The 57,671-nt window shown below is 65.2% G+C and carries 41 protein-coding genes and 1 pseudogene (1 of these 42 running past the window's edge); 14 read left to right on the top strand and 28 right to left on the bottom strand.

What is annotated here, in order from left to right; genetic code table 11:
• The 7 genes in view from AAF481_16525 to AAF481_16495 are tightly spaced (at most 48 nt apart) and all read left to right on the top strand, a layout consistent with a single transcriptional unit that may run on beyond the window.
• On the top strand, positions 1-6,923 hold the 3' portion of the coding sequence (locus AAF481_16525; protein MEM7482781.1) for an amino acid adenylation domain-containing protein. The gene continues 4,699 nt to the left of window position 1, outside the view; only the last 6,923 of its 11,622 coding nucleotides appear in the window; its start codon lies beyond the left edge, outside the window; its stop codon occupies positions 6,921-6,923.
• Positions 6,920-8,056, top strand: a complete 1,137-nt coding sequence (locus AAF481_16520; GenBank protein ID MEM7482780.1) for a saccharopine dehydrogenase NADP-binding domain-containing protein — start codon at positions 6,920-6,922, stop codon at positions 8,054-8,056. The genes AAF481_16525 and AAF481_16520 overlap by 4 nt, the downstream gene beginning before the upstream one ends.
• Positions 8,053-8,934: a methyltransferase domain-containing protein gene (locus tag AAF481_16515; GenBank protein ID MEM7482779.1), complete on the top strand. Its 882-nt coding sequence runs from the start codon at positions 8,053-8,055 to the stop codon at positions 8,932-8,934. The genes AAF481_16520 and AAF481_16515 overlap by 4 nt, the downstream gene beginning before the upstream one ends.
• On the top strand, positions 8,931-9,743 hold the full coding sequence (locus AAF481_16510; protein ID MEM7482778.1) for a class I SAM-dependent methyltransferase: 813 nt from the start codon (positions 8,931-8,933) through the stop codon (positions 9,741-9,743). The genes AAF481_16515 and AAF481_16510 overlap by 4 nt, the downstream gene beginning before the upstream one ends.
• A complete protein-coding gene (locus tag AAF481_16505) occupies positions 9,740-10,579 on the top strand; it encodes an alpha/beta hydrolase (GenBank protein ID MEM7482777.1) in 840 nt (279 codons plus the stop codon). Before AAF481_16510 ends, AAF481_16505 begins: the two co-directional genes overlap by 4 nt.
• Before the next feature lie 48 nt (positions 10,580-10,627).
• Complete coding sequence (locus AAF481_16500) at positions 10,628-11,869, top strand: alpha/beta hydrolase (protein ID MEM7482776.1); 1,242 nt, start codon at positions 10,628-10,630, stop codon at positions 11,867-11,869.
• Positions 11,870-11,900: 31 nt separating this feature from the next.
• Positions 11,901-12,779, top strand: a complete 879-nt coding sequence (locus AAF481_16495; GenBank protein MEM7482775.1) for an alpha/beta hydrolase — start codon at positions 11,901-11,903, stop codon at positions 12,777-12,779.
• Between the two features lie 146 nt (positions 12,780-12,925).
• On the opposite strand, the gene AAF481_16490 is transcribed toward AAF481_16495, so the two are convergent.
• The 3 genes from AAF481_16490 to AAF481_16480 all read right to left on the bottom strand — a co-directional run bounded on the left by AAF481_16490 (position 12,926) and on the right by AAF481_16480 (position 16,545).
• A complete protein-coding gene (locus AAF481_16490) occupies positions 12,926-13,801 on the bottom strand; it encodes a retron system putative HNH endonuclease (GenBank protein ID MEM7482774.1) in 876 nt (291 codons plus the stop codon).
• A complete protein-coding gene (locus AAF481_16485) occupies positions 13,798-15,657 on the bottom strand; it encodes an AAA family ATPase (protein MEM7482773.1) in 1,860 nt (619 codons plus the stop codon). Before AAF481_16485 ends, AAF481_16490 begins: the two co-directional genes overlap by 4 nt.
• Before the next feature lie 546 nt (positions 15,658-16,203).
• Positions 16,204-16,545, bottom strand: coding sequence for a hypothetical protein (locus AAF481_16480; GenBank protein MEM7482772.1), 342 nt, complete (start codon positions 16,543-16,545; stop codon positions 16,204-16,206).
• 246 nt (positions 16,546-16,791) lie between these two features.
• Between AAF481_16480 and AAF481_16475 the strand changes: the two genes are divergently transcribed.
• The 3 genes from AAF481_16475 to AAF481_16465 all read left to right on the top strand — a co-directional run bounded on the left by AAF481_16475 (position 16,792) and on the right by AAF481_16465 (position 18,305).
• Complete coding sequence (locus tag AAF481_16475) at positions 16,792-17,391, top strand: hypothetical protein (protein ID MEM7482771.1); 600 nt, start codon at positions 16,792-16,794, stop codon at positions 17,389-17,391.
• Between the two features lie 87 nt (positions 17,392-17,478).
• Positions 17,479-17,859, top strand: a complete 381-nt coding sequence (locus tag AAF481_16470; GenBank protein MEM7482770.1) for a CBS domain-containing protein — start codon at positions 17,479-17,481, stop codon at positions 17,857-17,859.
• Positions 17,856-18,305, top strand: coding sequence for a CBS domain-containing protein (locus tag AAF481_16465; GenBank protein ID MEM7482769.1), 450 nt, complete (start codon positions 17,856-17,858; stop codon positions 18,303-18,305). Before AAF481_16470 ends, AAF481_16465 begins: the two co-directional genes overlap by 4 nt.
• 41 nt (positions 18,306-18,346) lie before the next feature.
• On the opposite strand, the gene AAF481_16460 is transcribed toward AAF481_16465, so the two are convergent.
• The 13 genes and pseudogenes from AAF481_16460 to AAF481_16400 all read right to left on the bottom strand — a co-directional run bounded on the left by AAF481_16460 (position 18,347) and on the right by AAF481_16400 (position 36,517).
• Positions 18,347-19,741, bottom strand: a complete 1,395-nt coding sequence (locus tag AAF481_16460; GenBank protein ID MEM7482768.1) for a copper chaperone PCu(A)C — start codon at positions 19,739-19,741, stop codon at positions 18,347-18,349.
• Positions 19,742-21,269: 1,528 nt separating this feature from the next.
• Positions 21,270-23,696: pseudogene (locus AAF481_16455) on the bottom strand (multicopper oxidase domain-containing protein).
• A 1,249-nt stretch (positions 23,697-24,945) separates the two neighbouring features.
• Positions 24,946-25,527 carry a hypothetical protein gene (locus tag AAF481_16450; protein ID MEM7482767.1) on the bottom strand — a complete coding sequence of 194 codons (582 nt, stop codon included), beginning with the start codon at positions 25,525-25,527 and terminating at the stop codon, positions 24,946-24,948.
• A 54-nt stretch (positions 25,528-25,581) separates the two neighbouring features.
• A complete protein-coding gene (locus AAF481_16445; protein MEM7482766.1) occupies positions 25,582-26,547 on the bottom strand; it encodes a Brp/Blh family beta-carotene 15,15'-dioxygenase in 966 nt (321 codons plus the stop codon).
• The gene (locus AAF481_16440; GenBank protein ID MEM7482765.1) at positions 26,537-27,709 is read right to left on the bottom strand and encodes a lycopene cyclase family protein; all 1,173 of its coding nucleotides are present in this window, start codon (positions 27,707-27,709) and stop codon (positions 26,537-26,539) included. Before AAF481_16440 ends, AAF481_16445 begins: the two co-directional genes overlap by 11 nt.
• A 23-nt stretch (positions 27,710-27,732) precedes the next feature.
• Positions 27,733-28,689 carry a phytoene/squalene synthase family protein gene (locus AAF481_16435; GenBank protein ID MEM7482764.1) on the bottom strand — a complete coding sequence of 319 codons (957 nt, stop codon included), beginning with the start codon at positions 28,687-28,689 and terminating at the stop codon, positions 27,733-27,735.
• Entirely contained in the window at positions 28,686-30,230 is a 1,545-nt protein-coding gene (gene crtI / locus AAF481_16430) for a phytoene desaturase family protein (GenBank protein MEM7482763.1), read from the bottom strand. The genes AAF481_16435 and crtI overlap by 4 nt, the downstream gene beginning before the upstream one ends.
• Before the next feature lie 92 nt (positions 30,231-30,322).
• Positions 30,323-31,075: a bacteriorhodopsin gene (locus AAF481_16425; GenBank protein MEM7482762.1), complete on the bottom strand. Its 753-nt coding sequence runs from the start codon at positions 31,073-31,075 to the stop codon at positions 30,323-30,325.
• A 61-nt stretch (positions 31,076-31,136) separates the two neighbouring features.
• Positions 31,137-31,841 (bottom strand): hypothetical protein, encoded by a 705-nt coding sequence (locus AAF481_16420; GenBank protein ID MEM7482761.1) that lies wholly within the window; start codon positions 31,839-31,841, stop codon positions 31,137-31,139.
• 101 nt (positions 31,842-31,942) lie between these two features.
• Positions 31,943-32,428 carry a hypothetical protein gene (locus AAF481_16415; GenBank protein MEM7482760.1) on the bottom strand — a complete coding sequence of 162 codons (486 nt, stop codon included), beginning with the start codon at positions 32,426-32,428 and terminating at the stop codon, positions 31,943-31,945.
• Between the two features lie 13 nt (positions 32,429-32,441).
• Positions 32,442-33,545, bottom strand: coding sequence for a response regulator (locus tag AAF481_16410; GenBank protein MEM7482759.1), 1,104 nt, complete (start codon positions 33,543-33,545; stop codon positions 32,442-32,444).
• A 111-nt stretch (positions 33,546-33,656) separates the two neighbouring features.
• Positions 33,657-35,042, bottom strand: a complete 1,386-nt coding sequence (locus AAF481_16405; protein ID MEM7482758.1) for a sigma-54 dependent transcriptional regulator — start codon at positions 35,040-35,042, stop codon at positions 33,657-33,659.
• Positions 35,039-36,517: a PAS domain-containing protein gene (locus AAF481_16400; GenBank protein MEM7482757.1), complete on the bottom strand. Its 1,479-nt coding sequence runs from the start codon at positions 36,515-36,517 to the stop codon at positions 35,039-35,041. The genes AAF481_16405 and AAF481_16400 overlap by 4 nt, the downstream gene beginning before the upstream one ends.
• A 293-nt stretch (positions 36,518-36,810) precedes the next feature.
• On the opposite strand from AAF481_16400, the gene AAF481_16395 reads away from it, so the two are divergent.
• Positions 36,811-40,242 carry an AMP-binding protein gene (locus AAF481_16395; protein ID MEM7482756.1) on the top strand — a complete coding sequence of 1,144 codons (3,432 nt, stop codon included), beginning with the start codon at positions 36,811-36,813 and terminating at the stop codon, positions 40,240-40,242.
• Here the strand turns inward: AAF481_16395 and AAF481_16390 are convergent.
• From AAF481_16390 to AAF481_16380, 3 genes are all read right to left on the bottom strand, one after another.
• On the bottom strand, positions 40,239-41,381 hold the full coding sequence (locus AAF481_16390; protein ID MEM7482755.1) for a hypothetical protein: 1,143 nt from the start codon (positions 41,379-41,381) through the stop codon (positions 40,239-40,241). The genes AAF481_16395 and AAF481_16390 overlap by 4 nt on opposite strands.
• Positions 41,382-41,538: 157 nt before the next feature.
• Positions 41,539-42,477 carry a hypothetical protein gene (locus AAF481_16385; protein MEM7482754.1) on the bottom strand — a complete coding sequence of 313 codons (939 nt, stop codon included), beginning with the start codon at positions 42,475-42,477 and terminating at the stop codon, positions 41,539-41,541.
• 75 nt (positions 42,478-42,552) lie between these two features.
• Positions 42,553-44,769, bottom strand: a complete 2,217-nt coding sequence (locus tag AAF481_16380; GenBank protein ID MEM7482753.1) for a patatin-like phospholipase family protein — start codon at positions 44,767-44,769, stop codon at positions 42,553-42,555.
• 335 nt (positions 44,770-45,104) lie between these two features.
• On the opposite strand from AAF481_16380, the gene AAF481_16375 reads away from it, so the two are divergent.
• Positions 45,105-46,247 (top strand): DUF3187 family protein, encoded by a 1,143-nt coding sequence (locus AAF481_16375; GenBank protein MEM7482752.1) that lies wholly within the window; start codon positions 45,105-45,107, stop codon positions 46,245-46,247.
• Between the two features lie 6 nt (positions 46,248-46,253).
• Here AAF481_16375 and AAF481_16370 read toward each other — a convergent pair whose 3' ends face one another.
• The 8 genes from AAF481_16370 to AAF481_16335 form a co-directional block, all read right to left on the bottom strand.
• The gene (locus AAF481_16370; GenBank protein ID MEM7482751.1) at positions 46,254-46,472 is read right to left on the bottom strand and encodes a Na(+)-translocating NADH-quinone reductase subunit E; all 219 of its coding nucleotides are present in this window, start codon (positions 46,470-46,472) and stop codon (positions 46,254-46,256) included.
• Positions 46,473-46,485: 13 nt separating this feature from the next.
• Positions 46,486-47,514, bottom strand: coding sequence for an FAD:protein FMN transferase (locus AAF481_16365; protein ID MEM7482750.1), 1,029 nt, complete (start codon positions 47,512-47,514; stop codon positions 46,486-46,488).
• A gap of 287 nt (positions 47,515-47,801) precedes the next feature.
• Positions 47,802-49,028 carry an NADH:ubiquinone reductase (Na(+)-transporting) subunit F gene (gene nqrF, locus AAF481_16360; protein ID MEM7482749.1) on the bottom strand — a complete coding sequence of 409 codons (1,227 nt, stop codon included), beginning with the start codon at positions 49,026-49,028 and terminating at the stop codon, positions 47,802-47,804.
• Positions 49,029-49,068: 40 nt separating this feature from the next.
• Complete coding sequence (gene nqrE / locus AAF481_16355) at positions 49,069-49,686, bottom strand: NADH:ubiquinone reductase (Na(+)-transporting) subunit E (GenBank protein MEM7482748.1); 618 nt, start codon at positions 49,684-49,686, stop codon at positions 49,069-49,071.
• 1 nt (position 49,687) lies between these two features.
• Positions 49,688-50,311, bottom strand: a complete 624-nt coding sequence (locus tag AAF481_16350; GenBank protein MEM7482747.1) for an NADH:ubiquinone reductase (Na(+)-transporting) subunit D — start codon at positions 50,309-50,311, stop codon at positions 49,688-49,690.
• Entirely contained in the window at positions 50,311-51,108 is a 798-nt protein-coding gene (locus tag AAF481_16345; GenBank protein MEM7482746.1) for a Na(+)-translocating NADH-quinone reductase subunit C, read from the bottom strand. Before AAF481_16345 ends, AAF481_16350 begins: the two co-directional genes overlap by 1 nt.
• A complete protein-coding gene (locus AAF481_16340) occupies positions 51,098-52,318 on the bottom strand; it encodes an NADH:ubiquinone reductase (Na(+)-transporting) subunit B (protein MEM7482745.1) in 1,221 nt (406 codons plus the stop codon). The genes AAF481_16345 and AAF481_16340 overlap by 11 nt, the downstream gene beginning before the upstream one ends.
• Positions 52,318-53,688, bottom strand: coding sequence for a Na(+)-translocating NADH-quinone reductase subunit A (locus AAF481_16335; protein ID MEM7482744.1), 1,371 nt, complete (start codon positions 53,686-53,688; stop codon positions 52,318-52,320). Before AAF481_16335 ends, AAF481_16340 begins: the two co-directional genes overlap by 1 nt.
• Before the next feature lie 440 nt (positions 53,689-54,128).
• Between AAF481_16335 and AAF481_16330 the strand changes: the two genes are divergently transcribed.
• Positions 54,129-54,461: an ATP-dependent Clp protease adaptor ClpS gene (locus tag AAF481_16330; protein ID MEM7482743.1), complete on the top strand. Its 333-nt coding sequence runs from the start codon at positions 54,129-54,131 to the stop codon at positions 54,459-54,461.
• Positions 54,462-54,530: 69 nt separating this feature from the next.
• Positions 54,531-56,831: an AAA family ATPase gene (locus AAF481_16325; protein MEM7482742.1), complete on the top strand. Its 2,301-nt coding sequence runs from the start codon at positions 54,531-54,533 to the stop codon at positions 56,829-56,831.
• Between the two features lie 102 nt (positions 56,832-56,933).
• Here the strand turns inward: AAF481_16325 and AAF481_16320 are convergent, their stop codons facing one another.
• The gene (locus AAF481_16320; protein ID MEM7482741.1) at positions 56,934-57,320 is read right to left on the bottom strand and encodes a hypothetical protein; all 387 of its coding nucleotides are present in this window, start codon (positions 57,318-57,320) and stop codon (positions 56,934-56,936) included.
• Positions 57,321-57,671: the final 351 nt, after the last annotated feature.

Raw genomic sequence — 57,671 nt, 5'->3', positions numbered from 1 at the left:
GACAGGGAAACTACGCCGCGGCCAACGCCTTCCTCGACGGCCTCGCCCGCTACCGCCGGGCGCGCGGGCTGCCGGCCCTGGCGGTCGCCTGGGGCCCGTGGCGCCACTTGGGGCTGGCGCGCCAGGATCTGCGCGCCGGCCAGTACGGGGTCGAGACCCTCGGCCCGCGCCAGTGCCTCGATGCCCTCGACCGGCTGATGGCCGCCGGCGTCACCGAGGCGGTGGTGACGGCCCTGGATCCGGAACGCTTCGTCGAGGCTCGGCCAGCGGCGCGGGCCTTTCTCGGCGAACTCTTGAACGAAAACGGCGAGCACGCCGCCACCGGCGCTCCGGACCTCGATCGGGCGGCCCTGCTGGCGCTCTCCGGAGACGAGCTCGACGAGCGCCTGGGGGACGAACTGCAGCGGCTGGTCGGTCGCCTCCTCGCGGTGGGCTCCGAGCAGCTTCCCCTTGATCGGCCGCTGAACCGCATGGGGCTCGACTCGCTGATCGCCCTTGAACTCAAGAACGGCATCCAAGCCGGCACCGGGGTCGAAGTGCCCATGGAAGAGCTGATCTCCGGACCGAGCGTCGCCGAGCTGCTCGACATCGTGCGCCACCGGCTGCCGCAATCCGCCACCGACGTAGCCGGCGATCCGCTGCAGCTCTCCCCCGACCCCGACCGACGCCACCAGCCGTTCCCACTCAATGAGATTCAGCAGGCGTACTGGATCGGCCGCACCGACGCCTTCGAGATGGGCCGGGTGTCGACCCACTTCTACGGCGAGTTCGACAGCCCGGGTCTCGACGTCGCGCGCCTGGAGCGTGCCTGGCAGCGCCTGATCGAGCGCCACGACATGCTGCGGGCGGTGATCCTCGAGGACGGCCAGCAGCAGGTCCTGGAAACCGCCCCCGCCTACACCATCGAGGTCGACGACCTGCGCGGGCTACCGGCAGAGGGCGCCGCCGAGCACCTCGATCGGGTGCGCGCGCGCATGTCGCACCAGGTACTGCCGGGCACCGAGTGGCCGTTGTTCGAACTCCGGGCTCACCAGCTCGACGACCGCGTGCGCTTTCACCTCAGCCTCGACCTGCTGATCGCCGATGTCGGCAGCATCCTCATCCTGTGCCGCGAGCTGACCCAGCTCTACCACCAGCCGGACACCGTTCTGGATCCTCTCGACCTGTCCTTTAGAGACTACGTGCTCAGCGAGATCGCCCATCGCGACTCGCCTTCATATCAGCGCGCCTTGGAGTTCTGGCGCGAGCGCATCGCGGCGCTGCCGCCGGCCCCGGAGCTCCCCCTTGCCAAGCGGCCGGCCCTGGTCGACAAGCCGGTGTTTGTGCGCCGCACCACCGAGCTGGAGCCAGACACCTGGAAGCGGCTGCAGGGGCGCGCCGCCGACCTCGGCCTGACCTCGTCGGTGGTGCTCGCGACCGCCTACGCGCACATCCTCGCGACCTGGTGCAAGAGCCCGCGCTTCACCCTCAACGCAACTCTCTTCAACCGCCTGCCGCTGCACCAGGACATCCACAAGATCGTCGGCGATTTCACGTCGATGGTGCTGCTCGGCGTCGATCTCAGCGAGCCAGCCGACTTCGTGACCCGCGCCCGCGCCCTGCAACGCCAGCTCGGCAGCGCCCTCGACCATCGGCAGGTCAGCGGCGTCGAGGTCCTGCGCGAGATGGCGCGGGTCAGCGGCCGAGACGCCGGCGCCGTCATGCCGGTGGTGTTCACCAGCGCCCTGTCCGACGTCGAACTCGACTGGCTTGGCGAGATGGTGTACGCGGTCTCGCAGACGCCGCAGGTGTGGCTCGATCATCAGGTCTATGAACGCTCCGGCCACCTGGTCCTCAACTGGGACGCGGTCGAGGAGCTGTTCCCCACCGCCCTGCTGGACACCATGTTTGCCGCCTACCGCGAACTGCTGGTCCGCCTGGCCGACGAGGACCGGCTGTGGACCGCCGTCCCGCGGCTGCTGCCCGCTGACCAGGCGGACCGCCGCGCTGCCGTCAACGCTACCGAAGTGCCACTGTCGCAGGCGACGCTGCACGGCCTGTTCCTCGAACGGGTCGCCGAGTACGCCAACGAGCCGGCGGTGATCGCCGTCGATCGCACCCTGAGCTATGCCGAGCTCGAAGCCCGATCGCGCCATCTCGCGGGCGAGCTCCGACGCCGAGGCGCGACCCGCAACCGCCTCATTGCGGTGGTCATGGAGAAAGGCTGGGAGCAGATCGTGGCGGTGCTCGCGGTGCTGCGCGCCGGGGCCGCCTACCTGCCCGTTGACCCGAGCTTCCCGCGCGACCGGCAGCATCAGATCCTCGCCGCCGGCGAGGCACGGATCGCACTCACCCAGACTGCCCTGGTCGGCCTCGAGTGGCCCGCCGACGTCAGCGTCCTGGCGGTCGGCACAGACGCGGTCGGCACAGACGCGGTCGGCACAGACGCGGTCGGCACAGACGCAGTTGGCACTGAACCAGCGGCGGCGGGCGCCGCGGCCGGGCCGGAGAATCGCGTCGACGAGGCCGAGGTCGAGGACATCGCCTACGTCATCTTCACGTCCGGATCGACCGGCCAACCCAAAGGGGTGGTCATCGATCATCGCGGCGCCGTCAACACCATCCTCGACGTCAACCGGCGCTTCGGCATCGGCCGGGGTGACCGGGCTCTGGCGCTGTCGGCTCTCAATTTCGATCTCTCCGTGCACGACATCTTCGGTCTGCTGGCGGCCGGCGGCGCGGTGGTCATGCCGGCCCCCGGCAGCGGCCGCGATCCGGCCCACTGGCTGGAGCTTCTCGCCCGCCAGCGGGTCACCGTGTGGAATTCGGTGCCGGCTCTGATGCAGCTACTGATCGAGTACGCCGACGCCATGGACGAGCCCCTGCCGGAAACCCTCGAGCTGGCGATGTACAGCGGCGATTGGATCCCGGTCAACCTGCCGGATCGTGTGCGGGCCCGCTGCCCCGGGGTTCGCCAGATCAGCCTCGGCGGTGCGACGGAGGCCTCGATCTGGTCGATCTTCCATCCGATCGGCCAGGTCGAGACGACGGCCGCCAGCATCCCTTACGGCAAGCCGCTCGCCAATCAGACCTTCCACGTGTACGACGAGAACTTCGCGCCGCGTCCCGACTGGGTTCCGGGGCGACTGTTCATCGGCGGCGTCGGAGTGGCGCTCGGTTACTGGCGCGACGAGGCGCGCACCGCCGAGCGGTTCGTGGTCCACCCCGAGACCGGAGAGCGCCTCTACCACACCGGTGACCTCGGCCGGTACTTGCCCAACGGTGTCATCGAATTCCTCGGCCGCGAGGACTTCCAGGTGAAGATCCGCGGTCATCGCATCGAACTGGGTGAGATCGAGGCGACCCTGACCCAGCATCCTGGAGTGCGCGACGCGGTGGTGGTCGCCGCTGGCGAGCAGCGCGACAACCGCCAGCTCGTGGCGCACGTCATCCCGAGCGGTGAGGCCGACGCCGGCACGCTGCGCAAGTTCATCGCCTCCAAGCTGCCGGACTACATGGTGCCCCGCCACTTCCTGCAGCACGACGCCTTCCCGCTGACCTCCAACGGCAAGGTCGATTTGAAGGCCCTGCCGGTGCCGGGGCAGGATCCCGACCCGGCGCCGAACCGGTCGAGCGAACTCGCCTCCGCCGACGAGCGGGCGATAGCCGCCATTTGGAGCGAGGTCCTGCCCGCCGACACGATCGGCCCGGAGGACAACTTCTTCGACCTCGGAGGACACTCGCTGCTGGCGATGCGAATTGTCGCGCGCATTCGCGAACAACTGCGGGTCGAGCTGTCGATGCGCGAGCTGTTTCGGTCTCCGACGGTGGCGGCCTTGGCGGCGAAGCTCGCCGAGTGCCCGCGGGTCGACGACGACGGGCCCCTGCCGCGCGCGCGTCCGGACACCGCCGGGCGCTACCGGACGTTCCCCCTAACCGACGTCCAGCATGCCTATTGGTTGGGGCGCAGCGACGCCTTCGAGCTCGGCAACGTCGCCTGTCACGCATACTTTGAACTCGACCTCGACAAACTTTGCCCGGGACGCTTCGCGGCCGCCTGGCGGATCCTCATCGAGCGCCACGACATGCTGCGGGCGGTGGTCTCCGCGGACGGACGGCAGCGGATCCTGGAGACCGTGCCGGACCTCGACATCACCCTCGACGACCAGCGCGGCCTGGACCCGGCCACCGCCGCGGCCCGCCTCTACGCAACCCGCGAAGAGCTGTCGCACCAGGTGTTGCCGGCCGATCGCTGGCCTCTATTCGAGGTGCGCCTGTCGCACAAACACGACGGCACCTGGCGGATCCACCTGAGCATCGACCTGCTGCTCGCCGACACCCGCAGCCTGCAGACCTTGGCGGGCGAGCTGACGGTGCTGCTGGCCGAACCCGGGGCCGAACTCGAGCCGATCGGCATCTCGTTCCGCGACTATGTCCAAGGGGTGACCGAGTTCGAAAGGTCGTCGACCTATCTCCGCGCTCGAGACTACTGGCTCAACCGCCTCGACGAGCTGCCCGGCGGTCCCGATCTGCCGCTCGCCCAGGCGCCGGCGGCGGTTTCGATTCCGAGCTTTCACCGCCGCCAGTTGGAGCTCGACCGCGAGGCCTGGGGCCATCTGCGGCGCCGGTGCTCCGCGGCCGGGCTGACGCCGTCGATCGCACTCCTCGCGGCCTTCACGGAGATCCTGACGCTGTGGAGCCGAACGCCGCGCTACACCGTCAACATGACCCTGTTCAACCGACTGCCCCTGCACGACGACATCGACCGCGTGCTCGGCGACTTCACGTCGATCGATCTGCTGGTGGTCGACCACAGCCGGCCCGCGACCTTCCTGGAGCGCGCTCGTGCTCTCCAGCAGCAGTCGTGGGAAGACCTCGACCACCGTCACTTCAGCGGCGTCCGGGTCTTGCAAGAGCTGGCCAAGCGGCGCGGCGCCTCGGTCATCGGCAGTATCCCGGTCGTCTTCACCAGCGCCCTGATCCTCGACGGCGACGGCGACGCCCCCTGGCGGCTCCCCGGCGAGCTGGTCTACGGCATCACCCAGACTCCGCAGGTCTGGCTCGACCATCAAGTGCTCGAACTCGACGGCCGCTTGCGCTTGAGCTGGGACACCGTCGACGAGCTCTTCCCGAGCGGCTTGCTCGACGACATGTTCGAGGCCTACGGCGACTTGCTCCGACACCTCGCACGGCCCGATAGCCCCTGGGAGGATGCCCATGGCCCCTGGCGGAGCGAACGCCCGCTGCGCTACGGCAAGCGCCTGCCGGACGGCCGCCTCGAACTCCCGGAGCAACCTGCGGGGCGCACCGCCCCGGCGTCGCCGCAGATCGGCGCCATGGCCGCGGACGCGCCACCGGCCGGCGAGAGCGCTCAGCTCGAGCGCCGCATCGCAGACATCTGGTGCACCCGGCTACCGGTCGCCGAGATCGGCCGCCACGACAATTTCTTCGAACTCGGCGGCGACTCGATCGTCGCCATCCAGCTCATCGGCCAGCTCCGTCAGGCCGGCCTGCAGGTCACCCCGACGGAGTTCTTCGCCACCCAGACCGTCGCTGGCCTGGCGGCGCTGGCACGCGCCGTCGACGTAGCGGCCGATCCACGGGTGGCGGCGGTCGGGGACGTCCCGATGACGCCGATTCTTCACTGGTTCCTCGCCTTCGAGCTGGACACCCCACACGCCTGGAACCTCGAGACGATTCTCGAGCTGCGGGCGCCGATCACCCGGCGCGATCTGCAGACCGCGGCACAGCAATTGCTCGATCATCACGACGCTCTGCGCCTGCGCCTGCGGCAGGAGGACGGCCGCTGGACCCTACGCAACCACGGTCCGGGCGAGGCGGTGTCGCTGATCGAGGAGGACCTGTCGGCGCTCGACGCCGACCGTCAAGAGGCGGAGATCGCCCGTCTCACCGTGGCGGCGCACCAAAGCCTGCATTTCAGCGACGGCCCGGTCGTGCGCTTTGTTCTATTCCGGCGCGGCGCCATCGGTCGGGATCGACTGCTGATCGTGCTCAATCACCTGGTCGGCGACGGAGTGTCACTGCGCATCCTGATCGACGACCTGGAGGAAGCGTGCCGCCAGCTCGACGCAGGCGAAACGCCGAGCCTGCCGCCGGCTACCACCTCGTACCGTGAGTGGGCGCGGCGACTCTCCGCCTGGGCGGAGAACGGCAGGGCGCGGCGTGATCTCGAGGGCTGGCTGGCCCGTCTCCCGGAGCGCTGTCCACCGCTGCCGGTCGACCATCCCGACGGCGCCAACGGAGAGTCCACCACCCGCCGGCTGACCCGCAGCCTCGACCGCGACGAAACCGCGGCGCTGACTCGGATCGGCAGCGCCGGCAGCGAGACCCGGGTGCGCGACGTGCTGCTGGCGGCCTTGGTCGAGACGGTGGCCGCATGGACCGGCGAGGCCGGAGTCCTTCTCGACATCGCCAGCCACGGCCGCAGCGAACTCTTCGCCGATCTCGACCTGTCGCGCAGCGTCGGCTGGTACAGCGCCAACCAACCGGCCTACTTCGAGGGCACGGGATCGCCCGACGCCACCTGTCGACAGGTCGCTCGAGCAATGGCATCGGCGCCGGGCCATTCGCAAAGCTTCGGCGTGCTGCGCTACCTCGACCCGGACCTCGAGATCCGCCAAGCCCTCGCCGCCCGACCGCGTCCGCAACTGAGCTTCAACCACGTCGGCCGGATGGACTCCGGGGCAAGAGCCGGCAGACGCTTCGAGCCGAAATCCGTCGACGTCTGGTTCGGCCCGGACAACGAGCGCCTTTACCTCCTCAACGTCGGCGTCACGATCCTCGACGACGTCCTCGACGTGACTTGGTACTACAGCCACGAACTCTACGAGCGCTCGACCATCGAGGCCTTGGCCGACGGCTTCGTTGGCACCGTCCGCGCTCTGCTCGCGGCCAACGCCGTGCTCCAGGAGCAAGGCGCGTGACCCGACCGGTGGTCAGCATCGTCGGCGGTTACGGTGCGACCGGCGAGGTGGTGGCCACCGAGCTGCTGCGCCTGACCGACTGCGCGATCCGCATCGGCGGCCGCGATCGCGGTCGGGCGGAGGGGCTGAGCGCGCGCCTCGGACCGCGCGTCTCGGGTCACCGCATGGATGTCTTCGAGCCGTCCCTCGCCGCTTTCTGCGCCGGCGCCAGCGTGGTCGTCAACTGCGCCGGACCGACCGCCCGGATCGGCCCCCGGGTCGCCGAAGCGGCGTTCGATCAGGGTGCGCACATGGTCGATCCCGGGGGCTATGAGAGCGTCCACGACGCCTTCGCCGGGCGCCGCGACGAGCTGGTCCGGCGCGGCCTGACCGGGTTGATCTCGGCCGGCTGGATCCCGGGCTTGTCGGAGGTCTTTCCACGCTACATGCACACTCTGGCGAGCCAGCGCCTGGTCACCTTCGACTCCCTCGAGCTGATCTACGGCGATGCCAGTGCCTGGTCCACCACCGGCACCCTCGACCAGGTTGAGCACATCCGGCGCAACCTGTTCCGCGCCAGCGGCCTGTACCGCGGTGGGCGTTGGCGACGCGGTGGGCTCGGGGCGGCATCGATCGCCCGGCTGCCGGCGCCGTGGGGACGCCAGCTTGCGGTGCTACATCTGTTTCCGGAGCTGCGCGGCTTCGCCGAGAGCCACCCGCAGTATCGCCGGCTGCGCAGCCGGGCGACGCTCCTCGGGGTCCGCACCCTGCTGACGATGACCGCCGTCGCTCTGGTCGGCGACCGTAGGCGAAGGCGAGCGGTGCGGTGGCTTCAGACGGCTTTCCGGCGCGAAGCCGAGCGCTATGGCAACGGCGGTCTGCTGACGGTGACGATCGCCGGTCGAGACCGATCCGGAGCCCCGGCTGGCTGCCGCGGCCTGCTGCACGACAGCCGCCACTACTGGCTGACCGGGGTGGTGCCGGCGGTCGCGACAGCTCAGCTCCTCGACGGGACGATCCGAGCCCAAGGCGTGCGTTACCTGGGTGACGCGGTCGAGCCAAATCGGTTCCTCGCGCAGCTCGAGCGCGCCGGACTGCAGTTCGACACCGAATTCGACCCCGGCCCGAACGGGGCCGCGGCGAGGGCCGCATGACCGCCGCCGACCGCACCGGCGAGTTGCAGCGCTACTACGACCGCGCCCTCGGCGACTACCTGCGGATGTGGTCGAACCGAGACAATCTCGCGATGCACCTGGGCTACTGGGACGAGCACACCAAAGACCACGCCGACTCGCTGACGAACATGAATCGGCGCATGGCGGAGGCGGCCGAGGTGCGGCCCGGAGAGCGAGTCCTCGACGCCGGTTGCGGGGCCGGCGGCACCGCCCTGTGGCTGGCCGAGGAGTTCGGCGTGGAAGTGACCGGGTACGACTTCGCACCTGGCCAGATCGACCAAGCCCGGACCTTCGCGGCGCGACGGCCGGCGGCGGCCAGGGTTCGGTTCGAAGTCCGTGACCTGAGCGATACCGGTGCCCCGCCAGGGTCGTTCGACATCGTTTGGGCGCAGGAGAGTCTCTGCCACCTTACCGACCGGCCCGCCTTCCTCGCCGAGGCCTACCGGCTGCTCGCGCCCGGCGGCCGCCTCGTGGTCGAGGACATCTTCGCCACCGAAGCCGCCCTCGGCCGCGCGGCGGCCGAACGCTTTACCGCCGGGCTCGAAGACTGTGCTATTCCGCCGCCGTTGCCCAGCCGCAGCGAGTGGCACGATTGGATGGCGGCGGCCGACTTCGAAGCGACCCGCTGGCTCGACATCTCGGCCCACACGGCGCCGTCCTATCGCCGCCTCGGCCGGCTCATGCGCATCAACCATCCCCTGGTCGCCGGGGCACACCTGCTGCGTCTCAAGTCGAGAACCCAGCTTGCGATGGTCCGCGGCCTGCGCGCCCAGGTCGCGGCCTTCGAGGCCGGCTGGCTGGTGCCGGCCTTGAGCGTTGCCCACAAACCTCTTCAACGGACGAAAGGACCCGCATGACTCGCTTGACGGGTGTATCCGAGACGCTGCTCTTGCCGCTTCACGCCAAGGGCCTCGAGACGCGCCGGCAGGACGGTGTCATTTGCGATCCGAAGGCGATCGAGATTCTCGACCGGCTCGACTACGACTTCTCTCGATTCGGAGACATCGATCAAGTCCAGATCGGCACCGCCATCCGCACGGAGATCCTGGACGAGCAGGTGAACCGGTTCCTGGACGCGCACCCTGACGCCACGGTCGTCAATCTGGGGGCCGGTCTTTGTACTCGCCTGTCGCGAGTCGACAACGGCCGCGTGAGCTGGTTCGAGCTCGACCTGGAGGAGGTTTACCAGCACTGGAAGCGGTTCTACCGCGAAACCGAACGCCATCGCTTCGTCGTCCACTCGCTCCTCGACCACGAATGGATGGCGCGATTCGCCGTCGAGCACCCAGGCTCCCGGCCGCTGTTGTTCGTGGCTGAGGGGGTATTGATGTATTTCAGCGAAGCAGAAGTTCGCGCGCTGCTGTGTGCGATGGCCGAAGTTTTCCCCGGCGCCACCCTGCTGGCCGAGCTGATCAGCCCATTGATGGCGCGCAATTCTCAGCGCCATCCGATCTCGAAGACGAGCGCGACGTTTCAGTGGGGAATCCAGAACACCGGCGTCATCGAGACCTGGAGCGAACGCCTGCGCTTCGTCGAGGAGTGGTGCTACGTCGATCGCTACGCGCGACGCTGGAGCTGGAAAGTCCGGACGCTGAAGCACCTACCCGGCATGCGGCGGATGATCCGAATCGCCCGACTTCGGTTCGTTCCGCCGGAGAGCCCATGAGCGAGGTCGCGTTCTACAACGTCAGGAGCCTGTATGACCCGGGATACATCGAGCACTTCGTGGCCGAACCGAACCAGCGTCGCCGCCGCGTGCCGCTCTTTTTCCTGCACGGCGCGCATCATGGCGCGTGGTGCTGGGAGTGGTTTCTGCGCCGGTTCGTCACCAGAGGATACGAATGTCACGTCATCAGCCTTCCCGGCCACCTGAAGAGCTCACTCGAGGGCAAACGCCTCAACCGCTACCGCCTGCGGAACTATGTCGACTGCCTGGCGCGCGAGGTGGGACCGATCACGCCGGCGCCGGTGCTGGTATCCCACGGCATGGGCGGGGCGATCGTGGCGCGCTATCTGGCCGGGGCGCCGCAGGGTGCGCCGGCGGCGGTCTTCCTGTCGCCGGTACCGGCCGGTGGCACCTGGCGCTCGGGCCTGCGCGGCGCGCTCCGGCATCCGCTGGCAGCGCTCCGGCGACTGGTCACCGACGATCCCCGGCACCTGATCGGGTCGCCGCGTCTGGTCGCCCGCCGGCTGTTGTCCGGCGAGCGGTCGATTCACCCGGCGGCCTACCACCAGCGGCTCGGTCCGGAGTCTTCTCGTGTCGCCCGCGAGCTGTGGTTCGCGCGGTCGGTCCGGTGGGCCGCATTGAACCTACCGACCCTCAACATGGCGGGCGACCGGGATCGTCTGTTCACGGTCGCCGAGCAGCGCCGCCTGGCGCACCGCATGGACAGCGAATTTCGGGTGTGGCCGGGACGGCCCCACGCGCTCATGCTGACGCCGCAGTGGGAGGAGATCGTCGACTACATCGACGAGTGGTTGGCCGCCTCGGGAATCCGCTGACCGACGACGTTCAACGCCAACAGCAACCTGACGAGCCAGGAGACCGGCATGGGTGAGTTCATCAGCGCCAACGGCATCAGCACATACTACGAGCTACATCGAGGAAGAGAGCAGCCGATCGTTTTCGTCCACGGCTGGAGCCTAGACCTGGAGTCGTGGCGCGCCCAAATCGACCATTTCCGGAGCGCCGGCCACACCGTCCTGGCCTACGATTGGCGGGGCATGGGCCAGACCCCGGTGTCTCCCAGGCCATTCGATCTCTCGGACCTGGCCCACGATCTGCGTGCCCTGCTCCACCAGCTTGAGATCCGAAAGCCGGTGCTGTGCGGCCATTCCCAGGGCGGCGCCATCGTGCTGCGACACGCGCTCTATCACCGGAACGAGGTCTCCCGGATCGTCTTGGTCGACACGGCGCTGCAGAAAAGCCTCGAAGACTTCCTCGGCTCCGCCTACGGGCAGCGGCGCCGAGTCCGCCATCATGCCCGCGAGGCAGAGCCGGCGCGGCGGGCTAGGGCAGCCTTCCTGCACGCGGCGCCGCGACCGGGGCAAACCCTGAACAAGACGATGGCGGCGCGGCGAACGCTCACCTCCGAGGAGCGGGCTCTCGACCAAGAGCAGCGCTGGCTTCTCGAAGAAATGCTCCCGATCATCAGCAAGATGTTCTGGTCCAAGAAGTTCCGCACCGCCAAGCCACCGGCGTATGAACGCTGGCGGGAGCAGTGGCTCGCCAACGACCTGTTCGGGCTATTCGAAGGGATCTTGGCCTGGATCTTCCGGCGACGAGAAGCCAACCGGCTGCTGCGCCAGTTTCACGATCCCGCTCTCCTTTACTGGGGGACGAAGGACAAGCCCATCTCGAAAGAGGAGATGATCGAGCTGCAAGAGCGCCTGGGCAGTCGTCCACCGATCTATCCACTTCGCGGTGCCGGCCACAACTCGATGATCGAACAGCCGGCAGAGTTCAACCAGCGGCTGCGGGTGTTCCTCAACACGATGGTGACTCCCGAACCGTCCCGCCGGAGGTACAAGAAACGCTATTCGCGGGGTGCCCGGACCGTGCAGCGCTGTCACCGGCGCCAGGTCGTCGCATCCCGCCGGATCGCTCATGCGGTCGCCAAAGCGATGGAGCGCTACCTATATCTCCAGGCGAAGTCGGCCGTCAACGACGTCGATGGCGCGCTCCTCAACTGTCGTCGCAACTACCACCGCGCCTGCCGGACGTTCCTGACCAAGTCGAGGCGGGCGTGTCGGGACGTCGAGCGGGCGTGTCTCGACATGTGGGGTTGGTAGCCGCCCCGCACCGTTCCCAATGGAGGAAAACATGACTGAATTCGAAGAAGGTTTCATTGATGTCAATGGCAACCAGACCTGGTATCAGCTCGGGCCGGCGAATGGCCGACCGCTCGTTTTCGTTCACGGCTGGAGCATGGATCTCACCTACTGGCGAGCGCAAGTCGAGCGCTTTGCGGGCTCTTTCCAGACCCTGGCCTACGACTGGCGCGGTATGGGCAAGACCGAAGGCGCGACGCCGGAGTATCACATGCTGGATCTTGCCAACGACTTGGATGTGCTGCTGCAGAAGCTGGGACTCGAGCAGCCGATCCTGTGCGGTCACTCCGAGGGCGGAGCGATCGTCCTTCAGCACGCGGTCGCCCATCGCGACCAGGTCGCCGGAGTCGTCCAGGTCGATACCGAACTGTCCTCCGGCGGAGTGTTGGAGCATTTGGTGGGAGGATTGCTGGAGAAAGAACTCGACAAGCTCGAGCAAGGTGGCGAGTCGTCTGCCCGCGGCAGCAGGTTCGATCAACTCATCCTGCGCCTGGCCCTGCCGATCATGAAGCACTCCTTCTGGAGCGAAGACTTCATCGAGGCCCATCCCGAGGTGATCGCCGCCTGGGAGAAGCAGTGGCTCAGCAATTCGCTGGTCGGACTCGTCAACGGTCTTGCCGCGTGGACGTTCCGCCCCGACCTGACCGCCTTGCTACAGCGCCTCAAAGGCCCGTTCCTCAACATCTGGGGCAACGAGGATGTGGTCATCAAGCTGTCGGCAATGCAGCAGATCCAGAGCAGCCTCCCCAAGGCCTCGCAGCTCAACGTGATCGACAAGGCGTCTCACTTCTCGATGAACGAGCAACCGAAACAGTTCAACGAAGTGCTCGGCTCGTTTCTCGGGCGCACCTTTCCCGACACCGGGAGCTGAACCGAACCGATGCCACCGTACGTCCGTCGATGGTCGGCCCGTCATCGAGGGAGCAGGGGCCATCGGACCCGATTCGAAACCGCGGCGCGAGCGCAGCGCGGATGTTTCGAGGCCGGCGATGAAGCGGTGGAAGAGTCGCTCCGGATTCAGGCGAAGCCGTCTAGGAACTCCTCCGTCATGTGCCGCGCCGCCACGGAGTAGGGCTGCTCGGGCTCCTGGAAGGCGCGCAGATCGCTGAGCAGAAACTGTAAGAGATCCTCGGCGAGGGCATGGGTGGTGCCGCCGGGGGCGGCATCGTCCATGATTTCGACCACCCGGTCGATCACGGCCATCTTGTGCTGCAGGAGACGAAGAGTCGCCAGACGTTCCTGCACCAACCCGGGGCGGTTGAGACCGTAAATCTCGATCGAGGCCTCGACTCGTTCTTTCTCGTCGGCCGAGATACCGGCCTTGGGGGTGACCAGGCCCAGCTCGTCGAACTGGAAGAGCTGCTCCGGGGCGTCATCACACGGGTTGAGGAGGAGGGGAACTTCATCGTTGTCCTGGTCGTGACGCTCCCAGCGGGCGCTCGGGTCGAGGAGCGGAAAGATGGCCCGCTTGCCGAGGGTGGGACCGTCGGCACCGGTTTCCATATCGAAGTGTTCGCGACGCCGGTTGCAGTCGGCGCAGGACGGCAGAAGATTCTCCCAGTCGGCGCCCAGCCAGTAGTAGCCGCGACGCTTGGGTTCGCCCTTCCACTTCTCCACCTCTTTCTTGGGCCGATAGTGTTCGACATCCATCGGCGTGGCGGCGAAGTAGCGCGATTCACAGTAGGCGCATTTGCCGTGAAACATCCGGTGCAGCGCCACCTTGATGTCCCGATCCTTGTAGACCTTGAACTTAAGCGCCGGCTTACGCACCGGCACCGCAGCATCGGCAGCGAGAACTTCGGCGATGTTGCTGGCGGTCTCCTCCGCGGCGTCGCTGTTCTCGGGCGCCAACACGTCGGGACGATCGAGATCGCTGCGCACCGAACGCCTCATCGATTCGCCAACTCCACTCGGCGCCACACGTCGAGGACCTTTTTCTTGGTCTCGCCTTTGAGCTTCCTGCGCTCCACGGAGTTCAACCGACCGTTCGCCTCCAGGAATCCTTCCTCGGCGAGAAAGTCGTCGATGAATTCATAGACGAGCTGATCGCGCCGGGTATAGCCGAGAGCCCGGTAGGGGTCGAGTTCGCGTTTGAGTTGCTCGAACCTCTGCTCATCGACCGCGCCGCGCGGCTGGCGCGCCCGCAAGTCGTAGTACTCGGTGAACTTTTGGTCGAGATCCGGGTCGATCGTGGTGTGGAGGCCGAAATGCCGCGAGGTCAAGAGCTGATCGATGCGCAGACCACGAACCGGCGGCACGTCCTCCTCGAGCATCGACCAGCCTTCCGACGAGCGGCGCATGACGGCGACTTCGCCATCGTTGAGGCCTCGCAGGCAAAGCGGTTCGTGGGTGGTGCAGAGAAACTGAAACCGCGGAAAGGCCCGGCGCAAGGACTGGACGACGCTCATGCGCCAGCGCGGGTGAAGATGGACACCGAGTTCGTCGAGCAGCACGATGCCGGTTTCCTCGTGGAAGTCGCTCACCCCGCGCGGTACGGCGGCCATCAGATCGGCCACCAGGCCGGTGAGCGCCTGGTAGCCGTCCGAGAGCTGCGACAGCGGCTCGCGGGTGTTGCCGCGGCGCACCCTGACCTGGCGGGGGCGTTCCGTTTTGTAGACCTCTCCCTCGCCCAGACCGAAAAGATCGCTAAGGGCCGTGGCGGCGCGCTCGAAGGTCTCATCGTCTTGCTCCAACAACCAGGCTTCGGCGTTGATCAGCGTGGCGTGCGGGTCGAACAGATTGTCGACCTTGGCGAGGGGCGGCGCATCGGGCAGACCTTCTTTGCGGCGCGGCGGTAGGCGGCTCGTACCGTAGCCCCGCACCACGGTACTGACGCCCTCGGCGCCCTTCTCGAAGTGGATGCCCTCGCTATCGAGGCGGTAGATGATCTGGTGCGGCCGGCCCGAGAGCTCGAGGTGGACGCGCATCGGCGCCGGTTCCTCGTCGGAACTCCGCGGCACGCGGCGCTGGAGATCGCCCGCCTCGACGTCCCACACCTTCAAAAGCGCATTGGCCTGCTCTTCGCCCACCAGGCCAAGGGCCACGGCCTTGAGGTAACTGCTCTTGCCGCAGCCGTTTTCCCCCAAGACGACGCTCCAACCCACGCCGTCGACCACCGGATCGGGATCCTCTCGAGTGGATTCCACCGAGACTTCCTGTTCCAGGGCCTCACCGAGGTCCTCCGCCACGGCGCTCGTCGGCGGTTCGATCTCGAGCCTGGCGATCGGCTGGAAGTTCTCGATCACGATGCGCTCGAGGTACGAGGTGAGCCGTTCGAGCTTCGGCGCCGCGTCGAGCGAAAAGTCGACGGAGACCGGCTCCTGCCGAATGGTCGGTTCCGCAGCAGGTGTAGAGCCACGCACTGCCGACACTCCCAACGAACGATCAGGGCTGATCGACGCCATACGCGGCCGTCGGCGAAGCCGCCACCGGCGGCAGGCAAGGGCATACGGGGCACGATCTGACAGGAACTCCTCATCCAAGGCAGAAGCCTCCTCGACCTTGCCGAGGGATCTGTCGTACTCCTCAATACGCTCGCGGCGGGCCTTGATGAGTTCAGTGCGGTTGAGGCCGATCAAGTCGATCGTTGTCTGGGCGCTCACCTTGCCCCAATCGCCAGATGCCTCCGGATGTACCTGCAGCAGCCCCTGGTTGTCACAGTCGAGGAATTCGGCTGGGTCGTCAACGCACGGGTCTAGAAACAGGCGCCCCTCCCTGCCGAGTTTCTCCCACGGGGTCCGTTCCGGCACCCTCTTCCCTATTACTGGGAACCAAGTCGCCTTGTTTTGGTTGCAGGTACGGCAGGACAGATAAAGGTTGCGCCATTCCCAGGTCAGCCACCAGTAGTGTTGGGCATATCGCCAAACATCTTTCGATTCTTGACCGGCGTGTTCATGACCGCGCGCCCCGCTCTTGGGCCGAAAGTGGTCGATGACGCTGTCCCAACGATTGGGGATCGGCGACTCGCAATAGACGCATTTGTTCGAGAAGATCTCCCCCAACGTCTCTTTGAGTCCAGGATGTTTTCCTGGCAAGCTGCGGAAAGCCCGAGAAGCACCCTTCTTCGCTTTCTCAAGAGTCACCTCTCGGCGCTCGAGTGCCTCCTGGGCGGCAGCGTCAAAGCCCTTCGGGCGAGGTAGGCGACCGTGCTCAACGTGGATCACTGGCGATCTTCCTGTCTCGGGTTTGATTTAAGACTATTCTTCAGCCTTCCAAGCTATCAAAGAAAAAGAACACCGAGCGCGCGGCACCCGCGGCCAGCGCGCTCGGCCCAACCACATCATGCCTCTGGCGGATCAGGGAGTCTCCTCCTCGCCCACCGGTTCCGCCGCGGTGGTGATGTAGCCGGCGTGGGTGTCGTCGCGGTAGAAGAACTTGATCGGCTTTTCGTTGCGCAGGATGTCGATCGAGTTCGCGAGCTGATCGTAGCGATAGTTCAGGTAGTAGAGCGTCTTGCCGGAAATATGAGGCGCCGTCTTGTTGGGCGGCAAAGTGGAGTCCTGCGGATAGAAACGTAGGAATACCCAGCCGTCCGGAATCACCAGAGACACCGCGGCTTCGGCACCGGAGTTACCATCCGGGCCGCCGTAAAGAAACACTGTGTAGGTCGACACCTCTTCGAACGTAAACGCCATCATCGGCTCCTCTCCTTCGGTTTCCGTGAAAGCCGGAACCCAGGCCCGCGAAAGCGCGGCACTTTGCTCCCGGCGGAAAAGCGATTCTCGCTTCGTTAGCAACCTTAGGAAGACTGAAGGGAGAAAGGTTACGGCGGCAGTAAACCTTCTCCCCGCCTTGAGATACTTCGAGCCGGGCCCCCGGACTAGACCATCGCCCGGGGAAAGGATCGGATCGCTCGCCACAGGCAAAGGGAAAGGGAGTTCTAGATGCAAAAGAAGCAGACTCATCGCGGGGGTCGAGCCGTCGCCGTTTTCACCGGGGTGCTACTACTCCAACTGGTGGTCTCTCCGATACTGCTCGCCGGAAAGACCAGCTCCGAGGAGGACACACCGCTGGCGTTTCTCGAACCCTTCATGGGGCTTTGGCACCCTCACCCGGACTGGGAACCGCTCGACAAGAATCCCGAGCTGAGAAGCCTCGTACCGCTGAATCTGCAGTGGAATGAAGGCCGCACTTCGGTTCGAATCGAAGAGGGCCTGCCGCATGGCAGCGAACTCTCGACGACCGGTATCCTGGTGTGGAATCCGGTCTCGCAGCGGGCCGAATTCCTGGCAGAACAGAGCACCGACAACCTGGTCTTCGACGGCTACTACGAGCCCGTGGACGCCAAAACCATCCGCCGGGTCTACGATGTGATCGATCCATCCGGCGACGTTCGCCTGTACCGGGAGACCTTTCATCTGCGACCGGACGGCGTCCTGGACTGGACCACCGAGCGGCAGGTCGATGGAGCCTTCCAGCCCGTCAGCGGCAAGCCCGGACCGGAGTTTCAAGCCATCCGCCCCTCCTCTGGAGGGAAGCCCTGAGCGTCGCAGCCCTACCCCAAGGGGTGGAGCCCTGGACCCTCGCTGGTTGCTAGCATTCTCGATATGAACGTCAAGATTGCAGACCTCATGTCCAGAAACGTCATCCGAGCCCAGCCGCATCACACGGTGGCCCACGTCCGCGGTCTCCTGGAGCGCAACAAGCTCCATGCCGTCCCGGTGGTGAATTCCGACGATCAGCCGGTCGGGATCGTCTCGGCCGTGGACCTATTGGCCGCGAACGACGGAACGCCGATCACCAAAGTGATGACGGACCGGGTCTACACCATTCCCGAGTACAACAGCGTCCACCAGGCCGCACGGCTGATGCGTAACCAGCGCATTCATCACGCCGTCGTGACTCACGAGAAAGCGATCGTCGGCATCATCAGTTCTTTTGACCTGCTCCGCCTGGTGGAAGACCACCGCTTTGTGGTGAAGCCGGGACCGACCCCCAAGAAGAGGTCGTGACGGCGGACCGCGAGATTCCGCCGATGGGCGCGGTGATGACGCCCTTTCCGCACGCCATCGACATCGACGCGCCACTCACCGACGCGCGCCGCATGATGGTGGAGCACGAGATCCGCCATCTACCCGTCAAAGAAGATGGCAAGCTCGTGGGTCTGGTGACGGACCGCGACCTCAAGCTGGTGGCGAGCCTACGGCCCCAGAGTTCGAACCGGGCAGGTGAGATCCGAGTGCGCTCGGCGTGCGTCTTCGACGTCTACACTGCGAAGATGTCGACGCCGGTCACCGAAGTTGCGGCCGAGATGCACCGTCGGCGGATCGGGTCGACGCTGATCACCAAGGAGGGTCGCTTGGCGGGCATCTTCACCGCTAACGATGCCTGTCGGGTACTGACGGAAGTGCTCGGCGGCTCCATCGCCGACCCTCCGAGGGACCAGGGCGCCGCCTGAAGGAGACGCCTCTCGCGCGCAGTCCACTCCGCAGGCACCTACTACCGATCCTCCACCTTCACGGTCACCGCCTGCTTCCTGCCGCTTAGGAAGGTCAAGGTCAATTCCACCGGTTCGCCGCTCACCAGAGCCACCTTCGGACTTTTGAGCATCAGGTGCTGACCGCCCGGCTCGAAGCGCGCTTGTCCACCACCGGGGATGACGATCTGCGATCGCTCCCGCATTCTCATCATGCCGTTTTCGTGGGCCATCTCGTGCATCTCCACCTCTTCGTACTGCGGGCTGGCAAGAGCGATGAGGGTGACTTCCTCAGCACCCACGTTGATCAGCGTCATGTAGCCGCCGTGGGCCTTGGCATCCGGATGGGCCTCACGGACCCATGCGTTCATCACCGCCACCACGTCGCCCGCCGGGGCGGTTGGCTGGGCGGTACTACCGGCTCGGGTCTTGACTGCCGAGTGAGAGGCCAGGGCGACGGTGTCGCGCTGGCGGTTCTTCTCCCGGGCCCGCTGCATGCGCACCCGCCGGCCCTCGCTGTCGATGAATCGGATCAGATCCTCCACATCCACCGGGCTCAGGCGCATGTTGGGCATGGGCAGTTCATCGTATTTGGCGTACAGGCCCATGGCGATGGGATCGCGCTCCTCCAGCATCACATCCGGCTCCGCGATCCAGCGCTCCAGCCAGGCCGGCTCACGTCGCTGCGTGACGTCCAACAGGTCGGGACCGCGCAGCCCTTCGGGTAGCCCCTCTTCTCCGTTACCGATGGTGTGACAGGTGGAGCAGCGGGTGCGAAAGAGGTGCTCGCCCTGCGAAATGTCCCTCACCTTGGGAGCCGCCGCATAGTCGAGAAGAGCCCGCGGTGGCGCCTTCCAGCCGGTCAACCAACTGCCGATCTGAGTGGCGAGGACGTAGGGGTTTTCGAAGGGCGAGCGTTTCATCCACTGCCCCGTCGCCTGGTTGCCGATGATCAAATTCAAGTTGTGGTTGTTCGAGCCGTCCTGGATCTCTTCAATATACAAGCCGAGCTTCTGGCGCAGCAGGGTGATGTCCGCTTCGTCGCCGGTCAGGAAGGTCCAGCCCGGCCCAGCGCGGTAGCGCTCGGCATACTGAGCCAGCACCTCGGGCGTATCGTTTTCCGGATCGATGGTGATCGAGTACATGAAGATGTCGTCGCCGACCCGGTCACCGAGGAGTTCCTGGACTTTCGCCAGACGGGCGGTTTCGAGCGGGCAGGTGTCGGGGCAGACGGTGTAGATGAAGTTGATCACCACCACTTTGTCGTCGATCAAATCGTCGAAAAAGTGCACGGTTTCCCCTCGGTGAGTGGTGAGCGGCACGTTGGGGAAATACTCGGCGTCCCACGGCGTGTCGGCCAGGATCGGCGGGCCGCTCAGAAGCAGCAGCAGCCCGGCAACACCACTGAAGATCTTCATGGAGAAACTCCTGAGAGATTGAGCATGTCGGTTGCAGGCGTGGGTGGTGGCTCGCTGCTGCACCAAGCCTGAAAGGCTCGGCGGCGGCGGAGCCGCCGAGGACCGGGGTGAGCGCCGAAAGGCTGGAGCTTTCGGGCGAGGGGGGCGCCGAGCCCCCCTGACCGAAACAACTAGCCCTTCCTTCTCACCAGCCTTCTGCAGCGAGGGCGGATGCACCTGCATCTGCTGCGTCCTTTGACCTCTCCGCTCCTCGACGTACTGAAAGTACGACTCCGTCGCTTCGAGAACCGAACTCCTTGCAGCTCCAGGCGCCTGCGCCCTCTCGCGACGAAGGTGGAGAGAAGAACGGGCGAGCAGAGAAGCTGAAATCATGGACGGAGCCCCATTCAGCAATCTGCTAGCGCGTGGCGCGGTGGATAGCGACGTCCAGGGTGACCGGCGTCGGACAGTTCACCACATGGGGCGGGTGGGCGTTCTTGAACAAGTAGTTGTTCAAGCCGATGTTCGGCACCGCCGGCCACTCCAGAACCTCGATCTTGCCCTCGCGCCGCAGGTCCTGCACGTCTTCGAGGGATTTGACGACGCCCTCCGCCGGCTCCAACCAATGGGCGAAGCCGATGTGCCACATGGGGCTGAACTCGTCGCCCGGCATGAAGTACGACGGCAGGCCGATTTGACCGCCGAGGGGGCCGCCACCGGCGATGCCGTGACCGTCCGAAGGGGTCGGCGGGTACGACGAGTTGAGGGGCTGCGGCGGCAAGAACTGGATCAACGGCACCGCCGTGTTCGCCAGGAAGCGATGCTTCGGCACATAGGGGATGCCCATTCCCCTAGCCGGCGGGAACGGATAGGTGTCCACCACAATGTAGTACGGCAGGTACTCGTCATCGAACCACGACTTGTGGAGCTTCAGGGAGACGCTCGGGTTGGGACCGTCCACATCAATCGCCAGAGCGTGGCCGGAGTTGACCGGGTCACCGCCCCACACGGCGCCGTTGTACATGCAGGTGGTGTTGGGCGGATCGTCCGGGAAGGCGACGCAGGACTGATCGATGCGGAGCTGCTCCCAGGGCTGACTCCCCCAGTTGACGAAGAAGGCATTGACGATCACCGTCTTGCCGTTGATCACCACCCGGCGCATCGGCGTGTAGGTGTTGTTGTCGTCCTGCGGCGGCGCGTCAGGGGTATAGACCGGGTTGGGCAGGTTGCCGTAGAAGGTCCACTCGCCGTCCCCGGAGATGGTCGCCGGCCCCGTCGCGTCGAGGGGCGTGTCGCGCAGCGCCCCGGCATAGATGATGCCCAGCTCGTCCGCCAGTTCTTCGTCGCTGATGTCGTGCAGCACGAAGTACACCTCGCGTTCGATGCCGCCGTCGATGTTGATGCCCTTCTGCAGCGGGTAGGTGATCTTGCCGCGCTCGTCCTCGGTCGGATGGAGGGCGTCTCCGATCACCGTGTTCATCAGGTCCAGCTCTTCGATGACACTGTTTCTCACCCACCGTTCAACGGCGTCGAGTTCAGGTCCCTTGTCGCCGACACCGTCGCCGGTGCGGAAGGTCGGCAGAGCGCGCGTATCGACATACTCGACACCGTCCCAGGTGGGCATTGGCGTGGGCATCAGCTTGACCTGGCCCGGGTGCTCGATGTCCCACCGCAGCAGCATGGCGTGGTCCTCGTGTTGGGTGTTGTGGCAGTGCTCCATGTAGGTGCCGGCGAACTCCCGGAAGCGCAAAGCCACCTCGACGATCGAGCCGCTGTCTTCCTGCGGGCCGATGCGGTACATGTCCTTGCGCGCCCACTTCTCCCACTCCGGCGGTTCCTTGCCGCCGCGGCGCAGGATGATGCCCTCTTCGAAGTGGATGTGGATCGGGTGGCTCCAATTGCCGCCGTTGATCAGACGCCACACTTCCAAGCCGCTCTTGTTCTTCTCCGGTGCGGCGGAGAGCCGGCGCGGATCCATCCCGACGCCCTTCGAGCTACCGTCCGTTTCGATCACCCAGGGCTTTTCGTCCGTCGGTTCCTTTTCAAACAGGAAGGTGCGATGGAGGGCGTTCGCCAATTCTTCGTCCGTCGGCCGGCGGAGCGGTATGAGCTTCTGGCCGCCGGGCAGATACTCCGCCGGATCGAGGCTCAGGTCCGTGCCGGCGTAGGCCTGGACCCGGAACTCGAGGAACTTGCCGACGGCCGGGTCGCCTCCCACCCAGCGGTCCGGCAGCACGTCGCCGTCGTCATCGACGGTGCGCGGATCGTAGACGCCGCTCACGATGTCCGCCAGCGGGATCGGAAACTCCGTCACCTGGCCGTCCTCGTGCGGCAGCATGTTGACGAAATACAGACGGTCGCCGGGCTCGAACGAGCTGAAGTCGACGATGATGTCGTAGCGCTCGGCGATGCCCTGGGTGGGCAGCTCGCCGTTCTCGAAGTACACCGTGTGCTCCATGATGTTGCCGTCGTTGGCGATCATGTAGAAGGGCACCGGCTGGCCGGCCTCGTCGACCAAGGCGATCTTGAAGTAGCGGGAGACGGAGCCGTTCAGAATGCGCAAGCGGTACTTCCGGGCCCGCACGTCGAGGTACGGCTTGTAGAGCCAATTGACCAGCAGATGATCACCCAGGAAACCGTTGCGGTTGAAGGGGTTGAACCACAGCTGACCGTCGCGGTCCCAGGCCTTGTCGGCGATCATCAGATTGACGTCGTAGTCGCGGTTGCCCCAGTCGAGGGCGGTGCCGCTGGGCAAGCGCAGGTTCACGCCGTCGTTCAAACCTTCGTTGCCACGGTCGAGGGCGCTGTAGTAGTTCATCATCGCGGCGCTGCCCTTGTAGACATTCTGCGCCGTGAAATCGAGCATGTGGTCGTGGAACCAATGGGTGCTCATGGTTTCGCGCCAGTCGCCGCGGATGTTGACGATGCCGCCGCGGCCGTCCGGCCGACCGGCCCGCCGATCGCTCGCGTCGGTGTTGATGGAGTCATGGCCGGCCAAGGGCAGCGGCCAGCGATAGTCGTAGAACTGCCCCGGGAAAAAGAAGGCGTTGGCGTAGCCGTCGCTCTCGGCCGGGCTGTGGCCATTGTGCTCGTGGGTCGTCAGGGTGTGGAGGCCGAAACCTCGGTTCTTCGCCACATCGATCGGTAGAGCGTTGTAGTGCCGGAAGAGCACCGGTTCGCCATAGCGCGCTTGCAGCAACTTCGGCGGCAAGGTGCCGTCGAAGGTCCACAGGGTGTCCGGTTCCTGAACCGGCATCGCCGGATGGAAGCGCACATCGACGCCCTCGGCGGTACCCGCGGCGATGGCCGAGGGTGCCGTCCGGTGGTACAGCCCTCCGGGGCCGAACTCTCCGACGCTGTAGCGGTGGTCCTGCAGGGCGTCCCGGAAGCCGCCGTTCACCCGCGAGCCGGTGGTCGCCGACTGGAACCACTGCTGGGGGGGAAACTCCGAGTAGCGCTGGTGCGACCAGCCCTGCCCCGGCGGCCGACCCTCCGCCGGCGGACTGATCAGCGGACGGCCGAGGTAGGCCTCGATCTGCTCCTGCCAGGGGTTGAGATCGGCGGTGTTGGCGAAAACGCTCGGCGCCGGGGTCAGGCGGTCCTGGGCGAGGAAAGCCTCGAGGGCGTCGCCCTCGGGATAGCTCTCGGCATCCGCCGGTGTCGGGAATCCCCGCAAAGCTCCGCGGCCACCGGACCCCACCGCCAGGGTGCCAAACTCTTCGAAGCGCAGCAACGGTTGATCGAAGGCACGGGCGCCATAGAGCGGGCTCGGGGGTCCATTGGTCGGGATGTTGTACTCGCCGTCGGCGCGCTGCTGGTTCTCCGGCACGACGTTCTCGATCTCCGTATCCCTGGCGGTTCCGGTGCGGCCGCCCTCGAAAGATCCCTCGTTAGCCTCGCGCAGACCCTCCGGCAGATCTTCGATCAGCGGCCCGGTGAAGTGGGACGGATCGGAGACGTGCGGCTTGGGGTCGATTTCGACGATGGCGTAGGCGCCCAGGCTGGTCTGCAGGCAAAATGGCGACCCCGGCGCCGGGTTGGCGGATCGCACTTCGGATTCGCCCTCTTCCGGTTCCGCGGCGGTCGAAGGCGCGCTCATCGGACCCACCGGAGCAGCCGGTGGCCGCGGCAACATCGCCGCCGCGGCGCCGGCATCAGCAGCCGGCGCAACACAAAAGCTATCGTTACAGCGAAAGACGAAGTGACCGGCCTGGTCGACCGGAGCCGTGGCCAGATGCGCGCCGGTGCAGGCCACGCCATCGCTGCCGCCGGAGAAGATTCCGATGCTCTCGGCGTAGTGTCCGCTGTCGTCCGGCGACACCACACCGCGCACCGCCAGTAGACCTTCGAGGAGAAAGGCGCGAACCTGCTTCACGCCGTCGCTAGCGTTCTGGGCGAATACTCCCCCGGTGCCCAGCAGCACGGCAAGGAAGGTCACGACGAGTGACAATGTCCTCGCCCGGGTGGAGCGTGTCTCGGTCCTCAGCGATCCCTTTTTCCACGTCATGATGTTTCCCCCTTCTAGAGCAGCGCGGTTCGCCTTTGATCTGAGCGCAGGCGGGCGGTGCTCAAGCCCTCGAATTCACTTTCGAAGGTCTGCGGTTTGTCGTGCAGGTAGCAGAGGGTTGACACCGCCTCAGAGGCAGACCACTCCGGCGCGGGCGGCGATGCGAAATCCGTTAGATCCAGATCCACACGCCCCGCGTAAAGGTAAGTGGCCAGAGAGTAAATCGGGTGAAGACAACTCTCAAGTCTCTCCACCCGCAACCGCTTTCTGCTGCCCAATAGGGGCAGGGTCGTCGCGTGCGTCGATCCTGCCCCGCCTTAAGCTGAATCCCCAGCGTCTCGGGACAAGAATTCAGAAATTTCGCTCCTGAATTCGTCTTCTAATCGCGTCTTCAACGTGTTCAACATCACATCTGCACGTTGAAATTCCTGCATTTTACACGTCAGAGGGAACGGTGCGCGCCAAAGCCACGCTTTTTCTCAGTACATCATCGACCCAATGAATCCACTGAGAGCCATTGTGCCGGCTCGATCGAAGCCCCGACCGAATTCGTGACCCACGGCGGCAAAGGCGACACGCTGTCTTGCGCGACCGGCTATTGGACCGGTGCGCCCCCCGCCAACCTGGTCTTGGGAGCGGCGGTCATAGTCAAAGCCCTAGGCTTCAAGGAGCGGCCGGCAAACGGCTGCTCCTTGGGAAGGACGGACTGAAAGGCAAGCTAGGGGGATCCCGCTTGGATCGCCCGCACCGCTTCCAACTCCGCCTCGAGTTCTCCCACCCGGCGGACCAAACGCGAAGATTCACGCTTCGCTTGGGTGAGTTCCGAAGTCACCCTGTCCAGGCGTCCTTCGAGCTTTGCCAAGGCGACTTTCATCTCGGCATCGCGGACGAACTCGCGGTCGGCCCGATCCTTTGAGTACACCGTGAAGCTGGCCTCGCGAAAGCGCTCACAGGCGGTTTTCTCGGCCACGCCGAGGGGCAAGGTGTCGTCACCGCGAAAAACTCTCGACTGATCCGCCGCCCCGCCGCTCGGCGGACCGAATCCCTCGATCAAGGTCGTTCCGGCCGGCACCGCATACTGCAGTCGCTTCCAAGGTTGGTGATAGCGGCGGGGGCGCATGGTCTGGTCGAACGACTCGTCCACCACCACCGGCTTGAAAATCCGCACCACGCCATCGGCCTCGGCGGCCGGCAACTCACCGTTTCGACACTCGAATTCCTGCGCGCCGACGCCCCAGGCGCTCAACAGGGTAAACGCGCAGAGAATGAGTATCTTCAACCCTTTGAATGCACCTTTCATCGTCCCATCTCCTTTCCCAAAGAATTCATCCCAAAGATTCCACCAAGATCTGTTTCACCTGGATTGCGACGGTACTGAACTGCCCGAGAAGGACGCCTTCCGGTCCGTCCTCACCGAGTCGGCGAGGCCCTGACGCCGGGCGCGGTTCCATACCCATAGCAGTCCCATATGCGGCACCGTCAGGGCCGCGAGGACCCAAAAGATCATCCGCACCGTGCCTTCCGTCAGCGTCGAGTCGGCGCTCACGGCGGGTGCGACGCTCACCACGAGCAAGAGCGTCAAGGTCGTCAACGGCAAAGCCTCCCGCAGCAGCCAGTTCAGTCCCTCTTCTCCGGCCGGCGCCTCTTCGCGGACGACTTCGAGCAGATGATGGATCGAGTGAACGCCGCAGAAGTAGACCGCGAAGGCCAGGAGCGGCGGCAAGCGCCAGAACATCAGCGCCAAACCGGCCAGCATCCAAAGATCGCCCAACGGCTGCTCTCGCCGCAGGGCGGCAACCGCGAAGAGCAGGCACCATAGAACGGCTCCTATCCAGCCGATACGGGCAACCTCTTCCGCCCACCGGGCGCCGGGAACGAGCGCTCCGAAGAGAGCCGCCACCTCTTGCGAATGGAAGGCGCAGGGAAAAACCACCGGCAGGCCGCCGTGGAGGGCCATGGAATGCAGGCTGCCGCCGGTGTCGCCGGCGGCGTCGGCGCCGAAGTGGACGATCGACAAGAGCAGGAATCCCACCAGGGTGAGCGCCGGAATCCACCACCAGGCGGCCAGGACGAGGGCGGCGACGGCGAGGTAGGCCACCAAGAAGAGCGGTAGCCACCCAGAACCCCAGCGATTCGCCAGCAAGGGCCGCGCGACGCGATGATCGAGCGCGCCATGAGGCAAGCCAAGAAACGCTACCCCGAGAGCCAGCAAGGCGATCTGAATCGACGCCGAGGGCTGTGGCGCCAGCAGCGCCAGCAGCCAAGGCACGACCGCCACCCAGCGGCGGTGGGTCCGCTGAGCGGACAACTCAGGTCGCATGGTGTGGTCTCCAGCGCAGGGCTTCGCCGAGAAGCGGCAGCGCGGGCAGGGACGCAACGACTCGGAGGTGATCCAAGGCACCTCCGGTACCGCCGAGGAATCGCACCAGAGCCGGCGACGGACAGCGGCGAAAAAGCGCCGAGAAGAGACCAGGACCTCTTTCCGGATAGCGCCGCAAGTAGTTCAGGAAAACGCGATCCATCCAGCGAGTCACGGATCTGGTGGGAGACTCGACGAACAGGCCGCGCTCCAGGGCGCAGGAACGTCGCAACTGTTCGACCAATCCGTCGCACTGGCGCTGCACCTGGAGGAACCCATAGCCGGTGGACGCCCGCAGCGCACCGGCCGCAATGCCGATCGGAAGATGGCGCCGACGTCCCACCGGAGGCCTGAGCCCCGGATCCATCGGCAGGGCACCCTCTTCGCTCCACCCGCGGACCCAACTCTTCGCTCCCAGCCGATGTTCCAGGTAGTAGGCCAAGTGGCGGTCGAAGTCCGGCGCGGCGGCCGAGGACGAGCCGATCCAGGTGTCTTCCACCAGGGCCCGTCGCGGGTTGAAGGGCAAGACATAGACGAAATGAGTCCCGACCTCAGGTTGCTGCTCGACGCGAAAGTCCATCAGCGTCAGCCGCTTCGGATCGAACACCGGCTCTTCCGTTTCGACCTCCCAACCTCTGAAGCGCTGCACCAAAGCCGCCTCGCCGGCGACTGGCGGGCGACTATCGAGGACCAGGCGGGCCGTCCACTCGTGTTCGTCAGCCACGACCCGCAGATGCCGCCCGTCGCCGCTTTCGAACACCGCGTCGACCTTCACACCGAGCTTCAAGTCGATATGGCGGCAGGATTCCAGGCGCTCGACGAAGGCCTCGTAGAGTGCGTTGGAAGAGAGGTGCTGGTAAAGCGGCGCGGAGGGATCCGAAATCGACTCGACACTGTCTTCGGAAACGACTCGCCAACCCATCCAGGCCCGCCTGATCAAATGCTGAAAAGGCTGATCGTGAACCTTCCAGAAACACCAGGTGCGGTCGCGCGAATAGCTCGTCCGGGGTTCAACGATCAGCACCCGCAGATGTTCGAATTCCGGCTCCGCCAATCGCCACGCCATGCTGATTCCGGCCAGGCCCGCGCCGGCGATCACGATGTCGTAGTCGGTTCCGGCCACAGCGGAGTCGGTGTTCTTTGACCTCACTGCAGCGCCCCGCTCAATCCGACCAGGGCCGCGTGAAGAGATGCCTCGTGGCGGCGGCGCACCTGGCGCAGTGACCCATAGGAGCCCAGTGCACCCAAGGCCCGGGCCGTATGCCAGAGGCGTCCGGCGCGGCCGACCCGCGCTCGGCCCTGCCAATAGCGGCGGGAACCGCCATCCAGGACCTCCAGGCCGATGGCTTCGTAGACCCGGCTCGCCACCATCACCGTCGGACGGCTGCGCCAGGGCAACAGGGCGACTCCCAGATCGGCGCTGCGATAGTACCGCTCGGCGACCTCCAGAAGGGACCGGACGCCGGACCAGGCGCTTTCCCGCGCCGGGTCGTCGCCGGCTACCAGCGTCCCCGGAGTTGCCGGCGACGGCAGGAGTTCGCGAGGCAGATACAATCGCCCGCGCTCGGCGTCTTCCAACACGTCGCGGGCGATGTTGGTGAGCTGCATGGCGATGCCGAGATCGATCGCGAAGGGGACCGCGGCGGGATCGTCACCACCGAGAATCGAGCAGGTCATCTCGCCGACGGTCCCTGCCACCCGATAGGCATAGCGCAGGAGTTCCGACAGTCGGGCGAAACCCTGCTGGGGCTCAAGATCCTGCGCTACTCCGTCGATCAACGCCAGAGCCGGAGCGACCCGGAAGCGATAGCAAGCCGCCAGGTTCAAAAGTTGCGCACCGAGGGCCAGACGCCCGGCGCCGCAGGTCAGGTCCTGGCGCAGCATGGCGAGGCGCTCCGCTGCGATCTGCCGGGAGGCCGGATCGGATGCGTTGTCCACCCAATCGTCGACGGTCCGGCAGAAGCTGTAGAGGTGGGAGATGTCCCGCCGCCGGTCCGCCGGTAGAAGTCCCCCCGCCCAGGAAAAGGTGGAGCCGTGGCGGCGCATGCAGGCCATCGACCCGGCCGCTCCCACCGCCATCGAGTTACCCGGCACGGAGGTCATCGATCCACCGCCTCGTCGGCGAGGACCCGGGTGAGCACCTTGGCCGAAGACAGAACCCCCGGAACGCCCGCCCCGGGATGGGTACCGGCGCCGACGAAATACAGGCCGTCGATATCTTCCGAGCGGTTGTGGAAGCGGAACCAAGCCGACTGGCGCAAGATCGGCTGCACCGAAAAACCCGCCCCTCGATGGCTCAGCAGCTCGTCCTGGAAATATCGCGGGGTCACCCAGAAATCGTCCACCAGATGCCGCCGTAGATTGGGCAAGAGGCGGCCCTCGAGATGTTCCAGGATGCGTTCCCGGTAGCGCGGCCCCTCCACCGGCCAGTCGATGTCGGCCCCCAGATGCGGCACCGGCGACAGCACGTAGAAGCCGTCATGACCGGCCGGAGCGAGAGAAGGATCCGTCGCCGTCGGCCGGTGGAGGTAGAGGCTGAAATCAGGCGCCAACTCCCGGTTTTGAAAGATGTCCTCGAGCAACTCGCGATAGCGCGGGCCGAACAGGATCGTGTGGTGGGCGACATCCGGGTACGTTCGGTCGGTACCGAAGTACAGCACGAACAGTCCCATAGAGAGTCGCATCCGATCGATGCGCCGGTCACTCCAGCGGCGGCGATGGCGCGGCTCGACGAGATGCCGGTAGACAAAGGCGGGATCCGCCGCCGCCACCACCCGGTCGGCGGAGATCACTTCCCCATCTTCGAGCACCACTCCGCGCGCTCGGCCGCGATGACTTCCGCCAGCGGCCACGTCGATGCGCTCGACGGTGGTGCCCAAACGCACCTGTACTCCTTGCTCCTCCATCAACCGACCGAGGGCCGACACCAAGGCACCGGTGCCGCCGAGGGGGAAGTGGATTCCCCACCGCCGCTCCAAAGAGTGAATCAAGCTGTAAATGCTGGTGGTGGTGAAGGGATTGCCGCCGACCAGCAGCGGGTGGAGGGAAAAGGCCTGGCGCAATCTCGGATCCTTGAGGTGGCGCGACACCAAATCGAACACCGTGCGGTCTGCCCGCAGGCGAAGGAGGTCCGGCAGCACCCGCAGCATGTCCCGCCACGAACTGAAGGGCCGATCCGCCAGTTCCTCGAAACCCTTCTCGAACAGCCGGCGAGAGTGCGCCAACAGCGTCAGGTAGCCTTCGCGGTCCCGCGGCTCGAAGCGCTCGATCTCCGCCAGCGTGTCCTCCACGCTGCCGCCGTAGTCGAAGGTCGAGCCATCGTCGAACATCATCCGGTACCAGGGCTCGACGGGCACCAGGGTCGCGTAGTCCTCTAGCTGTTTCCCAAAGAGGGCGAAGAGCTCCTCGAACAGGAAGGGGGCGGTGATCACCGTCGGCCCAGCGTCGAAGGTAAAGCCACCGCGCCGGAAGACCCGAGCGCGACCACCCAGTTCCGGCAGGCGGTCGACGAGGGTGACCTCTCCACCCTGGGCCCGCAGGCGGAGGGCGGCGGCGATTCCTCCGAAACCGCCGCCCACCACCACCGAATGCCCAGGTCGGCGTGCTCGCCGACTCGCCACCGTCCCCGACCGCTCGTCGGTCACCGCGCCGGCCGGCGCCAGCGCCACGGCGGCACCGCGGATCGACGATCCCAGGGATCCCAAGGCCGCCAGCGGGCCCCTCCCCGCGAGCCGGATCACAGGTCGGCGATCGCCTTGCGGATCGACTGATCGCGCGACACCTGGCGCACGGCGAACACCGCGACCAGACCGAAGCCGACCTTGTTGATGACGTCGGCAATGTTGTAGATCAGCTCGCGCAGCACCTGTCCCTCGGGACCGATGCCGAACATCGAGACCAGATAGCCGATGGGATAGATCGTCCAGCCGATCGCGATGAACAACTTGAGCTTCCTCAGGCCGTCCTGGATGGGCTGCAGTTTGCCCCGAGCGGCGGTCGTCACCACCGTATAGAGCAAATAAACGATGAACAGGAAGGCCGACGCCGAAGCGATGAACATGCCGACCCCCAGGGGCGAGAACGCTCCACCGGCCCGGTTGATCGCCTGTTCGCCAGCGAAGCCGGTGATGATCATCACCAAGTCTGCGAAGATCAGCGTCACAAGCATCGGCCGACGCTCTTCATCGAACCCCAGCAGCGACGGGAACTTGGTCAGGATCAAGGGTGTGGTGATCAACCAGTCGAGGTAGCGGAACTCGGTCGGAAAGTTGAGGATCGATTCAATCGACCCGTCGCGTCCCACCATGTCCTGCATCACCCAGTAGTTACAGGCCGCCACGAAACAAACGATGGCCGCCGCGGTAGCCGTCGAGCGATACTCCTCGAGCAGTGAACTCCGCTCCATCAGAAAGTAGATCGTTCCGGAAGCCAAACACAGAAAAGCAATCCAGTAGAAATACTGGGTGATCAAAGCCAAACTAAACATCATCCGTCCTCCTCATCAGAAAACCCCTCGAACAGCTCTGTGGTCGGTACGTGGTTTCGGGTCCCTAGTTGCCATCCGAAAGGATGGACATGACGCGGGTCAAAAAACGATCCGCCGTGTCGGAATCGGCGTAAGACTCAGCGATTCCGCGCAGTTTGGTGGCCAGCAAGCTCAATTCGGTCACGGACTGACAAGCCTTGACCTTCGGGGCGATCAGATCCGCGTCCCGTAGAAAAAGGTCGCGAACCTCTCGCAGGAAAAGTCCCTTCATCTCGGCGAATCGCGCCGCGCTGGGATCCGCTGCTGGCGGCGGCGATTCGGGCATCGGTGGGGGCTCCGGCTCGGACACCGCGGCGGCCCCTTCGACGGCCGGCAACACCGAAGGCTCGATGCCCGTCGGCAGAGTTCCTCCGGCTAGGGCTTCGGTCCTCGAAGGCGGCGGCGAGAGAGTGTCGACCTTGGGATCTGGCACCCTGGGCTGCGCGACCGCTGGGCGGGACGACGACGACGGCAGTCCCGGCAATTCCGGATACTCCGGAGATTCCATGGCTTCCGGTGAACTGGTGGTCACCAGACCTTCGAACAACAGATCGCGCAGGGTGGGTCGCACGTCGCCGAGGGACGGCATGAGCAAACCCAGATCGCCGACGGTACGGTTGCCGTCGATCAGAATGAGGAGCTGACGCGCCTGGGTACCCAGGCGTCGCTCGTCGCGATCGATTTCGGCGATGCCTTTGCCGGTCTTGCGAAAGACAATGGAGGCGTCCATGAAAAATCCTCTCGTTGATTTGATGGGGCCAACTTCCCGCAGTTCCAAGCCGAGAAGGTGTCCCTGTACGCGGTTCTTCGCGCGTCATTCCTCTGCACGTCTCAGCGAATCGGCTCCAACCACTCCGACAGGGAATCGAAGTCCGAGGGGTCATCCTCATCGAACGCCGAACCACTCCCGTCGGCGGCCGTCGGCCAGCCGGATTCACTCAGCGTGACCACCAGAGAGGTGGTCTGCTCGATCTGGCCCCACACCTCATCGGCCTCAACGGACTCTCCGGCCATCATCGCGAGCAGTTGCTGTCCGCCGCGGATGGACCGGATGAACAGGCGATAGCGGTCGACCTCAACCAACAGGCGACGCAACACCTCGGAGCGGCCGGAGCGGCCACCGAGTTCCTGCCGCAGAAACCGCGGCAGGGGAGACTCCTGGATCTTGCGTTGGAGATTCAGCACCAGAGCCACCATGTCTTCGGTCGTCCCGCCGATCTCCGCGCGCGCCAGGATGGATTTGGCCGACGGATCGATGATCGCAACGGATCGGGCGCCGCTCACCTCACGGAGAAGAAGGCGGCAAAGCTCGTTCATCGCCTGCACGACATCACCCCAACAACACCCGGGTCACCCCGGCTCCGTTCGCTCGAAACGCCACCAGACCGGCCGGACCACCGGCGAGTTGGGCAAAGACCAACGCCAACTCCTTGTCCGCGTTCCAGCCGACACACCAGCCCAGATCCTGCTCGACCGCTTCCAGGCGACCGGTCCTCCTCCCTGGCTGCAGCAACAAAGCACTTTCCATGAGATCGAACAGCCAATCGCCGAAAGGCACCGACCGGTCGCCTCGACCACTACCGTGGAGCACTTGGGCTGTCCCGTCACGCAACGACATTGCAAGGAGCCAACAGGCGGCGGGAAGCTCTCTGGACATCGGGCATCGCTGCCATCGGGCCCGAGCCGACTCGACCGGCGACGTTCGGCCCTCCGCCTCGGGATGGACGATCGCCTCACCTTCGCTCCCGTCCTCCGTTGGCCGCCCGACGCCGGCCGCCTCCTCGTCGAGGGCCGTCAGGCTGTCGAGGAGCAAATGGTCGATGGATTCGTCAATGGTTTGCTCCGGCGACTCCTCCCCCAAGCTCATCCGGAACTCCCCGTTGTTCCAGCTCAGAAGTTTCTGGAAGGCTTTGGCACCTACCATCTCGCCAACCTCGCAGTGCACCAGATTGCCGTCGGCGAACCACACCTTGCCGCCCTCGTCGCCGTGAATCACCGACAGCGCGCCGGTTTCCCGCGAAAGGGCGACGATCTGAATGAGGTCACTGAAAAGGGGAAGGGATATTTCGCCGGAGAATCGCTCGCCGTTCGCCAGCGCGCCGTCAATGTGCTTCAGGAGATCCTGGAGATCAAACGGTTTCTCAACGAATTCGACGGAGCCCAGGCGACGGGCTTCGGCCCGGGCGGATTCCGAGCCGAAGGCGGTGATCAGAACCACCCGAAGATCCGGCACCCTCTGGCGCGCCACCAGCACAAGTTCGAGACCGTTGATCCCCGGCATTCTCAGATCGGTAATCAGCAAATCCGGAGGGTACGCGTTGATCTCCTGGAGGGCCTCGACCGGGTTCGAAAAACCCTTGAAATCCACCTCCGGCCGCTCTCGCTGAAGGTGCTGCGACAGCGTCCAGACGAGATCCGCCTCATCGTCGACCATGACCACTCGTACACTCATATTCCTCTTTAGGAGCAAGGCGCAGGCCAACTCCGAGGATCAATGTTTTCAGGGGTTTTCGGCCACTGAGATGGCACAAAATAGACCGATGGCCTAATCTGTACCGGTCAATTTTTGACCGGTCAGGCCGCCCTTCTGGAGGTGGCGGCGTAGCGTTCCGCGCGCGACTCCAAGGCGCTCCGCCGCTTGGGTCACGTTGCGATCGCACTGCTCGAAGACCCTACGAGCGTGACTTCGAATGACTTCCTCCAGCCGGTCGCTCTGCAGCGCGGGAATCGCTGCTCGGTCCCGGTCGACCGGTGTTTCCATGGCCCCTCGGCCGGCGACCTCCGGCGGAAAGCTTGCTGGACCGATGGTCGCTCCGGCAGTGAGCACGATCGCGCGCTCCAGGACGTTGCGCAGTTCGCGAACGTTGCCGGGCCAGGAGTAGTTCCGAAGACAGGTCAAGGCTTCGGGGGTCAGTTCCACCTCGCCCCGCCCCAGTTCTCGAGCGAATCGCTGGACAAAGTAGGCGCCGAGGAGTGGGATGTCCTCGGCCCGCTCACGCAGTGGCGGCAGGGAAATCTCGAGAATCCGAAGGCGGTGGTAGAGGTCTTCCCGGAAGCGGCCCTCCCGGACCTCCGTGACCAGGTCGCGGTGGGTCGCCGAGATCAACCGGAAATCGCTGCGGACCTCGCGCTCGCCACCCAATCGGCGGAACGGATGACCCTCCAGAATCCGCAGCAATTTGGGCTGCAGGGCGAGAGGCAACTCCCCTACCTCGTCGAGGAACAGACAACCACCATCGGCCAGTTCGAACAGCCCGCGCCGCACCGAACGAGCGCTGGTAAACGCGCCGGCTTCATGACCGAACAGTTCCGACTCGAGCAAACTGGCGGGAAAGGCTGCAGCATTCACCGAGATCATGGGGCCTTGGGCGCGGTCACTCCAGCGATGCAGCAGGCCGGCAGCCAGTTCCTTTCCACTTCCCGTCTCGCCCGTCAACAGCACCGGTGTCCGCGGCGCCCCCGCCGCGGCCCGAAGCGCGTCGAGGGTGGCAGAAAAGACCGGCGAATCGCCAACGACAGGACCGGTCTCTCCCGCCGCTCGATCGAGGCTCTCCAGGCGGCGGCGCAGGGAACCCCGTTCGCCGGCCTGCTCGACAGCATGGCACAAGATCTCGTTGGAAACCGGCTTGGTCAAGTAGTCCGAAGCACCCAAGCGGAGTGCGCGGACCGCACTCTCAGCCTCGTCGAGGCCGGTGAGAACGACGACCTGCTGCGAAGGATCCAGGACCATCAATCGTTCGAGCACCTCGAAGCCGTCCAGGTCCGGCAGACCGAGATCGAGAAGGACCAAATCCGCCAGGGTCGTGCCAGCCTGCTCCAGAGCCGACCGGCCAGAATCGGCATGCAGCACTTCGTGTCCCATCGTCGCGAGATGAGACCCGACGGCGAACGCCAGATCCGGATCGTCTTCGACCAACAGCACCCGCGTCATGGCGTCGCGACGGGCATGAGAAGGCGGAAGGTCGTGCCACGCCCCACCTGCGAACGAACCTGTAGGCGAGCCCGGTTCTCGTGGGCGATGCGCAAAGCGATGGATAGACCGAGCCCAGAGCCGCGCGGCTTGGTGGTGTAGAAGGGGTCGAAAATCCGCTCGAGCTTCCGGGCTTCGATACCGTGTCCGCGATCCACCACATCGACGGCGACAAAACTCCCACCCAACGCCTCCACCTCGCCGACCGCTTCGACGACCAGGCGGATGCGGAGGGAGGTGCCTGTCGCGTCGAGAGCGTTCTCGACCAGGATGATCAAAATCTCGACAATCTGCGCCGCATCGACCAGCACCGGAGGGAGGCCCCTGGAGAGCTGCACCATGACGGGACCGCCGCACTCCTGAAGACGCGGGTCGAGAACCTCCAGGGCTTCATCGATCAGCGCCGAAGGCGCCGTGGGAATTCTTTTCGGACCTTCTTCGTGGGTGAAGCGCAGAGAACGACGGACCAGCGTCTCGACTCGCTGGACGAGGGCGACGGTCCGCTCGCAATATTCGCGACGGTTGTCGCCGGCGGGAAACGTCGGGAGCAGCCCTTCGGCAAGGGAGCGAATGGCCGCCAGAGGGTTGCGCACCTGATGTGCGAAGCCGGCCGCCATCTGTCCCAGGGAAGAGAGGCGCTTGAGCTCCCGCATCTCTTGCTCGACCTGCTGGAGTTCACCGAGCTCCCGAAACAGTAAGAGCTGATAGGGAGTTTCAGCGGGTGCTCCCTGGGCCCGCTGGAGCGTAAAGCCGGCGTTCAACAAGCTACCGTCGGCCAGCACCAAACTGCTGTCCAGGCGCCGCTCCTTGGCATCGACTCCCAGCGGAAACACCGCACGCAACTCCTTCCCGCCAGAGAAAAGGTCGAGAAAGAGACGGCCGCGGGCATCCTCAAGGGAAGTGCGCAGCAAATCGCAGGCGGTGCGATTCATGTAGGAAACGACGCCCTCGGGATCCGCCAGCACCGCTCCGAACCGAACCTCGCCGAGAATCGTCTCGACCGGCTCGAGACGATCGGTCACCGTGGCCATGGTGGTTGTCGACCGACGTTCTGCCCTCAATTGCCGTTCGAGACGACCATTGAGGTGACTGAGGTCCTCCGCCCGAACACGAGAGGTGATGTCCGTTTGCAGCCCGATGTAGTGAGTGAGTTCTCCGGCCTCGTCGAACACCGGCATGATCTTGAGTTCGTTCCAGAACAGTCGCCCGTCCGCCCGAAAGTTGCGCAGCACTACTTGCACATCTCGCCGCTCCCGAATCGCCTCCCGCATTGCGGTGAGGCCCTCTTGGTCACGATCCGAACCCTGGAGAAAGCGGCAATTCCGGCCCAGGCAGTCCTCGACGGCATACCCCGTCATACGGCTGAAAGCCCCGTTCGCATAGACCAACGGTAGGTCCGGCTGGCGAGCGTCGGCCACCGTAATGCCGCCACTCATCTCGTCGAGAATCGGAGCGATGAGCGAAAGTAGATTCTGAGTATCCATATCGACAAGAAAACCGATGCCCCTCGGCAACCACAACGTCTAGCTCTCGATTCTAGCCCATGCGAATCTCGAAGTCCCCTCAAAGTCATTTAAAATGAAGTATTTGCGATGAAGTCTCCAAACGCAAAGCTGTCGATGAGGTGATCCGGTAACTCTTCCCCTCGGCTCAGCGCCAAACTCTCCGCAGGCCGATGGATCTGGCCGCAGTGGAAACACCGACATCCAACCACGAGATAGATTTACGTATGCCGAATTCTTCCTCCCCTCCTACGCCGTCCGACGTCTCTCCCGCCGATCGCCTCGACATCGGGGCGGTGCTGTGTGGCGAACGCCTCTTCATCACCGGCGCCACCGGCTTCCTCGGCAAGGTGCTGGTGGAGCGCTTGCTGTGGTCGGTGCCCGACGTCGGCCGCCTGCTCCTGCTGATCCGGCCCGGCCGCGACCGGTCCGCCGCGGACCGGTTGCGTGACGAGATCCTCGCCTCGCCCCTGCTGGCGCGCCTGCGGGCGTTCCACGGCGATGGCTGGGGGGCGTGGGCGGCCGGCAAGATCGAGGCGATTGCCGGCGACCTGGAGCAGGATCGTTTCGGCCTCGACGAAGACGCCTACCGGAAACTGTGCGGTCGGGTGGATCGGGTGGTGGCGAGCGCCGCGACGGTGACCTTCGATGAACGCCTGGACCGGGCGCTGGAGCTGAACGCCCGCGGCGCCCTCCGTACCCTCGCGCTGGCGCGGGACGCCGGCGACGCGCCACTGGTGCACGTTTCGACCTGCTACGTCAGCGGTCAGCGACGGGGCGAGATCCCCGAGAGTCCGCTGACGGCGGACGACGATCCGGAAGCCACCTTGGCACGGCTCGACGAGGCGTGCTCCGCAGTGACCAGCCGCTCACCGACAGCCGACGAGGAGTGGATCGAAGCCGGTGCGCAGCTCGCCGAGGAGCATGGATTCCACGATATTTACACCTTCACCAAAGCCCTCGGCGAACAGCTCCTGAACTGCCGGCGGGGCACCGTGCCACTGGCGATCCTGCGGCCGGCGATCGTCGAGAGCGCCGCAGCGCAGCCGATCCCCGGCTGGATCGACGCGGTGCGGGTGACGGATCCGATCGTGGTCGCCTACGGGCGCGGGCGCAACCGCGACATTCCCGGCTCCGCCGACGCCGCCCTGGAACTGGTGCCGGTGGACTACGTGGTACACGCCCTGATCGCCGCCCTGGCGGCCCTCCCCCGCTCCGCCTCGGCCGACTCCGCAATCCCCGTGTACCAGGTGAGTTCGAGCCGCCATCCCATCACCCTCGGCGAGCTGATGGTCCACGCCCGGGAGGGCTTCTCGAAAGCACCCCTGAGGGACGAAGATGGAGAACCCATCGCACCGCAGCCGGCGCGGTTTGTCGAGCCGGTGCGCTTTCACGGCGCCCTCGTCGCCCGGCGCGAGAGAGTGCGCCGCGAAAGTCGCCAGGCCTCAAAGGCCCGCCAACCTCGGCTGCGGGCCGAAGCGCGCACCCTCGACCATTTCCTGCGGTTGGTCGAGGTCTACCGGCCGTACCTGAGCCACGGCGGGACCTACGACGACGCGGCCACCCAGAGCCTCTGGCGCCGCCTCTCACCGGCCGAACGGCAGATTTTTCCATTCGACATCGCCGCCCTCGACTGGCGCGCCTACATTGCCGATTCCCATATCCCCGGCCTCGTCCGTTTCGCCCTCAAGGCGGACACCGGCGCCCCTCCCCCGCAGCCGCCGGCGCCGCTTCGCAGCCATGCGGAGAAGAATGCGGCGACGGTCTACGAACTGTTCGAGCGGGTAGCCCAGGCGGACGGGGCTCCGATGGCCTTCCAGACCTTCCGCGACGGCCGCTGGCTGCGCTACAGCTATGGCCAAGGGTTGATTACGGCCAGCAATATTGCCCATCGACTTCACACCGAGTACGGCGTCGAACGGGGAGACCGCATCGTCCTGTGGGCGACCGGCAGCCCGGAATGGGTACTCACCCTCTTCGCCGCCCACCGGCTGGGCGCCGTGGTGGTGCCCCTCGACCCGCAGTGGCCGGCGGAGGAGGTGCGGCGCGCAGCCGACCTGGTCGGAGCGAAACTGATTTGCGCGGCGCCGCGCCTCGCTTCGACCCTCGGCGCTGGCACCAGCCAGCGGGTCGTCGTCCTCGCCGCCCCCTTCGTGCCGGAGCCGGACGTTGACCTTCTGCCCACAGCGGGCGCAGTCCCCAATCCGCCGGGTAGCTCCGAGGACCTGGCGATCATCGTATTCACCAGCGGCACCACGGTCTCTCCGAAGGCGGTGCCGCTGACCCACGGCAATCTGCTGGCGAATGTGCGCGATCTCGGGCCGCTGATGAAGCTCTCCCGCGAGCGGCTGCTCTCGGTGCTGCCGATTCACCACGTCTTCGAGCTAATGATCGGGCTGCTGGTTCCGCTGGCCGGCGGCAGCACCGTCAGCTACGTGGCGGAGGTCAAGCCGGCGGAGATCTCGTGGATGATGGCGACCACCCGGCCGACGGTGCTGGTGGCGGTGCCGAGGCTGCTGCAGTTGCTGCACAACGGCATCATGGCGAGCGTCGCGGCCGGAGGCCTTGAACGGCTGTTCAAAGTGCTCTTCGCCCTCTCCAAGGCCTCCGGCGGACGCCTCGGACACCGCCTGTTCGGCAAGGTCCACCAGCGCTTCGGCGGCTGCCTGCGGCGCATTGCCACCGGTGGTTCGGCGCTCGAACCGAGTCTCGGCCGCAGCTTCGCCTTGATGGGCTTCCAGGTCGCCGAAGGCTACGGCATGACCGAGACCAGCCCCGCCCTGGCGGTCAACCCATGGGACGGCATCCGCTTCGGCGCCGCCGGCAGGGCGCTGCCGGGAGTGGAGATCGACCTCCGGCCGCCGGCCGAAGGCCAAGCCCAGGGCGTCGAAGAAGGCAGCGGCGAAATCTGGGTGCGCGGCGACAATGTGATGGCCGGCTACTACCGGAACCCGGCGGCGACGGAGGAGGTGATGGCCGATGGCTGGCTCAACACCGGCGACATCGGAAAGATCGACGCCGACGGCTACCTGTGGCTTTCCGGCCGCACCAAGGACGTGATCGTCACCTCCGCCGGCAAGAACGTCTACCCGGAAGAGGTCGAACTGCGCTACCGCGACCTGCCGGGAGTGGCAGAGCTGATCGTCATGGGCCTGCCGACGGAGGGCGGCACCGGGGAGCGGCTGTGCGCCCTGGTGGTGCCGAAGCCCGGTGCGTCCGACGACGAGATCGCTGGGATCCGCGCCGCCATCGACCAACGTTCTGCGGAAGTGCCCAGCTACCAGCGGGTCATGGGGGTCGAGATCTGGCGCGGCGATTTACCGAAGACCACCACCATGAAGGTCAAGCGCAGTCTCCTGCGCGATGCGGTGCTGGCGGGCCAGCGCGGTCAGGAAGCGGCCCCGCCGCCCCCCGCCAGCGAGGGCGAAGCCACCCTGAGCGAGACGGAAAGCTGGGTGATGGAAACCGTCGCCCGTCTCACCCGCACCCGCCCGGACCTCCTCCGGCCCGCGGATCGCCTCGACGACCTGGGCGTCGACTCCCTCACCCGGGTCGAGCTGATCGGCGAGATCGAAGCGCGCTTCGGCCTGCGGCTGGACAACCGACAGGCCGAAGGCCTGTCGCGGGTCGAAGAGATCCTGGATCTGGCGAAGGGCTAGCCTTCTTCGGCGGCCTTGCGGCGAGCGAACTCGATGGTCCAGTAGGGCTCAAAGGTCTTGCCCCGGTCGGTGCTGCGCAGGCCCTGCCAGCGGTAGCTGTCCTTCTTGGGATCGAAGAAGATCCATTGGTTCAAAGGGTTTCCGCCGGTTTGGGCGGCAAAGGGATGGAGTACGATGCGCTGCCCCTCCTGCACACCTCCGAAGTGCAGCGGTACATTGCTGCGGTTGGTGAGGAACAGCGACTCCCAGCGACGCATGGAGCGGTTGTAGATGCGCAATATGGTGGTGGCGGCGTCGGGCAGCGAAGGGTCCGAGTTGTGGAAGCCGTGTTCGAGAATGGCGTGGCCATCGAGGGCGCGCACGCCGGTGGCCGTCGCCTGAAAGCGGATCTCGCGGTCCTGCACCTTCATCCAGTGGGAGGCGTCCCATTCTCCGAGCAGGAAATCGAACTGCGTGGCCTCCGGCGGCAGACCCGGCGCGGCCTCGCCGACATCCTGCCGCACCGGAAAGTAGCTCTCCACCGGCGCTCGTCGGGTGAAACGCCGCACTACCGCCATCGTCCAGGTTTCGCCCCGGTCGCTGGACGCCTCGAAGCGCATCTCAAAGCGATTGTCGTCCACCTTCTGATAGGTGCGGCGCAGATACAGCAGGCGGCCTCCACCGCCCGGCCGCATCGCATCGTGGAGCACCCAGCGATCGCCCTTCCGGGAACCGCTGGCAATGGCGATGGCCTCGGTCCAGCTATTGCCTTCGGAAGCGGTCCACAGACCGTTGTCGTCCACCGCCAAGAAGGTCAAAGTTGCCATGGTGTGGCCCGCGCCGTCGAAGTCGGCGATCCGGGTGCGCTCCATCAGCGCATGGCCGCGGTTCATCCAGGTGACCCGGGCACGACCCTTGGAGCGCAGCACCTGCGCCGGGTTCCCCGGGCTCGCCGGCCGGTGCACCTCCATCTCGAGATCCCACTCGCCGACGAAGGGCGCCAGATGCTTCAAATCCTCCGGCGCACCTTCAGCGGGTCCGGTGCGTTCGGCACCTTCATCGAACAGTTTGCCGTCGCGGATCGAAACGGCCTCCTCGGCAATCGCCAGCGGTGCGATGAGGAGTAGAAACGTGCAAAGAAGAAACGAGCGAGTTCTCATCGGAGCCTCCGTCCTCAAGAAGTTCGAGTTCAGACTCTCTTACGGCGAGAAGCTCCTCAGGTTCTCCGCTTTTTCGCCGGGGAAGCCGTCCGCCCTCTCAGCGACTCCGTCCAGAATCGCACCCACGCAGGCGCACAAGCGACTGCCAAAAGGTACTTCAACCGCCCAGGCCGGACGAACAAGCCCGCCCCGGGCCGAACCCGACCTGCGCCACCTCGCCGGCCTCACAGTACAGGTCGCGGGCGACCCGAAGGTTGACCGTCCGGGTCTCGCCATCGGTTTCCAGGCGGCAGGCGAGGGTGTCGCCGGCCTTGAGCCGGGCGGTCTCGTCGTTGTCGCGACCGGTGACCGTCAAGTAGAGGCCCGCAGCCACGAGCTCCTCGCCGAGGGCGGCTTCGGACTCGTCGGTCAGCGCCAGGATCTGGTCGAAGTCCGGTGGCGCCGAAAGCCAGTGGGCCGCAAAGAGTTCATCCGCACCACCGAACAGGACGTAGGAGAGCGACTCCGCCTTGCCACCGCCGGCCTGGAACTCCCGAAAGTGAACCACTCGCGAGACATGGAAGGTTCCGCCCTCGACGATCTGGTCGTTCGGCGGCCGCTCAAAGTGACCGCGAAACACTCCCACGGGCAGTTGCCGCAAAGGAGTGTGGCCCGGATACTCGAGCACCAGGCTCGTCTGGTCGAAATTCGCCGGCGTCGCCGAGTACAGGCTCTCCGGATTCGCCGCGCGGTCCTCGCCGTAGACGGCCAGGGTCTCACCGTCGAGGGCGCCGGCGAGGATCACCTGAAAGTTGTGCGGATGGCCGCTCGGCTGATCCATGAACAGCGGCAAGTGGTAAAGAAACTGCGTTTCGTCACCGAACAGGAGCTGGCCGTGGAACGCGGAGTGCGGAGCCGCCTGGTCCGAGTGCGGCAAGGCGTGGAGCAAATCGACCGACTCCGCGGCCTCGACGGGTGATTTGGTGGACAGCTCACAGTCGATCGGCTGAGCATATGCATCGATAGCCGCAAGCCCCAAAGCCAGCAGAAGAACCAGCCCGAGAGAGCGTCGGAGAGACGGTCGATTGCCAGCGAGTAGATTCTGAGCGCGCGCCATGGAACACCTCCTCGTCCTCGAATGAGCGGTTGAGGACTTGGGCGCGCGTTGGCGACGCGCCGTTACGGCAACAACCTAGAAACGCTTGCCCAGAGCGGCATAAAAGCGGTCGAAACCACCCTCCGCCGCGCCGTAGGCGACATACAGCGGACCGAGGCGGGTTTCGATTCCGAGCGCCAGGGTGCCGGTCAGGATCAAGTTGTCGATCTCCCGAGGACGCTGGCTCTGGCTGACATTACCGGCCTCCAGCCAGCCGCCGGCGTAGACCGCCCCACCGAGGGCCGGCGGCAGTTCGAGGATCCGGTAGCTGTAGCCCAGCCGGCCGACGGCGAAGGACTGGCCGCGTAGCTGCCCTTCACCGAAGCCGGAGAGGGACTGGATGCCGCCGAGGGTGAATTCATCGTAGGCGGGCAGCTCGGAACCGGGACTGGCGCCGGCTTCGAGCTGACCGAAGAGGCCGTGGGCGCCGCGCTTCAGGAAGAGCCCGATCTCGGCGGTGATCTTGTCGTAGCGATCGTCGGCACCGAGGTCCTCGAGGGAGGAGTAAGCCGACAGCCGGGCGAAGAGGCCTTGCCGCGGGATGTCCGGGCTGTCCAGTCGATCGAGAGTGGCCGTTGCCTCCAAGGCCGCCACATCCACCGACAGCCGCGGCAGGTCCACCGCTCCCACCGCCACCCGGGCCCGCGCCTGGCCGCGCCGACCTCCCAGGCGGAGTTCGAAAGAGTGACCGAGAAGTAAGCCGAGATCGGCCCCTCCCAGGGAGGTCTCGACGGCATACTCGGCGACCTTGCGATCGCCGCTGTAGACATCCGTCAGCCCGCGCCGTTCCTCACCGAAGGGCGCAACGAACCAGCGACCGGAAAAGTCGAGCGGTTGGTAGAACTCGCTGAAGAACCGCCGAGTTTCACCGGCCTCCACCTCCAGCCGCCACTCTCCACCGCGCCGGTTGATGGCGGTGCGGGTGAAGCCGACCAGGAGATCCGTCCGGGCGTTGCCCTCCAGGTCGTCGGCGGCGAACAGGCTGAAGCGGAAGATGCTCGGTCCCCAGGATTTCTCGCGCACCTGGTAGATCACCTCCAGGCCCTCCGGAGCGAGATCGAAAAGCACCCGAACCCGCTCGAACTCCCCCATGCCGAAGATGCGTTCGATATCGTCCGCCACCACCTCGAGATCGAAGGAATCGCCGGATTCGATACCCACCCGGCGGCGCACCCGCTCCAGCATGCGCGGCCCGGTGCCGTCGATGCTGACCAAAGCCACCGTTTCCGGACGCGGTACCCGGCGCCCGAAGCGCTCGGCGAGATGCACTCGCCACTCTCCCTCCGGCAGGCTGTAGGTGGCGAGGTCGTCCGCCCGGGCGCGGGCGGCGGCGACCCCCGCCGAGAACAGCGAGGGGCACGACTCGTACTGCATCGGGTTGACGCCGGTCAGTTCCGGCCGCAGCAGGAAGTCCGCCTGCGCCCGCTGCTCCGCGGTTGCCTGGCTCCCCAGCAACCCGAAGGTCTGAGCCAAGATGCCGAAGACTGAATCGAGAGCCGATTCGTCGAGCAGGGAGCCGGACACATCGATCACCAAGGTCACTTCAGCGCCCATCTCCCGGGCGGTCGACACCGGTAGGTTCATCGTCAGCCCCCCGTCCACCAGCAAAGCGCCGTCCACCGACAGGGGCGCGAAGACGCCGGGAATCGACATCGAGGCGCGCATTGCTGTCGGCAGGTTGCCCTCGGCCAGCGCCACCGGCAGTCCCGTTGCCAAATCCGTCGCCATCGCTCGGAAGGGAATCGGCAGGCGATCGAAGTCTTCGATGCCGACGGCGGTCAGCGTTTCCGACTGGAAGATCAGGTCGAGATTCTGCCCTCCCACCAGCCCCGAAGGAAATGCCGGCCCCTGCTTCCAGCCCAATTCCAAGTCGACGAAGCGCCGGGCATCGGCCTTGCGCCGCATGGAGAGTTGTCGATAGTCGGGCTGGTCGTTGAACAGTTCTTCCCAGTCCACCACCGCCAGGCCTTGCTGGATCTCCAAAGGCGTGCGGCCGGCGGCATAGAAACCGCCCACCACCGCCCCCATGCTGGTTGCCGCGATCAGGTCCACCGGCACCCGCAACTCCTCCAGGACCTCGATCACCCCTGCATGGGCGCAACCGCGCGCCCCACCACCGGAAAGCACCAGCCCGATCTTCGGACGATCCGGTGGGGCACTGAACGCCGGCAACGAAAGGAGGGGCCACGCCAGACTCGCCAAGGCCACCCAGCGCCACCCGGATCGCGGTCGACGGACCTCTCCCCTACTCACCTGAACCTCTTTCCAAGACGCAAGCCTCCAAGGATTAAAAAGAGAGCGAAGAGCAAACGGCCGCGACGCCCCCAAGGTCCATTCGTCGAGAAGCATACCGGCCTTGCGGCGACTCCCGAGGCTCGGATCGCCCGAGGCCGTGCCGGTCCGTAGTCGAAGACGGCGAGCCGGCCCTGGCATCGCGGCGCAGCACTTCATCCATTTCCCATAGTTGACTAAGCAACTAAATCAACCGTACGATCTCGAAGATGGTCCTGGCTCGGCGGCAAGGACTTCAGCAAGGCCGCTGACTCCCTTGGCACCCCTCGCTCCTCGCAACCACTTCGGAGTGAATCATGTACCGGATGGAACTGAAGTTCTTGCCTTCTCGCCCTTCGACACTACCCCTCGCCGTAATGTGCCTTTTGGTTTTCGCCGCGACGCCGGCAGCGCCAGCCCAGGATGAGCCCGGCTCCGGGCTGGTGAGCGACCACCTCGGGGCGCCGATGCGGGTGCGCGACTTCACCTTCCCCAACATCCTGGTCCTGGGCTTCGCACCGCAGCCGGCGGCCTCCATCGGAAAAGGGCGCTATGCCATCGAAATGCACGGCTCACTGGTCAATGACTTTCAGGCCAGCCCGGCCGTCGAGGAGTACCTGGAATCAAGCCGCAACGGCGACCGTCGTCCCCTCGACCTCACCGATGCCAACGTCATCCGCAATCTGCCGGATGGCCAGGCCTACTACATCGATGCGGAGTTCGCCTACTACGACTTTGCCTTTCACTACGGCCTGACGGAACGCCTCGACGTCTCCCTCGGCTGGTCCTACTACGATCTCGGCCGTGGCGAACTCGACGGCACCATCTTCGACTTCCACGACAGCTATGGATTCTCGAATCAAGGCCGAGAATTCGTGGCCGACGACCAGTTTCAAGTGGTCCTGGGCTTCGGCGACGACGACCTGGTCATTCTCCAAGCACCCAGTTCTGGAGCGGGAGACCCCAATCTCTCCCTGCGCTACGCCATTCCAGGACCCGGCCGGTGGGACTTCAACGTCGCCGGAACGGTCAAGTTCCCGTTGGCTAGCGAGGACACCCTGTCCTCCGGCAGCACAGACTACGGCGGGCTCCTGACCGCCGACTGGCGCGGACGTCGCAACGCGGTGATGTTCAACCTCTCCATCGTCAAGGCCGGCAATATCGACCCACTGGAGTTCGACCCACCGATCCTCCCGGCACTGGACGTCTCCTGGCTCCACGGCTTCGGTCAGACCAGGCGCCTGCGTTCGTTCTTCCAGGTGTTGATGGCCGACCATGCCTTTCGGGACGTCGTCGATTCCGGACTCTCGGAACCGGAATTCCAACTCACGGTGGGCCTGAAATGGCAAACCCGCCACCTCGGCGTGGTCGGCTTCGGGTTGACCGAAAACCTCTTGAACTACGACAACACGCCGGACATCGGCCTGCATCTGAGTTGGGGGTTCTTATCCGGCGGCTGATTTCCCCTACTCGCCCGCCGCGGCGAGCTTCTGAGCGCGAAGTTCCGCCTCGCGCTTCTTCTTCAAGGGGCAGGTGTCGCAGGTCAGCGGCACGCCATCGCCGGTGAGGATCTCCGGGCCACCGCACGATCCGCGCAGGCAGCGGCCCTGAAAGATGGAGCCTACGGCCATGGCGAGCATGATGAGGCCGAAGGCGGCGAGGGTGAGAAGCAGAACGATCAGCATGGGCAATCTCGGATCATGACGCGTCAGACAGAGCGACACGGCGGGTGAAGGCGGAGCTTTCGACTTCGCGGAAGCCACCGTCGTCGTCTCTCACCAAGAACAGGGCAGCGAGGTCCAAAGATTCCGCCAACGCCAGGCCTTCGCCCTCCCCCAGCACCATCAGCGCCGTCGCCAGACCGTCGGCCCGGACGCAGGTTTCGGCGATCACCGAAACGGAGGCCAGGCGATGGCCGATGGGGCGCCCGGTTCGCGGATCGAGCAGGTGACTGAAGCGCTCGCCGTCGATTTCGCGGTAGTTGCGGTAGTCACCGCTAGTCGCCAGGGCCGCGCCCTTCAGGGGGATGACCCGCTGGACCCTACCGCGCGTCGCGTCCGGTCGTTCGATCCCGAGGCGCCAGGTGTTCCGCTCGGCGTTCCGGCCCTCGGCCCGCACTTCTCCGCCCACTTCCACCATAAAGCGGTCGAGGCCGCGCGCCCTCAATTCCTCCGCCACCCGATCCACGGCATAGCCCTTGGCAACGGCCGAAAGGTCGACCTCCAGCTCCGGCTGGCCCTTGCGAAGGGCGGCTTCCTCTCCCTCCAACAGGGACAACTGCTCCACGCCGATCGCGGCCACCAGCGCCGCGACCTCCTCGTCCGACGGCCACTCCGCCACCTCGTCTGCGCCGAAACCGTAGGCTCGCACCAGGGGACCGACGGTGACATCAAGAGCACCGGAAGTGGTGTCCGCCAGGACCATCGCCTCGACCACCACCGCCGCCGTCTCCGCCGAAATCGGGAAGGGATCGGTGGAAGCCCAAGCGTTGAAGCGCGAGATCTCCGATTCGGGATTGTAGGTGGACATCTTGCCGTCGATGTCCGACAGAATCGCCGTCACCGCCTCCGGCAACCCCTCCGGCGGTGGCTCCGCGGCATCGCCGGGATGGACGATTTTCACCTCGAAAGTCGTCCCCATGATGGGGCCGGAGATGGTCTGGGTGGTGTTAGGCGGCTGCGGCGCGGGGCAGCCGACCACGGCGATCAAGAGCATCGCCGAAATCATCAAGCGCCCAGACTTCCTGAAGACCGACAGAATATATTCTGCTGCAATCATGTGCGAAGCGTGATCCGATCTGCCACCAAGGTAGCCAGCGAGAAATCGCCCGATCATCGACCCGAGCCCGAAGGCTGGGCGCCCCCGGAGCGAGGCGGCAGCGGAGCCGCCGGGGACGGGAGTGAGCCCGCAGGGCGAGGGGGCGGGCCGCGTGCGGCCGCCAAAGCCCCCCTGAAATCGAAAGTAGAAAACCTGCTGAAAAAATGCGCGGAGCGCATCTTCAGCAGGTTTTCTACCTACCCGAAGTCGTCGAACAGGATGTTCTCCTGCTCCACCCCGAGCGTGTCCAGCATGTCGAACACCGCCTGGTTCATCATCGGCGGTCCGCAGATGTAGTACTCCGCGTCCTCCGGCGCCGGGTGGTCCTTCAGGTAGTTGTCGTACAGCACCTGGTGGATGAAGCCCTGGTAGCCGTCCCAGTTGTCCTCCGGTAGCGGCTCCGAGAGCGCCAGGTGCCAATCGAAGTTCGGGTTCTCTTCGGCGATGGTGTCGAAGTGATCGACGTAGAAGGCTTCCCGCAGACTGCGGGCGCCGTACCAAAAGGAGACCTTGCGGTCCGTCGACAGCCGGCGGAACTGGTCGAAAATGTGCGAGCGCATCGGCGCCATGCCGGCCCCGCCGCCGATGAAAATCATCTCGGCGTCCGTGTCCCGGGCGAAAAACTCGCCGAAGGGACCGGAGATGGTCACCTCGTCACCCGGCTTCAGGTTGAAGATGTAGGAAGACATGATGCCCGGCGGAATGCCTTCCGGGCCGCGCGGCGGCGGACTGGCGACGCGCACGTTGAGCATGATGATGCCCCTTTCCTCGGGGTAGTTCGCCATCGAGTAGGCCCGAACCACCGATTCGTCGACCTTCGAGACATAGCGCCACATGTTGAATTTGTCCCAGTCCTCGCGGTACTCGTCGTCGATGTCGAAGTCTTCGTACTTGGCGATGTGCGGCGGACACTCGATCTGGATGTAGCCGCCGGCGCGGAAAGGTACGTCCTCTCCTTCCGGCAATTCCAGCACCAGTTCCTTGATGAAGGTCGCCACATTGTTGTTCGAGCGTACCTTGCACACCCACTGGCGCACGTCGAGCACTTCCGGCTCGATTTCGATCTTCATGTCGCCTTTGACCTTCACCTGGCACGACAGGCGGCAGCCTTCGCGCGCCTCACCGCGGCTGATGTGGCTGGTCTCGGTGGGCAGCAGCGCACCGCCGCCCTCCTCCACCACCACCGTGCACACTCCGCAACTCCCTTTGCCGCCGCAGGCCGAGGGGATGAAGATGTCGCGCTCCGCCAGGGCATTGAGCAGGGTGCCGCCGGACTTGGTCTTGAGGTCCAGCGCCGGATCGTCATTGATGTGGATGGTCACATCACCGGAGGCGACGAGCCGGCTCTTGGCGAGCAGCACAACGGTCACCAGCGCCAGGATGACGAAGGTGAACATGAAGACGCCGAGGGCAATGGTGGTCATCTGCTTACACTCCCATTCGTGGTCTTGACGTGAGATCGCATCAGAGCTGAATTCCCGAGAACGCGAGAAAGCCGATCGCCATCAGGCCGGTCAGCAAGAAGGTCATGCCCAGGCCCCGCAGCCCCACCGGCACGTTGCTGTAGCGCAGACGCTCGCGGATCGCCGCCAGGGCGATCACCGCCAGCGCCCAGCCGATGCCGGAGCCGAGGCCGAAAACGGCGCTCTCGCCCAAGGTGTAGTCGCGCTCCACCATGAACAGCGAACCGCCGAGGATGGCGCAGTTGACGGCGATGAGCGGCAGGAATACTCCCAGGGTGTTGTATAGCTTCGGTACATATTTATCGAGGGTCATCTCGACGATCTGCACCATCGCGGCAATCGAACCGATATACGACAACAGCCCGAGGAACGACAGGTCCGTCCCGGCAAGGGACGGATGCAGCCACTCCAGCGCGCCTTCCCGCAGCAGGTTGTTGTAGACCAAGTTGTTGACCGGGATGGTCACGGTCATCACGAAGATCACCGCGGCGCCCAGGCCCAGGGCCGTTTCCACCTTCTTGGAGCAGGCCAGGAAGGTGCACATGCCGAGGAAGAAAGCGAGGGCCAGGTTCTCGACGAAGATGGCCTTGATGGCGAGGTTCAGATATTCCTGCAGCATGCTAGTCCTCCTCCACCTGATCCGGCTTCCAGGTTCGCAGGAGCCAGATGAAGATACCGATCAGGAAGAAGGCGCCGGGCGACAGCACCATCAGCCCGTTGGGGTTGTACCAGCCACCCTCGGTGACCAGCGGCAGCACGGTGAAACCGTAGAGCTTGCCGGAGCCCAGCAGCTCGCGGAAGAAGGCCACCGCCAGCAGGATCAGGCTGTAGCCGAGACCGTTTCCGAGGCCATCGAGCAGGCTCTTGACGGGCCCGTTCTGCATGGCGAAACCTTCCGCCCGGCCCATGATGATGCAGTTGGTGATGATCAGTCCGACGAACACCGACAGTTGCTTCGACACGTCGAACAAGTACGCCTTCATGATCTGGTCCGCCAGAATCACGAAAGAGGCGATCACCGTGAGCTGCACGATGATGCGGATGGACGACGGGATGCTGTTGCGCAACAGGCTGATGGACAGGTTCGAGCCCATCAGCACGGCGATCACCGCGCCGGACATCACCACCGAAGTTTCCAGCTTGGTGGTCACCGCCAGAGCCGAACAGATGCCGAGCACCTGCAAGGCGATGGGGTTGTTGTTGAACAGGGGGTCCAGGAGAACCTGGGAATTCTTCTCGGCCATCAGGCAGCGCTCCTTTGTTGCCGGAAGGTCTCGATGTAGGACCCGAAACCTCGCGATCCGAGCCAAAAGTCGAGCATATTGGTAATGCCGCGGCCGGTGATGGTGGCGCCGGACAGGCCGTCCACCTCGTAGGGCTCCGATTCGACCGGGCCGGCGGCGCCCTTGATCACCTCGATCTCCACGTCCTCAATGCCGTCGGGACCGTAGATCTTGCGGCCCGGCCAGCGGGACTTCCAGCGCGGGTTGTCCACTTCACCGCCGAGGCCCGGCGTTTCCTTGTGCTTGTAGAAGGTCAGCCCAGCGACGGTGTTCATGTCGCTCTCCAAAGCCAGGAAGCCGTAGAGAGTCCCCCACAGACCGTAGCCCTCCACCGGCAGCACCAGCTTTTGCAGCTCGCCGGCCTCGTTGTTGACCTTGTAGACCCGGGCGTACTTGGCGACGCGATCGATATTGGCGTTGTTTTTCGGCGCGACGTAGGACAGCTCCGGATCGTTCTTGGCGGCCAGCGGATCGTAGGTCTTCGGGTCGATTCCCGGCACCTCCGTCTCCTCGCCGGTCTGCACGTCCACCAGCACGACCTCGGCGTTGGCCAACATCTCGTCGACCTCTTCGGCGGTGGGCTTGTCGCCGGGCTCGATCAGACCCGCCGCTTCCAGCACGTTGCGCTGCTCGTCGAGGGCCTCGTTGGCCTCCTGCAGATCTTTGAGACCGACCGCCGTGCTCGACACCATCACGGCGCATACCACGCACAGGATGGCCGAGAACAAAATGATGTAAAACGAGCTATCACGCTGCATAGCGAGCCTCCCGCCGGCGGGCGTTGGCCCGCACCACGAAGTAGTCGATGGTCGAGGCGAAGACGTTCATGAACAGAATCGCCAGCATCCAGCCCTCCGGATACGCCGGGTTCAGAGTGCGAACGAAGAGTCCGAGCACTCCAATCAGGAAGCCGTAAATGTACTTGCCCCGGTTGGAGTGGGCGGCGGACACCGGGTCCGTCGCCATGAACACCGTAGCGAATGCCCAACTCCCAATCACGATGTGCCAGTGAAAGGGCACGTCGAAGAAGGGGTTGGTGGTCGAACCCACTACATTCAACAACAGCGAGGCGAGAAACGTTCCCAACGCACAGCTCACCATGATCCGCCAGGAGCCGATGCCGGTGGCGATCAAGATCACCGCACCGATCAAGCAGGCGAGGGTGGAAGTCTCCCCCATCGAACCGGGCACAAAGCCGAGGAAGGCATCCCACCAGTCGAGCCCCTCCGCCAGCACCGCCTGGCCGGATACGGCCGCTTCCGCCAGCCAGGTCGCGCCGCTGTAGCCGTCGGGGCTGGTCTGCGCGGCGATCCACACCTTGTCGCCGGAGATTTCCACCGGGTAGGCGAAGAACAGGAAGGCGCGGGCGGTCAGGGCCGGATTGAGCACATTCATGCCCGTTCCGCCGAAGATCTCCTTGCCGATGATCACCCCGAACAGAATGCCCACCGCCACCTGCCACAGGGGGATGGTGGGCGGCAAGGTGAGCGGAAAGAGCACCCCGGTGACCAAGAAGCCCTCGTTGATGTCGTGCTTGCGCACCACCGAGAACAGCGCCTCGGCGTTGCCGCCGACGATGAAGGTCACCAGCAACACCGGCAGGAAGTAGAGGGCGCCGTGCACGATGCAGGCGGTCCAGTTGTTCGGATCGAAGGCCAGCCCGAGCCAGCTCATCGCCTGGGTCTGCCAGTTGTCGAGGGGCAAGGCGCCGCCGGCGATGGCGCGATGCGCCTGCAGGCCGGTGTTGTACATCGCCATGTACATGGCGGGAATGAGCGCCACCACCACTGTCACCATCATGCGCTTCAGGTCGAGCGCATCGCGCACGTGGCTGGCACCCTCGGTGACTTCATCGGGCGTATAGAGAAAGGTGTCCGGCGCTTCGTAGAGCGGGTACAGCTTCTCCAACTTGCCGCCCTTTTCGAAGTGCTTCTTCTGCCCGTCCAGCAGTTTCCTCAAGAACTTCATCAGCCTTCCTTCTCGATGGTCGTCAGAGCTTGCCGCAGATGGGCTCCGTATTCATACTTGCCAGGGCACACGAAGGAGCACAGGGCGAGGTCTTCCTCGGTCAGCTCGAGGACCCCCAGCTTCTCCAACTGCTCGACGTCCTGCATCACCAGGGCGCGCAGCAGGAACGAAGGAGGAATGTCGATCGGGAACACCCGTTCGTACATCCCGATGGGGACGATCGCCCGGTGGGAGCCGTTGGCGTTGGTCGAGAAAGCGAACTTCTTGCGGGGCATCAGGGCCGAGGCGAAGACCCGCGTGATCGAGAACTTCTTGAAGCCCGGACCGAGCCAGCCGAGGAACTCTCGCTCGCGGCCCTCCCGCACCACCGCGAGCTGGTGGTGGAAGCGGCCAAGGTAGCCGTACTCCTCGCCCTCGGCCTTGCGGCCGGCGAGCACCGAGCCGGAGATCAACCGCTGCTCGCCGCCGACCAGTTCGCCTTCCGTCAGGCTAGTGGTCGACGTACCCAGGCGGGTGCGCAAGAGCCGCGGCTTCCTGATGCCCGGGCCGGCGAGGGAGACGACCCGGGTGAAGTCGAGCTGCCCGGAGGAGACCAGGGCGCCGATGGCGATGACCTCTTGATAGTTGGTGTACCAGACGGTTTTGCCGCGATGCACCGGGTCGAGCAGGTGAATGTGCAGGCCGGCGGTGCCGGCAGGATGAGGGCCAGCGAATTCTTCGACCCGGAAGCGGTCATCGGACGGCACCGCCACCGACTGCCCCTTCGCCACGCACACATAGACGTTGCCGGCGGTCAGCTTGCCAAGGGCCACCAAGCCGGCCTCGAACTCCCGCTCGCGGCCGGCCATTACCACCGCCGGATCCGCCGCCAGGGGCTGGGAGTCCGTCGCCGTGACAAAGATCGAGTGAGGCTCGGCATCCGGCGCCGGCACCCTGCCAAAGGGTCGCTTGCGCAGCGATGGCCACATGCCCGACTCCACCAGTAGATCGCGTACCTGATCGCGATTCAGGCTCTCGGCGGGCTTCGAGGTGTAGCTCTTGAACCGGTGGTTCTGGGCCCGGCCGCCGTGCTCGATCGAGGCCATCTCCACCACCACCGAAATGAGTGCCCGGCGCGCCCCCCGATGCACCCCCACCACTTTGCCGGTAGCCGGCGAGGTGTAGAGCACGCCGGGGGTCTTCTTGTCCTCAAACAGGAGTTGACCGCGGGTGACCGCGTCGCCCAAGGACACGTGCATCGTGGGCTTCATGCCGGGATAGTCGGCGGCCATCAAAGCGACCCGCGAGGGCGACGGCGCGTCCTCGATGGTCTGCTCCGGCGCACCGGTGATCGGCAGATTGAGCCCTCTGCGGATTCTGTGCAATGCCATTGTCTTCTGTCGCTTCCCTACCGCTTTATCCCCGGCCAACTGGCCGCGGGCGTCGCGGAATCAATGATCGATTCCTTCGACCCGACTCTCGCCGGACCTCCTTCAAACAGCCAGAGGGCCACCGTACCGAGCGTTCGGCGCCGCCATCCGGCGAAAACACATCGAACCAGGCGTTTCACCTGAATTCGGGTGACCTGGTGCATGTTCAATTGGGCTTTCTACGCCGGCGCGAGGATTGTTCCGGCCGTTTCGTCACCTTCGGGCGCACCCGCGGCTCTCGAATGGGAAAACCGGAAGACGTATCCGGCCCGCAGGGGGCGCATGCCGCTGAGGAGTATAGCAGCCCTGAGGGGAAAACCGTGGGGACAAAGAGCCAATTAGCCGCAGCGCGGCATCAAAGGCCTTGCTCGGTAACGGGTTGCGGCATAATTTGGTTCCCGATGAGCCGATTCGATTCTCCCTCCGACCCCCTGGGCGATGCCGCAGAAGATCTGGCGACGGAGAAGAAGCACCAGCGGCGCCGGCCCCGGCGCTACAAGGTCCTGTTACACAACGACGACTACACCACCATGGACTTCGTGGTGGAAGTGCTGGTGCGCCACTTCCACAAGAGCCCCGCCGAGGCCACCTATGTGATGCTCCAGATCCACCACCGGGGGGTCGGCGTGGCGGGTACCTACCCAAAAGACGTGGCGGAGACCAAGGTCGCCGAGGTCACCGCCGACGCCGAGGCCCAAGAGATGCCTCTACGACTGACCCTCGAAGCGGAATGACAGACTGTACCGGACCGTGGACGACAGACGCCATCGGCCCGTCGAAGGAACGACCAAGAGCACCTCATCATGCAACTGTCCCAAGATCTCGAAATCTGCCTCACCGTCGCCGTTTCGGAGGCAGGGCGCCACGGCCACGAATACGCCGGCCTCGAACACCTGCTCCACGCCCTGACCCTGGACGACGAGTCGGCCGAGGTGTTGAAGAACGCCGGCGCCAACGTGCGCCGGCTGCGGGAGCGCTTGCAGGTCTACCTGGAAGAAGAACTCGAAAGCCCATTCGAGAGTGATCTGGTGCAGCCGCGCTTGTCCCTCGCTCTGCAACGCACCCTCGCCCGAGCGGGCGCCCAGGCGGAGGGCGCCCAGCGGGAAGAGGTCTCCGGCGCCGACTTCCTGGCCGCGCTGTTCTTCGAGGCCCAGGCCGACGCCGTCCACATCCTCAAAGAAGAGGGCGTCTCCCGACTGGACGTCGTGCGCTACCTGGCTCACGGCGTATCGCGGGCCGACCGCGCCGCCCTCCCCGGCCGGGTCCGACGAAGCGGCCGGCGGCCGGCCGAGGGCGACCCCGACGCCGCTGCCGAAGACCCCGACTTCGAAGAAGACGAACTCCCCGTCGACGATCCCTTGGAAGCCTTCACCCAGGATTTGGCGGCCCTCGCCGAGGCGGGCCGCATCGACCCACTGGTCGGCCGCGACGGCGAGATTCGCCGCACCCTCCGCGTGCTCCAGCGGCGGCGCAAGAACAATCCCCTGTTCGTCGGCGATCCGGGCGTGGGCAAGACCGCCCTGGTCGAGGGTCTGGCGCGGCGCATCGCCCGGGGCGAAGTGCCGGATCGCTTCGCCGACACCCGCATCTACCGGCTGGACCTGGGGGCGCTGCTCGCCGGCACCCGCTACCGCGGCGACTTCGAAAACCGCATCAAGGCGGTGCTAGCGGCCCTCGAAGAGCAGGCCGATCCGATCCTCTTCATCGACGAAATCCACACGGTGGTCGGCGCCGGCAGCGCCGGCCGGGGTTCGATGGACGCCTCCAACCTGCTGAAGCCCGCCCTCCAGGACGGCCGCCTGCGGATGATCGGCGCCACCACCTGGGAAGAGCTACGCCAGAACTTCGAGCGCGACTCCGCCCTCGCCCGCCGCTTCCAGCGGATCGAGGTGCGGGAGCCCTCCCAGGAAGAGACCGTCAAGATCCTCCAGGGCCTCCAGGAGCGGTACGAAGAGCACCACGGCGTCTCCTACAGCAAGCCCGCCCTGGTGGCGGCGGCGGACCTCGCCGGCCGCTTCCTGCGCGACCGCCGGCTGCCGGACTCGGCCTTGGACCTGATGGACGAAGCCGGCGCCGCGGCGGCGCTCCGTGAAGTGCGGCGGGTGACGGTGGGAAGCATCGAGAAGATCGTCGCCGCCATTGCGCGGGTGCCGGCGGTCACCGTCCAGAGCGGTGACCGAGAACGCCTCCAAAGCCTCGAAAGGCGCCTCAAGGAGCGTGTCTTCGGCCAGGACCGCGCGATCGACCGGTTGGTCGACGCGATCAAAGTCTCCCGCGCCGGCCTGCGGGCACCGGAAAAGCCCGTCGGCTCCTTCCTGCTCACCGGCCCCACCGGCGTTGGCAAAACCGAAGTCGCCAAACAGCTCGCCGACACCATGGGCGTCGCCTTCCTACGCTTCGACATGAGCGAGTACCGCGAGCAGCACACCGTTTCGCGGCTGGTCGGCGCCCCGCCGGGCTACGTCGGCTTCGACCGCGGCGGACTACTGACCGAAGCGGTCAGCCAGAGCCCCCACGCGGTGCTGCTCCTCGACGAGATCGAAAAAGCCCATCCGGACGTCTTCAACCTGCTCCTCCAGGTGAAAGATCACGGCACCCTGACGGACACCAACGGCAAAGCCATCGACTTCCGTCACGTCATCCTGCTGATGACCTCCAACGTCGGCGCCCAGGAAATGGCCCGCCGCAACCCCGGCTTCAGCGAAGCCACTACCGCCAGCCTCTCCGGCAGCGGCCGCCAGGCGGACAGCGACCGCGCCGTCGAGCAGCTCTTCAGCCCCGAGTTCAGAAACCGCCTCGACGCCCGCCTCTCCTTCGATCCCCTCACCCCGGCGGTGATGGAGCAAATCGTCGACAAACTGATCGACGAACTGCGCGCCCCCCTCAGCGAAAAGAAAGTCACCCTCCAACTCACCCCCGCCGCCCGCACCCTGCTGGCCGATAAAGGCTACGACCCGGCCTTCGGGGCGCGGCCGCTGGCAAGAGTGATCGAGGATGAGATCAAACGGCCGCTGACGGACGCGCTGTTGTTTGGGGAACTGGTGAAGGGGGGCGAGGTGGTAGTTCGGGTGCGGGAGGGTGATGTGGTTCTAGAGGTTCAGTAGCAAGGATCGCTCCAGCGAAAGTACGGTCTCCCTTTAGTAGCCTAGGGCAGTGAGCTAGGCGGCACCGCAAGTGATAAGCAAGGGGAAACAGGGCTTCGCGCCTCAAGTTGTTGGAAGAAAAACCGAAAGCGCCGCCGACACTATGGCGAGAAGGGCGAGAGAAACGACATAATATTTTATCACATGAGAACTGAAGGGCCCCGTACCCCACTCCGAGTGCTGCCTCTCGTAGAGAGCAGAGCCATCTAGATAGAAAGATTCATCATAAAATCCCATTGCCTTTTCCAATCGAACGATCATTCGTGCACCGACGCAGTACTCTCTATAATGAGATATGATCGAGTACATAGCAACAGAATACACAGCGAACACCATGGAGACGAGCGGAATCCGAAGTTCCTGCTGAAATGCATTTCTTGAAACGAGCAAGATTGCCCAGCCATTTGCTGCCACAGCGATGCCAATGGCTCCGGTGAAGACCTTAGCCATGCGATCTCTTGTCGAATTATTTGCATCGTAGATCTGTCTATAGGCTGTCCTCAGAGTTTCAAGACGATCGCTCGCATTCGCCCCTGCAAGAGCGGAGAATTCACCACATTATTTCTTTTCATCTTCTAGCTGCTTTCTCAACATCAAACCGCTCCCTTCTTCAAATCGCAGAATTGAGGAAAGTGAAGCACTCCCAGAACAACTTTGTACCTGGAGTTGACCCGCTTTGGTGGACACCTCATCCTTTGGGAGAAAGGAGTTCATCATGGGGAAGACTCGTGGCCGTTACGCGCCCGAGTTTCGTCGCCGCATCGTGGAGTTGGCCCGTTCGGGTCGGACGCTGAGTTCGCT

The sequence above is a fragment of the Acidobacteriota bacterium genome (assembly GCA_039030395.1).
In the GTDB taxonomy this organism is placed as follows: domain Bacteria; phylum Acidobacteriota; class Thermoanaerobaculia; order Multivoradales; family JBCCEF01; genus JBCCEF01.
Note: the sequence above shows the minus strand (reverse complement) of the source record. Positions and strands in the feature narration are given on the sequence as shown.

Excerpts from the sequence above, each read along its gene's own strand:
- AAF481_16435 (MEM7482764.1), bottom strand. The coding sequence starts at position 28,689 with ATGACCTCCGTGCCGGGTAACTCGATGGCGGTGGGAGCGGCCGGGTCG.
- nqrF (MEM7482749.1), bottom strand. The coding sequence starts at position 49,028 with ATGACCACCATTGCCCTCGGCGTCTTCATGTTCACCTTCGTCATCCTG.
- AAF481_16505 (MEM7482777.1), top strand. The coding sequence starts at position 9,740 with ATGAGCGAGGTCGCGTTCTACAACGTCAGGAGCCTGTATGACCCGGGA.
- AAF481_16330 (MEM7482743.1), top strand. The coding sequence starts at position 54,129 with ATGAGCCGATTCGATTCTCCCTCCGACCCCCTGGGCGATGCCGCAGAA.
- AAF481_16425 (MEM7482762.1), bottom strand. The coding sequence starts at position 31,075 with ATGATGTTTAGTTTGGCTTTGATCACCCAGTATTTCTACTGGATTGCT.
- AAF481_16510 (MEM7482778.1), top strand. The coding sequence starts at position 8,931 with ATGACTCGCTTGACGGGTGTATCCGAGACGCTGCTCTTGCCGCTTCAC.
- AAF481_16350 (MEM7482747.1), bottom strand. The coding sequence starts at position 50,311 with ATGGCCGAGAAGAATTCCCAGGTTCTCCTGGACCCCCTGTTCAACAAC.
- AAF481_16340 (MEM7482745.1), bottom strand. The coding sequence starts at position 52,318 with ATGAAGTTCTTGAGGAAACTGCTGGACGGGCAGAAGAAGCACTTCGAA.
- AAF481_16395 (MEM7482756.1), top strand. The coding sequence starts at position 36,811 with ATGCCGAATTCTTCCTCCCCTCCTACGCCGTCCGACGTCTCTCCCGCC.
- AAF481_16345 (MEM7482746.1), bottom strand. The coding sequence starts at position 51,108 with ATGCAGCGTGATAGCTCGTTTTACATCATTTTGTTCTCGGCCATCCTG.
- AAF481_16500 (MEM7482776.1), top strand. The coding sequence starts at position 10,628 with ATGGGTGAGTTCATCAGCGCCAACGGCATCAGCACATACTACGAGCTA.
- AAF481_16445 (MEM7482766.1), bottom strand. The coding sequence starts at position 26,547 with ATGCGACCTGAGTTGTCCGCTCAGCGGACCCACCGCCGCTGGGTGGCG.
- AAF481_16385 (MEM7482754.1), bottom strand. The coding sequence starts at position 42,477 with ATGGCGCGCGCTCAGAATCTACTCGCTGGCAATCGACCGTCTCTCCGA.
- AAF481_16400 (MEM7482757.1), bottom strand. The coding sequence starts at position 36,517 with ATGAGTGGCGGCATTACGGTGGCCGACGCTCGCCAGCCGGACCTACCG.
- AAF481_16460 (MEM7482768.1), bottom strand. The coding sequence starts at position 19,741 with ATGAAGATCTTCAGTGGTGTTGCCGGGCTGCTGCTGCTTCTGAGCGGC.
- AAF481_16370 (MEM7482751.1), bottom strand. The coding sequence starts at position 46,472 with ATGCTGATCGTTCTGCTTCTCACCCTCGCCGCCTTCGGCCTCATCATG.
- AAF481_16515 (MEM7482779.1), top strand. The coding sequence starts at position 8,053 with ATGACCGCCGCCGACCGCACCGGCGAGTTGCAGCGCTACTACGACCGC.
- AAF481_16320 (MEM7482741.1), bottom strand. The coding sequence starts at position 57,320 with ATGGCTAAGGTCTTCACCGGAGCCATTGGCATCGCTGTGGCAGCAAAT.
- AAF481_16325 (MEM7482742.1), top strand. The coding sequence starts at position 54,531 with ATGCAACTGTCCCAAGATCTCGAAATCTGCCTCACCGTCGCCGTTTCG.
- AAF481_16335 (MEM7482744.1), bottom strand. The coding sequence starts at position 53,688 with ATGGCATTGCACAGAATCCGCAGAGGGCTCAATCTGCCGATCACCGGT.
- AAF481_16420 (MEM7482761.1), bottom strand. The coding sequence starts at position 31,841 with ATGGACGCCTCCATTGTCTTTCGCAAGACCGGCAAAGGCATCGCCGAA.
- AAF481_16470 (MEM7482770.1), top strand. The coding sequence starts at position 17,479 with ATGTCCAGAAACGTCATCCGAGCCCAGCCGCATCACACGGTGGCCCAC.
- AAF481_16475 (MEM7482771.1), top strand. The coding sequence starts at position 16,792 with ATGCAAAAGAAGCAGACTCATCGCGGGGGTCGAGCCGTCGCCGTTTTC.
- AAF481_16450 (MEM7482767.1), bottom strand. The coding sequence starts at position 25,527 with ATGAAAGGTGCATTCAAAGGGTTGAAGATACTCATTCTCTGCGCGTTT.
- AAF481_16405 (MEM7482758.1), bottom strand. The coding sequence starts at position 35,042 with ATGACGCGGGTGCTGTTGGTCGAAGACGATCCGGATCTGGCGTTCGCC.
- AAF481_16375 (MEM7482752.1), top strand. The coding sequence starts at position 45,105 with ATGTACCGGATGGAACTGAAGTTCTTGCCTTCTCGCCCTTCGACACTA.
- nqrE (MEM7482748.1), bottom strand. The coding sequence starts at position 49,686 with ATGCTGCAGGAATATCTGAACCTCGCCATCAAGGCCATCTTCGTCGAG.
- AAF481_16390 (MEM7482755.1), bottom strand. The coding sequence starts at position 41,381 with ATGAGAACTCGCTCGTTTCTTCTTTGCACGTTTCTACTCCTCATCGCA.
- AAF481_16480 (MEM7482772.1), bottom strand. The coding sequence starts at position 16,545 with ATGATGGCGTTTACGTTCGAAGAGGTGTCGACCTACACAGTGTTTCTT.
- AAF481_16495 (MEM7482775.1), top strand. The coding sequence starts at position 11,901 with ATGACTGAATTCGAAGAAGGTTTCATTGATGTCAATGGCAACCAGACC.
- AAF481_16410 (MEM7482759.1), bottom strand. The coding sequence starts at position 33,545 with ATGGTCGACGATGAGGCGGATCTCGTCTGGACGCTGTCGCAGCACCTT.
- AAF481_16490 (MEM7482774.1), bottom strand. The coding sequence starts at position 13,801 with ATGAGGCGTTCGGTGCGCAGCGATCTCGATCGTCCCGACGTGTTGGCG.
- AAF481_16365 (MEM7482750.1), bottom strand. The coding sequence starts at position 47,514 with ATGATTTCGGCGATGCTCTTGATCGCCGTGGTCGGCTGCCCCGCGCCG.
- AAF481_16415 (MEM7482760.1), bottom strand. The coding sequence starts at position 32,428 with ATGAACGAGCTTTGCCGCCTTCTTCTCCGTGAGGTGAGCGGCGCCCGA.